19 protein-coding genes (1 of these 19 running past the window's edge) are annotated in these 57,671 nt (G+C 63.2%); 13 read left to right on the top strand and 6 right to left on the bottom strand.

The genetic code is table 11. The features are described from left to right. The 5 genes in view from AC3WMV_RS23870 to pepN are tightly spaced (at most 33 nt apart) and all read left to right on the top strand, a layout consistent with a single transcriptional unit that may run on beyond the window. Positions 1 to 428, top strand: the end of a protein-coding gene (locus AC3WMV_RS23870) for a metallophosphoesterase (RefSeq protein ID WP_371917819.1). The gene continues 547 nt to the left of window position 1, outside the view; 428 of the gene's 975 nt are visible here — the last part of the coding sequence; its start codon lies off the left edge, out of view; the stop codon is at positions 426 to 428. Beyond that, a complete protein-coding gene (locus AC3WMV_RS23865) occupies positions 425 to 1,294 on the top strand; it encodes a rhomboid family intramembrane serine protease (RefSeq protein WP_103369003.1) in 870 nt (289 codons plus the stop codon). The genes AC3WMV_RS23870 and AC3WMV_RS23865 overlap by 4 nt, the downstream gene beginning before the upstream one ends. Before the next feature lie 33 nt (positions 1,295 to 1,327). Continuing rightward, entirely contained in the window at positions 1,328 to 1,588 is a 261-nt protein-coding gene (locus AC3WMV_RS23860) for a YeaC family protein (protein WP_003224178.1), read from the top strand. Continuing rightward, a complete protein-coding gene (locus tag AC3WMV_RS23855) occupies positions 1,585 to 2,415 on the top strand; it encodes a DUF2797 domain-containing protein (protein WP_027613137.1) in 831 nt (276 codons plus the stop codon). Before AC3WMV_RS23860 ends, AC3WMV_RS23855 begins: the two co-directional genes overlap by 4 nt. Before the next feature lie 10 nt (positions 2,416 to 2,425). Further along, on the top strand, positions 2,426 to 5,083 hold the full coding sequence (pepN, locus tag AC3WMV_RS23850) for an aminopeptidase N (RefSeq protein ID WP_103369004.1): 2,658 nt from the start codon (positions 2,426 to 2,428) through the stop codon (positions 5,081 to 5,083). Positions 5,084 to 5,201: 118 nt separating this feature from the next. Here pepN and katG read toward each other — a convergent pair whose 3' ends face one another. Beyond that, positions 5,202 to 7,472, bottom strand: a complete 2,271-nt coding sequence (gene katG / locus AC3WMV_RS23845) for a catalase/peroxidase HPI (RefSeq protein ID WP_103369005.1) — start codon at positions 7,470 to 7,472, stop codon at positions 5,202 to 5,204. Positions 7,473 to 7,761: 289 nt separating this feature from the next. Here katG and AC3WMV_RS23840 point away from each other — a divergent pair, with 289 nt between their 5' ends. Then, positions 7,762 to 8,190 (top strand): hypothetical protein, encoded by a 429-nt coding sequence (locus tag AC3WMV_RS23840; protein ID WP_097087905.1) that lies wholly within the window; start codon positions 7,762 to 7,764, stop codon positions 8,188 to 8,190. 42 nt (positions 8,191 to 8,232) lie between these two features. Here AC3WMV_RS23840 and AC3WMV_RS23835 read toward each other — a convergent pair whose 3' ends face one another. After that, on the bottom strand, positions 8,233 to 10,464 hold the full coding sequence (locus AC3WMV_RS23835) for an LTA synthase family protein (protein WP_103369006.1): 2,232 nt from the start codon (positions 10,462 to 10,464) through the stop codon (positions 8,233 to 8,235). Positions 10,465 to 10,772: 308 nt separating this feature from the next. Here AC3WMV_RS23835 and AC3WMV_RS23830 point away from each other — a divergent pair, with 308 nt between their 5' ends. Continuing rightward, positions 10,773 to 11,789 (top strand): ABC transporter substrate-binding protein, encoded by a 1,017-nt coding sequence (locus tag AC3WMV_RS23830; RefSeq protein ID WP_103369007.1) that lies wholly within the window; start codon positions 10,773 to 10,775, stop codon positions 11,787 to 11,789. Between the two features lie 127 nt (positions 11,790 to 11,916). Continuing rightward, on the top strand, positions 11,917 to 12,411 hold the full coding sequence (locus AC3WMV_RS23825; protein ID WP_103369008.1) for a hypothetical protein: 495 nt from the start codon (positions 11,917 to 11,919) through the stop codon (positions 12,409 to 12,411). Positions 12,412 to 12,478: 67 nt separating this feature from the next. Here AC3WMV_RS23825 and AC3WMV_RS23820 read toward each other — a convergent pair whose 3' ends face one another. The 4 genes from AC3WMV_RS23820 to AC3WMV_RS23805 form a co-directional block, all read right to left on the bottom strand. Continuing rightward, the gene (locus tag AC3WMV_RS23820; protein WP_103369009.1) at positions 12,479 to 12,958 is read right to left on the bottom strand and encodes a copper chaperone PCu(A)C; all 480 of its coding nucleotides are present in this window, start codon (positions 12,956 to 12,958) and stop codon (positions 12,479 to 12,481) included. Continuing rightward, positions 12,958 to 13,563: an SCO family protein gene (locus AC3WMV_RS23815; RefSeq protein WP_047599796.1), complete on the bottom strand. Its 606-nt coding sequence runs from the start codon at positions 13,561 to 13,563 to the stop codon at positions 12,958 to 12,960. The genes AC3WMV_RS23820 and AC3WMV_RS23815 overlap by 1 nt, the downstream gene beginning before the upstream one ends. 156 nt (positions 13,564 to 13,719) lie before the next feature. Further along, complete coding sequence (locus tag AC3WMV_RS23810; protein WP_103369010.1) at positions 13,720 to 15,126, bottom strand: efflux transporter outer membrane subunit; 1,407 nt, start codon at positions 15,124 to 15,126, stop codon at positions 13,720 to 13,722. An 84-nt stretch (positions 15,127 to 15,210) separates the two neighbouring features. After that, positions 15,211 to 16,005 (bottom strand): helix-turn-helix transcriptional regulator, encoded by a 795-nt coding sequence (locus AC3WMV_RS23805; RefSeq protein ID WP_096795978.1) that lies wholly within the window; start codon positions 16,003 to 16,005, stop codon positions 15,211 to 15,213. Between the two features lie 488 nt (positions 16,006 to 16,493). On the opposite strand from AC3WMV_RS23805, the gene AC3WMV_RS23800 reads away from it, so the two are divergent. The 5 genes from AC3WMV_RS23800 to AC3WMV_RS23780 all read left to right on the top strand — a co-directional run bounded on the left by AC3WMV_RS23800 (position 16,494) and on the right by AC3WMV_RS23780 (position 57,161). Then, the gene (locus AC3WMV_RS23800; protein ID WP_103369011.1) at positions 16,494 to 22,907 is read left to right on the top strand and encodes a non-ribosomal peptide synthetase; all 6,414 of its coding nucleotides are present in this window, start codon (positions 16,494 to 16,496) and stop codon (positions 22,905 to 22,907) included. Positions 22,908 to 23,152: 245 nt separating this feature from the next. Continuing rightward, on the top strand, positions 23,153 to 36,166 hold the full coding sequence (locus tag AC3WMV_RS23795; RefSeq protein ID WP_103369012.1) for a non-ribosomal peptide synthetase: 13,014 nt from the start codon (positions 23,153 to 23,155) through the stop codon (positions 36,164 to 36,166). After that, on the top strand, positions 36,163 to 53,985 hold the full coding sequence (locus AC3WMV_RS23790; RefSeq protein ID WP_103369013.1) for a non-ribosomal peptide synthase/polyketide synthase: 17,823 nt from the start codon (positions 36,163 to 36,165) through the stop codon (positions 53,983 to 53,985). The genes AC3WMV_RS23795 and AC3WMV_RS23790 overlap by 4 nt, the downstream gene beginning before the upstream one ends. A gap of 66 nt (positions 53,986 to 54,051) precedes the next feature. Beyond that, a complete protein-coding gene (gene macA / locus AC3WMV_RS23785) occupies positions 54,052 to 55,200 on the top strand; it encodes a macrolide transporter subunit MacA (RefSeq protein WP_096797354.1) in 1,149 nt (382 codons plus the stop codon). 2 nt (positions 55,201 to 55,202) lie between these two features. Next, entirely contained in the window at positions 55,203 to 57,161 is a 1,959-nt protein-coding gene (locus AC3WMV_RS23780) for a MacB family efflux pump subunit (RefSeq protein WP_103369014.1), read from the top strand. The last annotated feature ends 510 nt before the right edge of the window (positions 57,162 to 57,671 follow it).

Genomic DNA, 57,671 nt, shown 5'->3' with positions numbered 1-57,671 from the left:
TCGCCTGCACCGTGTTCGACCGCTTGCTGCGCGGCACCGACATGCGCCTGCCGGATGGCTTGACCATGACCAGCGGCGACGGTCTGGTGCGCTCGTTCTTCCGCACCAAATTCTGGGAAGACGACCCGAAAACCTACGGCGACATCGTCTTCCAGCCAGATGCGCTGCCGGAGCCGGTGGCGCAGAAACCGCTGACCTCCAGCGAGAAAAACAACCTGCTGCGCTACGGCATTGACGAGCCCTTGCTGTTCGTCGGCCACTACTGGCGTAGCGGCAAACCGGCGCCGATCCGCCCGAACCTCGCGTGTCTCGATTACAGCGCGGTGCTCTACGGCAAACTGGTGGCCTATCGTCTGGATCAGGAAACACGTCTGGATCCGCATAAATTTGTCTGGGTCGATGTCGAGCGGCCGGAGGTGCTGCAATGAGTGCGGTAGCGGTATTGCGTCTGCCGTTGGCGGTGGATCTGAGCGGTTTCGTCAAACTGCTGCAACGGATGCAGGTGCCGCATCGAGTCAGCGAAGAGGCGGGCGAGCAGGTGCTGTGGGCACCTTCGGAAATCAGCGAAGACGTACGTTCGCTGTACGAGCGCTTCCCGGCCGGTGACCCCGATCAGCAACTGGACATCCCGCTGGCGCCGACTTTCAAGCGTCCGAGCTTCGCCGAGCAACTCAAACACGCCAAGGCCACCGGGTTGATCCTGCTGCTGAGTCTGCTGGTCGGCGGCCTGACCTATCTGGGCGACAACCTCGAAACTGTCCGTTGGCTGACCTTCCTCGACTTCCGCGTGGTCGGCGAGTACATCCAGTTCACACCGCTGGCCGACAGTCTGGCGGCGGGGCAGTGGTGGCGCCTGTTCACGCCGATGCTGTTGCACTTCGGCATCCTGCACCTGGCCATGAACGGCATGTGGTACTGGGAGCTGGGGCGGCGCATCGAGTCACGTCAGGGCAGCATCAACCTGCTCGGGCTGACCCTGCTGTTCAGCCTGGTGTCGAACTACGCGCAGTTTGCCTGGAGCGGCCCGAGCCTGTTTGGCGGCTTGTCTGGCGTGCTCTACGGTTTGCTCGGCCATTGCTGGATTTTCCAGTTGCTGGCGCCGAACCCGGCGTATCGCCTGCCGCGAGGCGTGCTGGTGATGATGCTGGTGTGGCTGGTGATTTGCATGTCCGGACTGGTCTCGATGATCGGTTTCGGCCAGATCGCCAACGCCGCGCACGTCAGCGGGTTACTCATCGGATGCTTCACCGGTTTGTTGGGCGGTTTGTATAACCGCCGTAAACTGGCCGCCTGAAATTTTAAGTGAATAAAGAGCACGGAGACCCTGATGTCCTCTTTTAACGACATGATCAAAAACATCACCCCGGACATCTACGAGAGCCTGAAACTGGCCGTGGAAATCGGCAAGTGGTCCGACGGTGGCAAACTCACCGCCGAACAGCGCGAGCTTTCGCTGCAGGCGATGATCGCCTGGGAAATCCAGAACCTGCCTGAAGACCAGCGCACCGGTTACATGGGCCCGCAGGAATGTGCGTCGAAGTCGATCGAAGTGCCGAACATCCTGTTCAAGTCGGATGCCATCCATTGATCGAGATTGGCCGCGGTGCAATCAGCAAAATGTCGGCGCGCCTGGACGGGCCGAATGTGCAATACGCGTTTCGTCTGGATGACGTCGAGGTGCCGGTCAACCCCATGATCGGCACCACGGTGCGTCTGGAGTACCTGGGGGCGATTCATTGCACCCATTGCGGGCGCAAGACCAAAACCAGTTTCAGCCAGGGTTACTGCTACCCGTGCATGACCAAACTGGCGCAGTGCGATCTGTGCATCATGAGCCCGGAGCGTTGTCACTTCGAGGCCGGTACCTGCCGGGAGCCAGAGTGGGGTCAGAAGTTCTGCATGACTGATCATGTGGTGTATCTGGCCAACTCGTCGGGGATCAAGGTCGGTATCACCCGCGCCACGCAATTGCCAACCCGCTGGCTCGATCAGGGCGCAAGTCAGGCGCTGCCGATCATGCGCGTATCGACGCGCCAGCAGTCGGGCTTCGTCGAAGACCTGTTCCGCAGCCAGGTGGCCGACAAGACCAACTGGCGCGCCTTGCTCAAGGGCGATGCGGCGGCGGTGGACCTGGCCCAAGTGCGCGACCAGTTATTTGAAAGCTGCGCCGAGGGCTTGCAAGGCCTGCAACAGCGATTCGGCCTACAAGCAATTCAGACGATTGCCGATGTAGAACCTCTCGAAATCCGCTATCCGGTCGAGCAATACCCGGCCAAAATCGTCAGCTTCAACCTGGACAAGAACCCGATTGCCGAAGGCACGCTGCTGGGTATCAAGGGTCAGTACCTGATTTTTGACACCGGCGTGATCAACATTCGTAAATACACGGCCTATCAGCTCGCCGTGCATCAATAAGGATTCCAGCATGCGCACCGAACAACCGAAGATGATTTACCTGAAGGACTATCAGGCGCCCGAGTACCTGATCGACGAGACGCACCTCACCTTCGAGCTGTTCGAGGACCACAGCCTGGTCCACGCGCAACTGGTGATGCGCCGCAACCCGGAGCGTGGCCCGGGCCTGCCGCCGCTGGTGCTCGACGGCCAGCAGTTGGAACTGCTGTCGGTAACCCTGGCCGACCAGGAACTGAGCGCCAGTGATTACCAGCTGAGCGAAAACACCCTGACCCTGCAGCCGGCCAGCGCCAGCTTCACGGTCGACACCAGCGTCCGGATTCACCCGGAAACCAATACCGCGCTGGAAGGCCTGTACAAGTCCGGCACGATGTTCTGTACCCAGTGCGAGGCCGAAGGCTTCCGCAAGATCACCTATTACCTCGACCGCCCGGACGTGATGAGCAAGTTCACCACCACGGTGGTCGCCGAGCAGCACAGCTATCCGGTGCTGCTGTCCAACGGCAACCCGATTGCCTCCGGCCCGGGCGAAGACGGCCGACACTGGGCGACCTGGGAAGACCCGTTCATGAAACCGGCGTACCTGTTCGCGCTGGTGGCCGGTGATTTGTGGTGTGTCGAAGACACCTTCACCACCATGACCAATCGCAATGTTGCACTGCGCATTTACGTCGAGCCGGAAAACATCGACAAGTGCCAGCACGCGATGAACAGCCTGAAGAAGTCGATGCGCTGGGACGAAGAGGTCTACGGTCGCGAGTACGATCTGGACATCTTCATGATCGTCGCCGTCAACGACTTCAACATGGGCGCGATGGAGAACAAGGGCCTCAACATCTTCAACTCCAGCGCCGTGCTGGCTCGCGCCGAAACCGCCACCGACGCCGCGCACCAGCGGGTCGAGGCAATCGTCGCCCACGAATACTTCCACAACTGGTCGGGTAACCGCGTGACCTGCCGCGACTGGTTCCAGCTGTCGCTCAAGGAAGGCTTCACCGTGTTCCGTGACGCCGGTTTCTCCTCGGACATGAACTCGGCCACGGTCAAGCGCATTCAGGACGTAGCGTACCTGCGTACCCACCAGTTCGCCGAAGATGCCGGCCCGATGGCCCACGCGGTGCGCCCGGACAGCTTCATCGAGATTTCCAACTTCTACACCCTGACCGTGTACGAAAAAGGCTCGGAAGTGGTCGGCATGATCCATACCTTGCTGGGTGCCGAAGGCTTCCGCAAGGGCAGTGACCTGTACTTCGAACGCCACGACGGCCAGGCCGTGACCTGCGACGACTTTGTCAAAGCCATGGAAGACGCCAACGGTGTCGACCTGACCCAGTTCAAACGCTGGTACAGCCAGGCTGGCACGCCGCGTCTGGCGGTCAGCGAGTCCTACGACGCCGCGGCGAAAACCTACAGCCTGACCTTCCGCCAGAGCTGCCCGGAAACCCCGGACAAGGTGGAAAAACTGCCGTTCGTGATCCCGGTCGAACTCGGTCTGCTCGACAGCAAAGGCAACGAGATCGCGCTGCGTCTGGCCGGTGAAACGTCGGCCCAGGGCACCACCCGCGTGATCTCGGTGACCGAGGCTGAGCAGACCTTTACCTTCGTCGACATCGCTGAACAGCCGCTGCCGTCGTTGCTGCGTGGTTTCTCGGCACCGGTGAAACTGAGCTTCCCGTACAACCGTGACCAGTTGATGTTCCTGATGCAACACGACAGCGACGGCTTCAACCGCTGGGATGCCGGTCAGCAACTGTCGGTGCAGGTCCTGCAGGAGCTGATCGCCCAGCAGCAGAAGGGCGAGAGCCTGGTGCTCGATCCGCGTCTGATCTCGGCGCTGAAAACCGTGCTGTCCGACGAGTCGCTGGATCAGGCCATGGTCGCCGAAATGCTTTCGCTGCCGAGCGAAGCGTATCTGACCGAAATCAGCGAAGTGGCGGATGTCGAGGCGATCCACACCGCTCGCGAGTTTGCCCGCAAGCAACTGGCGGACAACTTGTTCGAAGCGCTGTGGCTGCGTTATCAGGCCAACCGCGATTTGTCGAAGCAGACGCCATACGTGGCCGAGGCTGAGCACTTTGCCCGTCGTGCGCTGCAGAACATTGCGCTGTCGTACCTGATGCTCAGCGGCAAGCCGCAAGTGCTGGCCGCCACGCAAGAACAGTTCGAAAACAGCGACAACATGACCGAGCGCCTCACCGCGCTGGCGGTGCTGGTCAACTCGCCGTTCGAAGAACACAAGGCCAAAGCGCTGGCGACCTTCGCCGAGCACTTCAAGGACAACCCGCTGGTCATGGATCAGTGGTTCAGCGTGCAGGCCGGCAGCACACTGCCGGGCGGTCTGGCGAGGGTGAAGGCCCTGATGCAGCACCCGGCGTTCAACATCAAGAACCCGAACAAGGTGCGTGCGCTGGTCGGTGCGTTTGCCGGGCAGAACCTGATCAACTTCCATGCCGCCGACGGTTCGGGCTACCGCTTCCTTGCGGATCTGGTGATCGAACTGAACGGCTTCAACCCGCAGATCGCTTCGCGGCAACTGGCGCCGCTGACCCGCTGGCGTAAATACGACAGCGCCCGTCAGGCGTTGATGAAGGCTGAGCTGGAGCGGATTCTGGCTTCCGGTCAGCTGTCCAGCGATGTATATGAAGTGGTGAGCAAAAGCCTGGCGTAACGCATAACGAAATGTGGGAGCGGGCTTGCTCGCGAAAGCGGTGTGTCAGACACGGAGATGTCGACTGGTATACCGCATTCGCGAGCAAGCCCGCTCCCACAGGTTTTTGCGTTTTCTGTTATTTCAGGTCGAATCGATCCAGATCCATCACCTTGGCCCACGCCGCCACGAAGTCTTTGACGAACTGCTCTTTCGCGTCAGCACTCGCATACACCTCGGCCAGCGCCCGCAGTATCGCGTTGGAACCAAACACCAGATCAACCCGCGTCGCCGTCCACTTCACGCTACCGGTTTTACGGTCGCGTCCTTCGAACTCGTCCGCCGCTGCCGACGTCGGCTTCCACTCCACACCCATGTCCAGCAGGTTGGTGAAGAAGTCGTTGCTCAGGGTTTCCGTGCGCGAGGTGAACACGCCATGCCGGCTCTGCCCGACATTCGCCCCCAATACCCGCAGACCACCGACCAGTACGGTCATTTCCGGAGCGGAGAGGGTGAGCAATTGCGCCTTGTCGATCAGCAGCGCTTCGGCCGACACGGTGTATTTGCCCTTGCTGTAGTTGCGGAAACCATCGGCAATCGGTTCGAGGAAACCAAACGACTCGACATCGGTTTGCTCCTGAGTCGCGTCGGTGCGTCCTGGATTGAACGGCACAGAGACCGAGTGCCCGGCGTTTTTCGCCGCTTGCTCGACCCCGGCGTTACCCGCCAGCACGATCAGATCCGCCAGCGAGACTTTCTTGCCGGATGATCCGGCGTTGAACTCGTTCTGAATGCCCTCAAGGGTCTTCAGCACCTTGTCCAGTTGCTCCGGCTGGTTGGCCTGCCAGAATTTCTGCGGGGCCAGACGCAGACGTCCGCCGTTGGCGCCGCCACGTTTGTCCGAACCACGGAAGGTCGATGCGGCGGCCCAGGCGGTGGACACCAGTTGCGACACCGACAGACCGGACGCCAGCACTTTGCTTTTCAGCGCAGCCGCGTCGTTGCTGTCGATCAGTGGGTGAGTGGCCTCAGGAATCGGGTCTTGCCACAGCAGTTCTTCGTTGGGCAATTCTGGGCCGAGGTAGCGCGACAGCGGGCCCATGTCGCGGTGGATCAGCTTGTACCAGGCGCGGGCAAAGGCGTCTGCCAGTTGGTCCGGGTTGGCCAGGAAGCGACGGGCGATCGGCTCGTAGATCGGGTCGAAACGTAGCGCCAGGTCGGAGGTGAGCATGGTTGGCGAGAGTTTTTTGCTTGGATCGTGCGCATGGGGAACGGTGCCAGCCCCCGCGCCGTTTTTCGGTTTCCACTGGTGCGCACCGGCCGGGCTCTTGAACAGTTCCCACTCGAAGCCGAACAGGTTTTCCAGGTAGTTGTTGCTCCACTGGGTCGGGGTGGTGGTCCAGGTCACTTCCAGGCCGCTGGTAATGGTGTCGGCGCCTTTGCCGGTGCCGAATGCGTTGCGCCAGCCGAGGCCTTGTTCTTCCAGGCCGGCCGCTTCCGGCTCAGGTCCGACATTGTCGGCCGGGCCGGCGCCGTGGGTCTTGCCGAAGGCGTGACCGCCGGCGATCAGCGCGACGGTTTCTTCATCGTTCATGGCCATGCGGCCGAAGGTTTCGCGGATATCGCGACCGGAGGCAACCGGGTCGGGATTGCCTTCAGGGCCTTCCGGGTTGACGTAGATCAGGCCCATCTGCACGGCGGCCAATGGATTTTCCAGATTACGTTCGCCCTGATCGGTGCGGCTTTGCTCTTTGCCGTGCAAGTCCGGTTCGGCTACCAGCGTGCCGTCACCGGGCTCCTGCATGGCCGATTTGTCTTTGCCGTAGCGACTGTCGCCGCCAAGCCATTCGCGTTCCGAACCCCAATACACGTCTTCGTCCGGTTCCCAGACATCGGGACGTCCACCAGAGAAGCCGAAGGTCTTGAAGCCCATCGACTCCAGCGCGACGTTGCCAGTGAGCACGATCAGGTCGGCCCAGGAAATATTGCGGCCGTATTTCTGTTTGATCGGCCACAGCAGTCGCCGCGCTTTGTCGAGGCTGACGTTGTCCGGCCAGCTGTTGAGCGGGGCAAAACGCTGTTGCCCGGAGCCGGCGCCACCGCGACCATCGGCGGTGCGATAGGTGCCGGCGCTGTGCCAGGCCATGCGGATGAACAGCGGGCCGTAGTGGCCGAAGTCCGCCGGCCACCAGTCCTGGGAGTCGGTCATCAGCGCACGCAGGTCTTGTTTCAGGGCCTGGAAGTCCAGGCTCTGGAAGGCTTTGGCGTAGTCGAAGTCCTTGCCCAGCGGATCGGACTTGGGCGAGTGCTGGCTGAGGATCTTCAGGTTCAGTTGATTCGGCCACCAGTCACGGTTCGTCGTACCACCACCGGCGGCGTGGTTGAACGGGCATTTCGATTCGTTTGCCATGTTCGAGTCCTTATCAGGTCTTGTGCGGCCGGCTCATGCCGACTTCGGACTAGTAAGGCTAGACCCGACTCGGGCAGTCAGCTAATAGGCCGACTATTGGAGGCTGATAGGCAAACTCTTCAATGAATGATGCTATGGAATGAGTTGAAAGGTTTTTAGCTCGAAATCGACTAAACGACTGTCATTTCTGACAGTGCGCGGAGGAATTAATAAAAAATATATTGGCTGCATGTTAAGGGCCTGATGAATCACAAACCTTTGTTGGCAATCGAGTCGGGAGTGTATTTGCATGAAAAATTCAATTAAACCAGAAGAGCAAATTCTTAAGCTGATTCATGAAGGTCGCGGTAAATATAAAGGCACGTTTAAAGCTAGCGTTGATAACGTAGAGTTCATGTTCGCGGATACGAACGTGGTGTTTCACAGGGCAGGAGAGGAATATTACATTGTTGGGGCTGATAGAGATAATAAAAACTCCGTAGCCTTCTGTGTTCCATGGGCTATAAAAGAAGGCCCTCACGAGGTGAAGTGGTACAAAGGTGGTCTGGTTTGGAGCGTTAGTAAGGGCGGCGATTTTCACGAGATTCAACAAGGGGTGGCAACTGTGACGTTCTTACAAAGCGGCGAATATAAATACGGTGTTAAAGGTGAAATCGATTTTAGTTTGCCTCGAGTAGGGAAAATAACAGGTAAATTTGAAATTAAGCTCCGTGAGTAAACGTAAAGGGACGGATCCAGCCAATCCGTCCCTTCCCTGATTTCAACTCGATTGCACAGTCTCATCATCCGGCAACGCATCCAGCGGATCTTCCTGCCCCGGCAATTCAGTAATCACACTGAAATCCGTGACCTCGACCGCACCCAATCCATAACCCAGCAAGTGAAACGAAAAGGCCTTGCGCTGCTGCGGGTTGTCGAAGCTGAAATCCATCTGCAGCGGCTGATCGGCCGTGGCGACCATCTCGGTCGGCAGGCCCAGTTGCACGTCCTGTTCGAACTCCTTGGCCTTGAGCTGAATGTACGCCGCCTGCTGCGGGTCCACCGAGCGCACGGTCAGGCGCACGCGGGTGTGCGAACCCTTGGGCATTTCCAGGTATTGCGCACCGATCAGGTTATCGGCCCAGTCATCCTTGATCTGCGCCTGCAGCGGGATGACGTTGTTGCTGCCGAACTGGTAACGCTGATTGAGCGGGGTGCGCAGCAGCGACAGGTCCAGCGCCATGGCCCGCGCGGCAATCTGCCGGGCCTGCTGGCTGCTTTCATTGCCCTTGAAGGTGGCCCGCTCGGCAATGAACCCGGCGCTTTCGTAGTAGCGGCAGCGGCGCGGCATGTCGCACTCGGAAAAGATCCCCTGGCCGTTGTGGTAGCGCAGCTTGCCGTTGGTGTAGGACATGATTTCGCGTCCGCTGTCGTAGTCGCGGAACAGCGAACGGCCGCTCAGCGCCGACGGCACCGGCAGATCGAAATAGTCGAGGATCGACGCGCTCAGATCGACATGACCGTAGACCCCGGCATTCAGTCGCGGCAGTTGCTCGTGTTCCGGGGCCAAGGTCAGGTTGAAACCCCAGGACGACGCCAGACGCACGCCATCGATGCCGTGGGATTCGTCCGAAGTAATCACCACCAGCGTGTCTTTCAGCACGCCCTGACGTTCGAGGCCGCTGAGGAACTGCTCCAGCGCATCGTCCAGATAACCGACGGCCGCCTGTTTCGGCGTCTCGTAGCGCGCCAGATATTCTTCCGGTGCGGAGTAGGGCTGGTGCGTGCCGACAGTCAGCAGGGTGAGCATCCACGGTTGCTTCTGCTTCTTCAGTTGGCCGACGTAATCCAGCGCGCCTTCGAAGAACGCCTTGTCATCCTTGCCCCACGGGAACTCCAGATAGTTGGCGTTGCTGAACCATTCCAGACCATGGGTCGCATCGAAACCGATGTGCGGCATGATCTTGTCTTTGGCCATGAAACGCAGACCGGCGCCTTGCAGGTAATGAGTGCTGAAGCCGTTCTGCCGCAGTTGCGCCGGCAGGCAGGCCTGATTGCGCTCCTGCTGGGTGAGCATTTCCACGCCTTTGGGCGTGCCGTTGTTGAGCTTGTCGTAATCGCCACAGAGCATGGCGTACAGGCCACGAATGGTCTGGTGCGTATGCAGCACGTAATCCGGGGTGTTCATGCCGCGCTCGGCCCAGCGACTGAGATGAGGCATCAGGTCTTCCTGATAATGACTGCCGATGGCCTCGCGATTGGCGCGGATGTACGCGCCGGGGATGCCCTCCAGGGCGATGATCAGCACATTGCGCGCCTGCCCCGGCGCGGCCAACAGCTTGTGGCCATTGAGATCCAGATCGGTCAGCCCGGCCATCTGTGGCGCGGGTTCTTCGACGTCACCGTCCAGCCATTCCTCGGCCTGCAACTGCATATCGGCGACTTGCGAGGCGAGCAACTGATGCGGCAGGTTGTACAGGCGCCACGGATCCTCCTCGCTCGGCCACTGGTTTTGCACGCCCCAGTGCGCGGCGAACAGCAGCGCCGGTGCGGCCCACACGGCACGGTGCAGAGCAGCAGCGGGTTGCGCGCGATTGGCGAAACGCGTCAGCAACCAGAGCAGCAGCGCCAGCAACAGGGCCACGCCCAGCGCCGGATGGGCAAAGCCGCCACCGGTGGAGTTCTCCACGAACTGCGGGTCAATCAGGTAATGCAGGTCGGATGGGGTCGGCAACCGGCCGACAGCGCTGACCAACTCGGCCGTCGCCACCGCCAGCAACCCCCAGAACAGCAACAACGGCAACGCCAGCCACCACGCACGGCGATGCAGCAACAGCACCAGCAAACTGCCAATCGCCAGGTCGGATAAATAGCCCAGCGACGACGACCAGCCCAACGCCGCGCGCAGGCACACCGGTACAATCAGCACCAGCAGAATCAGGGAAAACAGGCGGGCATGCGGCTGCCGCAACCAACGCAATAAAACGCTCACAAACAAAGACCTTCCAGCCATCAAACCGTCATAAAAGTGTGCGCGATGATACCAAGGGTGGGCTGTCTGATCGCCCTTTTAAACTACCGGCTGATCCGCTCTCGCAGGCACGGCGCAGGGCTTGAGGCCGTGACTGGCGTTGGTGTCAGCGCGCTGACGGCTGACGCACAGCGTGTAATCGATGGCAGATTTATTGTTTCAGGCTGTTTAAATCAGCGCATGACGGCAAACGTGAGCGTGCTATGGATATTCGATAACGGTATTTAATTTCTGTTTTTTATAGCGATAGAGTTCGGCCTTTCAGCAATCCACCCTGCTGCGAGGTTGTCATGGCCATACCGTTCAAACGTTCTGCGCTGACTCTGTTGGCCGCATCCCTGGCAGGCAGTCTGCTGTTCAGCGCCGGCGCCCAGGCCGAAGGCAAGATCAGCATTGCCCAGCAATTCGGCATCGGTTATCTGATTCTCGATGTGGTTCGTGATCAGCAGTTGATCGAAAAACACGGCAAGGCACAGGGGCTGGAGATCAAGGTCGACTGGAACAGCATCTCCGGCGCCACTGCGATGAACGAAGCGCTGCTGACCGGCGCGCTGGACGTGGTCTCCGCCGGGGTGCCGCCAATGCTCACCGTGTGGGATCGCACCCGGGGCAAACAGAACGTCAAGGCGATTGCCTCGCTCGGCTCGATGCCCAATTACCTGCTGACCAACAACCCGAACATCAAGACCCTGAAGGATTTCAGCGACAAGGATCGCATCGCCGTGCCGGCGGCGGGCGTGGGGTTCCAGTCGCGGACCCTGCAGATCGAAACGGCCAAGGAATTCGGCAATGACCAGTACAAAAAATTTGACGACATCTCGGTCAGCCTGCCGCATCCGGACGCCACGGCGGCGCTGATTGCCGGTGGTTCGGAAATCAACTCGCACTTCTCCAGCCCGCCGTTCCAGTATCAGGCGTTGCAAAACCCCAACGTGCACAAAGTGCTGAGTTCCTACGACGTGCTCGGCGGTCAGGCCACGTTCAACGTGCTCTACACCACGGAAAAATTCCACCACGAAAATCCCAGGACCTACAAGGCCTTCTACGACGCGTTGGTCGAAGCGGAAAAAATCATCAAGGCCGACAAACCCGCCGCCGCCCAGGCGTACATCCGCGTCGAACAGTCGAAGCTGCCGCTGGCGCTGGTCGAACAGATCGTCAAAGACCCGGAAATCGACTTCACGGTGGTGCCGCAGCGCACGTTCATCTATGCCGAGAAACTGCAGGAACTGGGCGTGCTGAAGAACAAGGCCGACAGTTGGAAGGATTACTTCTTTGAAGAGGCGCATGGCGGCGCGGGGAGCTGATAACGGCTCGCCAAAGAGTTGAATCCTGTGGCTGTTTCTGGACAGCCTGATGGCCACTCAGTAGCATTCGAGCCCAACGGACTTTCCCTTTGCACGTCGTCCGACGTGGAGTTCTCAAGGAATCGACATGCGCGACACCCCCAATGGCGAACAACGAACGGTCGTGACCTTGGTCAACGGCGAGATTCATCACGAAACCCAGATCAGTTTCAGCTCGGTGTCGGTCGTCAATGGCGAAGTGCGGGTGCATACCGCTGAAGGCAATCAGATAAATCTCCAGGTACCGGGGGCGGACTTCTCATTGCGCTTTGATCTGGATGGAGTGCAGCAGACTCCAGTGGCGCAGCAGGCACCGGTTGAAACGGTGCCCGTCGACAACAACCTGAAGCTGTTCACCTGGAAAACCGTACTGATCACCCTCGGGCTGTGGACGTTGGTCAACCTGATCACTGGTTGGCTGGGATTCTTCGCGGCGGCCGGTTATCTCGGTTATCGCTGGAGTCAGGTGTTGAAGCGCAAGCAACAGTTGGCTGCGGCGCCCGTGGAGAAAACTGCGGCGGCATCGCGCTCGAGGATGTCGAGAGAAAGCGTGCGTAATGCGCTGGCCCGCAAGCGCGGCTGACATGCGCAAAAAAAGGGGCGACCTGATCATCAATCAGGCCGCCCCTTTTTATTGCCGCCAAGTCAGATCAATGCATCTTGCTGTGATCGTGGCCTTCCATGTGCGTCAGCGCACGGACTTCGGCTTTGACTTCGACGGTTTCTTTCTCGCCCTTGGCGTTTTCCACGGTCAGGGTCAGCGGTACGCTTTCGCCTTCCTTGAGCTGGCCGGTCAGGCCCATCAGCATTACGTGGTAGCCGTTCGGGTCGAAGGTGACGGCTTTGCCGGCCGGCAGGTCGACCGACTTGACCTGGCCCATGCTCATCACGTCGTTCTTCATGCTCATTTCGTGGATCTGCACATCTTTGGCCACCGGCGAGGCAACGCTCAGCAGTTTGCTGTCGCTGTCCGCGGTGACGGTCATGAACGCGCCGCTGGCCGATTGGGTCGGCACGGTCGCACGCACCCAGGCATCGTCCACTTTGGTCTGAGCCGAGGCTTGAAACGCCAGGCCCAGCAGCGACAGAGCGCAAACGGCGCGTTTGATGTTGTTCAAAACGGGGTGCATCAGCAGACCTCCATAACGGTGAGCAAATCTTCCGTGCACTCTTGTGCCGAAAGCGATACAGACAGACCCATGCGCAGCTGGCCGCGCGAGTCGTAGACGTAACTGGTGGACGTGTGGGAAATCGTATAGGTGTCGCCGGCCGGCACCTTCTCGAAGAACACGTCAAATTCCTTGGCGGTGGCCTGGGTTTCTTCCAGCGTGCCGTACAGCGCGACGAAGCTCGGGTCGAAGGCTTTGACGTAGGCGTCGAGGATCTGCGGCGTGTCGCGTTCCGGGTCGAGGGTGATGAAGATCACCTGCAGACGGTCGCCGTCCTTGCCCATCAGCTTCTTGATTTGCGCAGCGCGGGCGAGGGTGGTCGGGCACACCGCCGGGCATTGGGTGAAGCCGAAGAAGATCATCGGCATCATCCCGCGAAAGCTCGACAGCGTCATGGTTTCGCCGTCGGTGTTCTTCAGCTTGAAGGTGCGCCCGAGGATCTTGTCACTCAGGTCCTTGCCGTACTTGTACGACAGTTGGCCACGGGTGTCGCAGCCCGCGAGCAGGCCCAGGCCCAGCACGCCCATTCCCGCAAGCACCTTGCGGCGAGTCAACAAAGCCGTCATCTAATACCGCCTTTTGCAGCCCGTCAGTCGGCAGGACTGGCGGGGGGTTAACCGTAAAAGCGGCGCATGATACCAAACTGACGGCAGACGCCGGCCACGGATCGCCGCGCGGCGCAGGATCGGGCGACAAAAGGTGTAAGAAAAAGTGACGACGGACTACTGAACATTCGCCTCATCGGCCCGCCAGCCGCCGCCCAGCGCGGTGTACAGGTTGACCTCGGCGACCAGTTGCGCGAGGCGATCAGTGATCAGCCCCTGCTGCGAACTGAACAGCGAACGCTGTGCATCGAGAAACACCAGGCTGCTGTCGACACCGTTCTGATATCGGTGCTGCGCCAGGTTGTAGTAGTCCTGAGTCGCCTGTACCAGATCGCGTTGCGCCTGCAATTGCTGCTGATAAGTGCTGCGCGCCGCCAGGCCGTCGGCGACTTCCTGAAACGCGGTTTGAATCGATTTCTCGTATTCGGCGACCGCCACATCCTTTTGCAATTTCGAGTAATCCAGGCTCGCGCGCAGGCTGCCGGCGTTGAAAATCGGCAGGTTGATTTGCGGCTGGAACGTCCACGCGCCCGAGCCGCCGCTGAACAGCCCGGACAGATCGCGGCTGGAGGTGCCGGCGTTGGCGGTCAGGCTGACACTGGGGAAAAACGCCGCGCGCGCCGCGCCGATATTGGCGTTGGCCGCTTTCAGTTTGTACTCGGCCTGCAGAATGTCCGGGCGCCGTTGCAGCAGATCCGAGGGCAATCCGGCCGGCAATTGCTGGACCAGATCGCTGGCCAGTGGTTGCGCCGGCAGTTGCTCGGGGACTGGCGCGCCGATCAGCAGCGTCAGGCTGTTCAGATCCTGCGCCACCTGGCGTTTGTATCGCGCCAGATTGGCCCGCGAACTGTCGACGCTGGTTTGCGCCTGCGCCTGTTCCAGCGCTGAAGACTTACCGGCGTCGCGGTTGCGCGTGGTCAGGCGCAGGCTTTGCTCATCCGCGGCCAGGGTCTGGCGCGTCAGTTCGAGCAACTCCTGATCGGCGCGCCAGGTCAGATAGGCATTGGCGACGTTGGCCACCAGACTCAGCTCGGCACTGCGCCGCGCCTGTTCGGTCGCCAGCCAGGTCTGCAGCGCCTGCTCGCTGAGGCTGCGCACTCGGCCGAAAAAATCCAGTTCATAGGCGCTGACACCCAGATTCACCGCATAGGTCGAATTGATCAGCGCCTTGCTGCGAGTCACGCTGGGCGGCATGCGCTGGCGCGACCCGCTGGCATTGGCCGACACCGCCGGCAGCAGATCGGCGCGCTGGATCCGGTATTGCGCTTGAAACGCCTCGACGTTCAGCGCCGCCACCCGCAGGTCGCGATTGTTCACCAGCGCACTTTCGATCAACTGTTGCAGCGCCGGGTCGTTGAACAGCGTGCGCCAGTCTTCAGTGCGCGCTGCGGCGGGTGTCGGTGCCGGGTAAACCGCGCCTTGCGGGTACTGCGCAGCGCTCGGTGAGGCAGGGCGCTGGTACTCGGGAATCAACGAACAACCGGCCAACAGGACGGCGAGGGACAGCAGGGAAATGCGCAGCATCGAACGCTCTCATGCAGAAAAAACACGTGCCGGGCACTGCGTCCCCACACCATCATCGAACACCGTTTAACTCTGACTCCGCCGCTACGCCCCGGCCATCCAGCGCGCCAGACCGTGCCGTCCGCTGACCCCCAGTTTGGCGGTAGCTCGCTTGAGGTAGGTCTCGACGGAACTGCTCTTGACCCGCAGCTTCTCGGCCAGTTGCGGCACGGTACCGCCGGTCAGCAGACCCAGGCAGACTTCCTTTTCCCGCGCCGACAGCACGATGCCACCCAGCGCCAGACGTTCGTCGAACACCTGCTGCAACGGCGCCTGCTCCAGATCGGCCAAGGGCTGGCGTGGCTGTTTGGCGACGATCTGCCGACTGAGCTGCGCGTGCCGCTCGATCAGCGGCAGGAGGGTGTCGGACAGGCTTTTCAGAAACGACAGCTCCGGCAAGGAAAACACTCGTTGCGTATGCGGTCGGTAGAACGAGATGACACAGCGGCGATTAGAGGTGCGGGACACCAGATTGCACTGGTGCACGCTGTGCTGCGGATGTTGCGGCTGGAGCGACGCTTTGAGTTGAATCAGCAGGGAATCATTCATCTCGATCATCTTCTGCAACAACGGATGATCGTCCGGACTTTTCAACGGGTCCGGTGGCGGGAAGGTCTGCGGCAGTCCGGCGCTGCCCAGCGCCTTGATCTCGACCACGCTGGCCTGACGTTCGTCCAGCGTCCACTCACTGAGATCGACGCGATTGACCGGCACCAGGGTGTCGACCAACTGGAACAGGTTGCTGGCGAAATGATCGTCGCCGGTGCTGGCAATCAGTTCCCCCAGTTGCCAGTAGAAATGCGGGTTTTCCATGTTGCGAATGCTGCCGGTCAGATTCATATCCTTGTCATCCCTGGTTCCGAGTCATCACCGAGTCGTCCGCTGTTTATGCAAAAGCCGCCCACGCAATCGTCTCTCCTTGAAACTGATCTGGGGCGGGATTTAAGCCTATGGATTTGTCCTACGTCTGTAGGGGAAAACAGGGACACAAAGTGCCATCATTTCTGAAAGTTGGCGCCGGGCTTCTGACGCCGTTTGCTACAGGTGTTGCGCATCGTGTGACTGTTTGGTCACGGCAAGACCTTGAAAACCGGGGCAGTTGTGTTTTTTTGAGGTCACAACTCAGGTCGATGGCAGCGCTGGTGTGTGGCATTTTTCCTACAGAATTTTCAGTGTTTCCTCTCCGAACTTTTAGTGGGTTCCCACCCAATCAGGGGCTACAAGCGCTGACAGGCCAGCGCCCGGGGCGGGGTTGTCCGGGTTTTACGTGTCATGTCGGCATCGGGGCCGATGCTTGAATAGGCGCAAAATCACATGAGAAGGATCTTATGCCGCCTATTTCTGCCCCTGCGGTGGCCACGCCGTCCGCATCGCTCCAGACGTATCCGCTGACCGCTGCGCAGCTGGATATCTGGCTGGATCATCTGAGTCGCGGGGATTCGCCGCTGTACAACATCGGCGGCTACCTGGACCTCAGCGGGCCGCTGGATCCGGCGCGGATGCAGGCTGCGCTGGAAGCACTGGTAGCCCGGCATGACGCGCTGCGCACGATTCTGCTGCCGGGCGCCGGCGCCGATGGCCTGCCTTTGCAGCAGTTCGCCCGGTCAGTAGCGGTGCCGATGCCGATCGACGATGTGTCGGCGCACAGCGACCCGGAATCGGCGGCGCGGGCATTGGTGCAGGCACGCATCGATCAACCCTTCGTGCTGGACGGCGGCTGCCTGTTGCGCTTTCTGTTGATCCGCCTCGATGAGCAGCGACACTGGCTGTCCGTGCAGGCGCATCACTTGATCGTCGATGGCTGGGGCTTCGGCGAAATGTTCAAGTCGCTGGACGAGATCTACAACGCGCTGGCACACGGCCAACCGGCACCGGTCGCGGCGCCGTCGTACATCGACTTCATCGAGGACAATGCGCGCTATCACGCGTCGCCGCGTTATGCGCAGGATCGCGCCTATTGGCTGGACAAGTACCGACAATTGCCCGAGCCGCTGTTGCTGCCACGGCATCAGCAGAGTCTGGCCGGTCAAACTGCGCAGACGCAGGTCTACGCGCAGCCCTTGCCGGCGTTGCTGCACGAGCGCATGCAGCAGGTGGCCCGAGCGTTCGGCGCGTCGGCGTTCCATGTGTTGCTGGCGGCGCTGCATGTCTACTTCAGCCGCACCGCACAACGTGACGAATGGGTGGTTGGATTGCCGATTCTCAACCGCTCCGGCGCGCGCTTCAAATCCACCCTCGGGTTGTTCGCCCAGGTCAGTGCGGTGCGTATGGGCTTCGGTCGCCACTGCACGTTCGCTGAACTGGTGAGTACGATCCGTGAGGAACTGCGCAAGGACTTTCGCCATCAGCGTTTTCCCGTGAGTGAGATGAATCGCGCCCTTGGCCTGCTGCGGGAGGAGCGCTCGCAGCTGTTCGAGGTCACGGTGTCCTACGAGCAGGGCACTCACGATTATCGCTACGGCGAGGCGTCGGGACGGATCATCAAGGCCTCGAACGTCGAAGAGGCCACACCGCTGGCGGTGCACTTGCTGAGCAATCTGGCCAATGACGACGCGCGGCTGTACCTGATCTACAGCGAGGCGTATTTCAACGCCGATGAAGTCCAGGCACTGGCTGAACGCTGGTTGCTGATTCTGGAGCAGGGGCTGGAAGCGGTGAATCTGGCGGTGGCGGATTTCGATCTGAGCACGCCGGAAGAAACCGCGTTGCTGCAACAGTGGAATGCCACGCGGGTGGACTACCCGGCGCCGACGCCCCTTCAGCAACGTATCGAAGCGCAGGCGACGCTACGGCCGCACGCGCTGGCGGCGGTTGATCAGGGGCAAAGCCTGACCTATGCCGAACTCAATCAACGCGCCAACGCGCTGGCGCATCATCTGCTCGATCTCGGGGTGCGCCCGGATGACCGGGTGGCGATCGTTGCCCGGCGCGGGCTCGACACGCTGGTCGGACTGTTGGCGATCCTCAAGGCTGGCGCCGCGTATGTGCCGCTGGATCCGGCGCATCCGGCCGAGCGCCTGAGCTACCTGCTGGAGGACAGCGCGCCCATCGCGGTGCTGACCCAGCGCGCGCTGCGCGGGCATTTGCCGGCGTTGTCGGTGCCGGTGATCGAGCTGGATCAGCCGAGTTGGTCGGCTGGCCGGGTCGACGCGCCGAAGGTGCCGGGGCTGACCCCGGCCAACCTCGCTTATGTGATTTATACCTCCGGCTCGACCGGCCTGCCCAAGGGGGTGATGGTCGAGCACCGCACCCTGTGCAATCTGGTCGATTGGCACGCTGATGTCTTCGACCTGCATGCCGGCAGCCATACCTCAAGCCTGGCCGGTTTCGGTTTCGATGCGATGGCCTGGGAAGTCTGGCCGGCGCTGTGCGTGGGCGCGACCCTGCACCTGGCGCCGGCCAGCGAGGGCAACGAAGACATTGATGCGCTGCTCGACTGGTGGCGTGCGCAGCCGCTGGACGTGAGTTTTTTGCCGACGCCGATCGCCGAATACGCGTTCAGCCGCCAGCTCGATCACCCGACGTTGCGCACGCTGCTGATCGGTGGCGATCGCCTGCGCCAGTTCCCGCGTCAGCCATCGTTCGAAGTGATCAACAACTACGGCCCGACCGAAGCCACGGTGGTGGCGACCTCGGGACGTATCGACGCCGGGCAGGCGCTGCACATCGGCAAACCGGTGAGCAACGCCACGGTGTATCTGCTCGACGAGCAGCAGCAACCGGTGCCGCTGGGCGTGACGGGCGAGTTGTACGTCGGCGGGGCCGGGGTGGCGCGCGGTTACCTGAACCGCGCAGAGCTGAGCGCCGAGCGTTTCCTGCGCGACCCGTTCAGTGCTGAACCGGGCGCGCGCCTGTACCGCACCGGCGACCTTGCACGCTGGCGCGCCGACGGCAATCTCGAGTACCTGGGGCGCAACGATGATCAGGTGAAAATCCGTGGCATCCGGATCGAGCCGGGGGAGATCGAGAGCGCACTCGCCAGCCATTCGGCGGTGCGCGAAGCGGTGGTGCTGGTGCGCGACGGGCAATTGCTGGCGTGGTTCACCGAGCAGGCGCCGCTGGACATCAATGAGCTGCACGCGCAGCTGAAAACTCGCCTGAGCAGTGCCATGCTGCCGAGCGCCTATGTGCGTCTGTCGGCGCTGCCGCTGACCGCCAACGGCAAGGTCGATCGCAAGGCACTGCCGGCGCCCGGGCCGGACGATCTGATCCGCCGCGAATACGAGGCGCCGCAGGGTGAGGTCGAAATCGCCCTGGCGCAGATCTGGGCCGAAGTCCTGCAAGTCGAGCGGGTCGGGCGTCACGACCATTTCTTCGAACTCGGCGGGCATTCGTTGCTGGCAGTGATTCTGATCGAGCGCATGCGTCAGCTCGATCTGAGCAGCGACGTGCGCGTGCTGTTCAGTCAACCGACCCTGGCGGCGCTGGCGGCTTCGGTCGGCAGCGGTCGGGAAATCGAAGTGCCGGCCAACCGCATCGCCGCCGATTGCACCCACCTCACGCCAGAGATGCTGCCGCTGGTGCAACTGCAGCAGAAGGACATCGAGCGGATCGTTGCCACGGTGCCGGGCGGCGCGGCCAACGTGCAGGACATCTATCCGTTGGCACCGCTGCAGGAAGGCATTCTCTACCACCACATCACCGCCGCGCAGGGCGATCCGTACCTGCTGCAATCGCAACTGGCGTTCGACAGTCTGGAACGCGTCGAGGCTTTCGCCGCAGCGTTGCGAGAAGTCATGGCGCGCCACGACATTCTGCGCACTTCGGTGCTCTGGGAAGGCCTGAACACCCCGGTGCAGGTGGTGTGGCGCGCGGCAATTCTGCCGTTGCAGGAGGTCGAGCTGGACCCGGCCGACGGCCCGGTCATCGAGCAGTTGCACGCGCGCTTCAACGCCCGGCGTTATCGCCTCGACGTCAGCCAGGCGCCTCTGATGCGCCTGGTGTATGCCCGTGATCCGGCGCTGGATCGGGTGGTGGGGATTCTGCTGTTCCATCACCTGGCGATGGATCACATCGCCCTCGAAGTGATGCGCAGCGAAATGCAGGCCAGTCTGTCGGGGCAGGTCGTGGCGCTGGCGCCGCCGGTGCCGTATCGCAATTACGTGGCGCAGACGCGGCTGGGCGTCAGTGAGCAGGAACACGAGGCGTTTTTCCGCGCGCAACTGGCGGACATTGATGAGCCGACCCTGCCATTCGGCCTGCAGGAAGTGCAGGGCGACGGGCGCGGCATCGACGAAGCGCAGCAGGCGTTGCCGGCTGACGTCTATCAGCGCTTGCGCACCCAGGCGCGACAGGCCGGAGTCAGCGTGGCGAGCCTGATTCATCTGGCCTGGGCGCGGGTGCTGGCAGCGACGTCCGGCCAGCAGCGTGTGGTGTTCGGCACCGTGCTGATGGGGCGCATGCAGGGGGGCGAGGGTGCTGACCGGGCCTTGGGCGTGTTCATCAACAGCTTGCCGTTGCGCATCGATGTCGATGCGGGGGTGCTCGACGCCGTGCGCGCCACCCATGCGCGGCTGACCGCGCTGCTCGGGCATGAGCACGCGTCACTGGCACTGGCTCAGCGCTGCAGCGGCGTCGCCTCGCCGTCACCGTTGTTCAGCGCGCTGCTCAATTATCGGCACAGTGACGAGTCCGAACTGCTGGAGCCGTCCAGCCATGCCTGGCAAGGCATCGAAACCCTGGCCAACGAGGAGCGCACCAATTACCCGCTGACCATGAGCGTGGATGATTTTGGCAACGGCTTGCGCCTCACCGGCAGGGCCGTGGCGCAGATCGGCACGCAGCGGTTTTGCGGCTACATGCAAACCGCGTTGAGCGGCCTGGTACAGGCCTTGGAGCAGACTCCGCAACAACTGTTGAACCGCTTGCCGATCCTGCAAGCCGAGGAGTTGCAACGTTTGCTGATCACCTTCAACGCCACCGAGGTCGATTGTCCGCTGGACCAGCCACTGCACGCGTTGTTCGAAGCACAGGTGCGGCGTAAACCGGACGCCATCGCGCTGCAATCCGCGCAGGAAACCCTGACTTACCTTGAGCTCAATCAGCGCGCCAACCGTCTGGCCCATCACCTGCGTGAACTCGGCGTGCAACCGGACTCGCGCGTAGCGATCTGCGTCGAACGCGGGCTGGATCTGATCGTTGGTTTGCTCGGCATCCTCAAGGCTGGCGGCGCATACGTGCCGCTGGATCCGGACTATCCGCTGGAGCGCCTGAACTACATGCTGCAGGACAGCGCGCCGGTCGCACTGCTGGTGCATGGCGCCACGCGGCAATTGCTCGGCGAGCCGGGTGTGACGACGATCAATCTTAATCACGACAGTTGGGAGCTGCAGCCGTCAGACAATCTGCAGGTGCCGGGCCTGAGTGCTTCGAATCTTGCGTACATGATCTACACCTCGGGCTCCACCGGGTTGCCGAAAGGCGTGATGATCGAGCATCGCAGCGCCTGCAACATGGTGCACTGGGGCTCGCAGCTCAGTCCGCCGACCGAACACGGTGCGCTGCTGCAAAAAGCGCCGTTCAGCTTCGACAGTTCGGTGTGGGAGATCTTCTGGCCGCTGTGTTCGGGGATGCGTCTGGTACTGGCGCGACCGGACGGCAACCGCGATTCGGCGTATGTGGTGCAGACCATTCGCGAGCAGCAGGTGACGGTGGTCAAGTTCGTCCCGGCGCTGTTGCAGCAGTTCATCGAGCAGGACGGTGTCGAACAGTGCAGCAGCCTCACCGATGTGCTCAACGGTGGTGGCGAACTCAGCGCAGCGCTGGCGCGCCAAGTGCGTAATCGCCTGCCGTGGGTGCGTTTGCACAACGTTTATGGCCCGACTGAAACCACGGTGGACAGCACGGGCTGGACGCTTGAACCGCATATGCCGGTGCCGGACAACGTGGTGCCAATCGGCAAGGCGTTGAGCAACACCCGCCTGTACGTGCTCGACGCGTACGGACAACCGGTGCCACAAGGTGTCAGCGGTGAGTTGCACATTGGCGGCGTCGGCGTGGCACGTGGTTATCACGGCTTGCCGGAGATGCAGGCCGAGCGCTTCATCGACAGCCCCTTTGTTGCGGGTGATCGCCTGTACCGAACGGGCGACCTGGCGCGCTACAACAACCACGGGGAACTTGAATTCCTCGGCCGCAATGACTTCCAGATCAAGCTGCGGGGCTTGCGTCTGGAACCGGGAGAAATCGAGGCACGGCTGATCGAGCATCCGGCGATTCGCGAGGCGGTGGTGATGGTGCGCGATGAGCGTCTGGTGGCTTGGTACAGCTTGCGAGCCGGCATCGACGCGCCATCGTTGGAAACCTTGCGCGCGCATGTGCTGGAGCGTCTGCCGGAGTACATGGTGCCGGGCGCGTTCGTATTGCTCAACGCTTTGCCACTGACGCCAAACGACAAGATCGATCGCAAAGCCCTGCCGGAGCCGGGAGCCGACGCAGTCATCAATCGCCCATACGTGGCACCCGAGGGTGAAGTCGAAACCGCGCTGGCGCAGATCTGGAGCGAGGTGCTTGGCGTCGAACAGGTCGGCCGTCACGACAACTTCTTCGAGTTGGGTGGGCATTCGTTGCTGGCGGTGAGTCTGGTGGCGCGCATGCGTCAGAGCGGTTTGCACACCGACGCCCGAGCGCTGTTCAGCCAGCCGACGCTGGCGGCGCTGGCGCTCAGCACCACACCCGAGGCGCAGCAAGTGTTGATCCCGCAAACCACCATCCCGAGCCTCAATCGCAAACGCCGGATCTGACGCCGAACCCTGTAGGAGCTGCCGCAGGCTGCGATCTTTTGATTTGGCTTTTAACAGCAAGATCAAAAGATCGCAGCCTGCGGCAGCTCCTACAGGGGGGATTGCGGCGACCGAGCCGGCGGCTTGTCCCCGCTTCCCATGTCAGCCCCGCAAGCCCCGATGTTTTAGTTTTTCCAGGCTGCGCACAGCAGGCACGGACTCGCCGCTGCGCGCTCCTTTTTCTCGTATTTACAGCAGGTTATCCCATGCATTTCAGCGAACTGATGGCTGTTCTTTCCACCCATGCGATCCGCCTTCAACAGGAAGATGAAGACCTGGTCATTCTGGGCAGCGACGACGCGCTGGACGATGCGTTGTGGGACAGCCTCAGCGAACACAAGGCGCAACTGCTGGAACTGGTCGCGCAAAACGGTGGCGACTGGCTGAGCCCGGCGTTTCGCATCACCCCGGACATGCTGCCGCTGGTAACGCTGGATCAGCCGACCATCGATCGCTTGGTCGCCAAAGTACCCGGCGGCGCCGCCAACCTGCAGGACATTTACCCGCTGGCGCCGCTGCAGGAAGGCATGCTTTATCTGCACCTGTCGGCGCCCGCCGGTGACCCCTACGTGTCGCAAGCGCGATTCGCCTTCGACAGCCGCGAACGTCTGGAGGCTTTCGCCGAGGCGCTGCAATGGATGATCGAACGCCACGACATTCTGCGCACCTCGTTCGTCTGGGAACGCCTGGACGAACCGCTGCAAGTGGTGCAGCGGCAGGCTCGTCTGCACTGCGAAGAAATCGCCCTCGACCCGGGCTCGGATGTCCTGACGCAACTGCTGGAGCGCCACGACCCACGGTTCTTCCGCCTCGACATCCAGCAGGCGCCGCTGCTGCGTCTGGTGTACGCCACGGATCCGGCCAACGGGCGCGTGGTCGCGCTGTTGCTGTTCCATCACCTGATCATGGACCACGTTGCGCTCGACGTGGTGCGCCGTGAAACCCGCGCGCATCTGCTGGGCCAGACCGCGCAGGTCGGGCCGCCGGTGCCATACCGCGATCACCTGGCCAAGGCCCGTCTGCGTCTGGACGAACAGACTCACGAGCAGTTTTTCCGCGAGATGCTCGCCGACATCGACGAGCCGACCTTGCCCTGTGGTTTGCAGGATGTGCAGGGCGACGGCCAAAGCATCGAAGAAGCCGTGCTGATGCTCGACACCGACTTCAGCCGGCAACTGCGCGGCCAGGCGCGTCAGCTCGGCGTCAGTGTGGCGAGCCTGATGCACCTGGCGCTGGCGCGGGTGCTCGGCCAGTTGTCGGGCCGCACCACCGTGGTGTTCGGCACTGTGTTGCTGGGGCGGATGGAGGCGGGCGAGGGCGGCGAACAGGCGCTGGGGATGTTCATCAACACCTTGCCGCTGCGCGTGGATGTCGGGCAGGACGGCGTGCGTGCCGGGGTGCTGGCCACCCATCGACGCCTGACCGCGTTGCTCGGCCATGAACAGACCTCGCTGGCACTGGCCCAGCGTTGCAGTGCGGTGGCGGTGCCGACGCCGTTGTTCAGCGCGATCCTCAACTATCGCCACAGCAGCAGTGAAGAGATCGCCGAGGTCAGCGAACTGGCCCCCGGCGTGCAAGTGCTGGGCGCCCGCGAACGCACCAACTACCCGCTGACGATCAACATCGACGACCTCGGCGAAGACTTGCGCATCACCGCGCTGGCGGATGCGGCGCTGGGTGCCGAACGCATCGCCGCTTACCTGCACACCGCGTTGCACAGCCTGCTGCAGGCCTTGCAATCGACCCCGGATGCACCGCTGCAACGCCTGAATATCCTGCCGGCCGCCGAACGTGAATATCTGCTGCACGGGATCAACTCGCCGTTGCCGCAGTTCCCGGAAACCCCGCTGATTCACCAGCAGTTCGAAGCCCACGCGGCGGCGCGTCCAGAGGCCACAGCGCTGCTGTTCGAGGAGCAGACGTTGAGCTACGGCGAACTCAATCGCCGCGCCAATCAACTTGCGCATCACCTGCTGGCGCGGGGGATTCGTCCGGATCAGCGCGTGGCGATCTGCGTCGAGCGCGGCCCGCAGATGATCATCGGCCTGCTCGGTATCCTCAAGGCCGGCGCCGGTTACGTGCCGATCGACCCGGCGTATCCACTGGAGCGCATCGCTTACACCCTGGAGGACAGCGCCCCGGTGGCGGTGCTGACCCAGGCCGATACGCTGGATCGGGTTGGCGCGCTCAACGTGCCGATCATCGATCTGGACAGCCTGCAGTTGCAGGCTGAACTCAGCAGCAATCCGCAGATTCCCGAGCTGAGCCCAAATCACCTCGCCTACGTGATCTACACCTCCGGTTCCACCGGGTTGCCCAAAGGCGTGATGGTCGAACACCGCAACGTGGTGCGGCTATTTTCGGCGACCCACGACTGGTTCAACTTCAACCCGCAGGACGTGTGGGCGCTGTTCCATTCCTTCGCCTTCGATTTCTCGGTGTGGGAAATCTGGGGCGCGCTGGCGTTCGGCGGACAATTGTTGCTGGTGCCGCAGGCGGTCAGCCGCTCGCCGGACGACTGCTACGCGCTGCTGTGCCGCACTGGCGTCACTGTGCTCAATCAGACCCCGAGCGCCTTCCGCCAGTTGATCGCCGCGCAGGGCCGCAGCCCGTTGCAGCACTCGTTGCGCGAAGTGATCTTCGGCGGCGAAGCGCTGGAACCGGGCCTGCTCAAACCGTGGTACGCGCGGGTCGGCAATGCCGGTACGCGGCTGGTGAACATGTACGGCATCACCGAAACCACGGTGCACGTGACCTATCGGCCACTGGAGGCAGCGGACTCGCTACTGGTCGGGCGCAGCCCGATTGGCGTGGGCATTCCCGACCTGCAACTGTACGTACTCGATGCGCAGCGCGAACCGGTGCCGGTCGGCGTGATCGGCGAGTTGTACGTCGGTGGCGCCGGGGTTGCCCGGGGTTACCTCAACCGCGAGACGCTGACCGCCGAGCGATTTATTGCCGACCCGTTCAGCGGCCGTGCCGAGGCGCGTCTGTACAAGACCGGTGACCTGGCGCGCTGGACCACGGACGGCAGCCTCGAATACCTCGGGCGCAACGACGATCAAGTGAAGATCCGTGGTTTCCGCATCGAACTCGGTGAAATCGAAGCTCGCCTCGCCGCCTGCGCCGGTGTGCGCGAAGCAGTGGTGATCGCCCGCGAAGACAGCCCCGGTGATAAGCGTCTGGTCGCCTACTGGCTGGCCGCCGCAGGCACTGAGCCGAGCGCCGCGCAATTGCGCGATGCGTTGCTGCTGTCGCTGGCCGAGTACATGGTGCCGAGCGCCTTTGTGCGCCTCGACGCCATACCGCTGACCACCAACGGCAAACTTGATCGCAAAGCCTTGCCACAACCGGACAGCGATGCCTTCGCCCGTCGCGGTTTCGAAGCCCCGCTGGGACCGGTGGAAACCCTGATTGCCGGGATTTGGCAGACCCTGCTCGGTGTCGAGCAGGTCGGGCGGCACGACAATTTCTTCGAACTCGGCGGCCATTCGCTGTTGGCAGTCAAACTGATCGAGCGCATGCGCCAGCACGACTTGCAGTGCGACGTGCGTGTACTGTTCGGCCAGCCGAGCGTCGCGGCGCTGGCGGCGACGCTGAGTCACAGTCACGCCTTGCGGGTGCCGGACAATCTGATTGCTACCGATTGCACGCGCATCACCCCGGACATGTTGCCGCTGGCCACGCTGGATCAGGCCGCCATCGACCGCGTGGTCGCCAGCGTGCCCGGCGGCGTCGCCAATGTTCAGGACATCTATGGCCTGGCACCGTTGCAGGCGGGGATTCTCTACCACCATCTGGCGACCAGCGCCGGTGATCCCTACGTATTGCAGGCGCAATTCGCCTTCGCCGGTCTGGCGCAGATCAAGGCCTTCGTCCGTGCGTTGAATGCGGTGATTGCGCGCCACGATATTCTGCGCACCAGCGTGTTCTGGGAAGGGCTTGAAGAGCCGGTGCAAGTGGTCTGGCGCGAGGCGCCGCTGGCGCTGGAACGAGTCGATGCCGACCTGCTTGAGGGCGATGTGCTGGAGCAGATGCAGGCGCGGTTCGATCCACGGCACTACCGCCTCGACCTGCGCCGGGCGCCGCTGATGCGTCTGGCCTACACCGAAGACCGTGAACAACAGCGCTGGGTCGGCATCCTGTTGCTGCACCACATCGTGCTCGACCACACCGCACTGGAAGTGTTGCTGGCGGAAATGAACGACAGCCTGTACCCGAGCGGCGCCGATTTGCCGATGCCGGTGCAGTACCGCAACTACGTGGCGCAGGCGCAGCAACAGGCCAATGCCGAGGCGCATGAAGCGTTCTTCCGCGACATGCTCGGCGACATCGACGAGCCGACCGTGGCCTTCGGTGTGCAGGATGTGCATGGCGATGGCAGCACCATCGTCGACAGCGAGCAGGCGCTGGAAGCCGGCGTGGCCGAGCGCTTGCGCGAGCAGGCGCGCCGCCTCGGCATCAGCGCCGCCAGCCTGGTGCACCAGGCCTGGGGCCAGGTGCTGGCGCAGGTTTCGGGGCGTGAAGAGGTGGTGTTCGGCACCGTGCTGCTCGGGCGCATGCAGGGCGGCGAGGGCGCCGATCGCGCACTCGGCATGTTCATCAACACCTTGCCGTTGCGGGTCAGTGTTGGCGCTACCTCGGTAGAGCAAGGCGTGCGCGCTACTCATGAGCGTCTGGCGCAATTGCTGGCGCATGAGCAGGCCTCGCTGTCGCTGGCCCAGCGTTGCAGCGGTGTTGCCGCGTCGCTGCCGCTGTTCAGCAGCTTGCTCAACTATCGCCACAGCGCGGCGGAACCGACAGGCGTGGCCTGGGACGGGATCGAGATTCTCAGCTCGCGCGAGCGCAGCAACTATCCGCTGGTGGTCAGCGTCGACGACCTCGGCACCGGTTTCCGCCTGAGCGTGCAAGCGGTGCCGCAAGTGGATGGCGCGCGGGTCTGCGATTACCTGCAAACCGCGCTGCACAACTTGCTGACCGCTCTGGAGCACTCGCCAGCAACGTCGCTGCGGCAGATCTCGGTGCTGTCACCGAGTGAACGCCAGCGGGTCCTGGTCGGCTTTAACATCAGCGGTCGCGACTACCCGCCGGCGCAAACCGTGCAGCATTTGGTCGAGGCCCAGGCCGCCGCGCACCCCGAGGCTTTGGCGGCGGTGCAAGGTGCGCAGCAGTTGCGCTATGGCGAGCTCAATCAGCGGGCCAATCGCCTGGCGCATCACCTGATCGGCCTTGGCGTGCAGCCCGATGACCGGGTCGCCCTGTGCGCCCGGCGCAGCCCGGACATGCTGGTGGCGCTGCTGGCGATCCTCAAAGCCGGCGCCGGTTATGTGCCGGTCGATCCGGCGTATCCGCCGGAACGCATCGCCTATCTGTTGCAGGACTGCGCCCCGGTGGCAATCGTGGCGCAAGCATCGACCCGCGATCTGCTCGGTGGCGTGCCGGTCATCGATCTGGACAACGACCTCTGGCAGCACCTGTCGGAGGCCAACCCGCAGGTGCCGGCATTGACGCCGAAGCATCTGGCGTACGTGATCTACACCTCCGGCTCCACTGGCCAACCGAAAGGGGTGATGGTCGAGCATGCCACCCTGGAAAACCTCGTGCACTGGCACGCTGAAGCCTTTGACTTGCAGGCCGGCAGCCAGACCGCGAGCGTCGCCGGCTTCGGTTTCGATGCAATGGCCTGGGAAGTCTGGCCGGCACTGTGTGTCGGCGCGACCTTGCACCTGCCGCCGCAGTCGATCCGCAACGAGCACCTCGACGAGTTGCTCGACTGGTGGTGCGCGCAGCCGTTGCAGGTCAGCTTCTTGCCGACGCCGGTGGCCGAATATGCGTTCAGCCGGCAATTGCAGCACCCGAACTTGCGTACGCTGCTGATCGGTGGCGACCGACTGCGTCAGTTCAGTCGCCAGCAAACCTTCGCAGTGATCAACAACTATGGCCCGACCGAAGCGACGGTGGTCGCCACCTCGGGGCGGGTAGAGCTTGACCAGCCGTTGCATATCGGCCGGCCGATTGCCAACGCCAAAATCTATGTGCTGGACGCCGAGCAGCGTCCGGTGCCGGTAGGCGTGGCGGGCGAGTTGTATGTCGGCGGGGCAGGCGTGGCGCGTGGTTATCTGAATCGCCCCGAGCTGAGCGCTGCGCAGTTCCTTTTCGACCCATTCAGCGACGAGCCACAGGCGCGCATGTACCGTACCGGCGATCAGGCGCGTTGGCTGGCCGACGGCAATATCGAGTACCTGGGGCGCAACGACGATCAGGTCAAACTGCGTGGCGTGCGTATCGAACTCGGTGAAATCGAAGCCGCGCTCGGCAGCCACGCTGCGCTGCAGGAAGCGGTGGTGCTGGTTCGCGACGGGCGACTGATTGCCTGGTTCACTGAGCGCACGGCGGTCGATATTCAGCAGTTGCACTCGCATTTACAAGCACGCTTGCCGGATGCGCTGTTGCCGGCGGCATACGTACGGCTGGACGCATTGCCGTTGACCGCCAACGGCAAGATCGACCGCAAGGCCTTGCCGGAACCGGAGCAGGGCGCGTGGCTCAGTCGCGAATATGAAGCGCCACAGGGTGCGCTGGAAACCGCGCTGGCGCAGATCTGGATCGACGTGCTGAAAGTCGAGCGGGTCGGGCGTCACGACAACTTCTTCGAGCTGGGCGGGCATTCGCTGTTGGCGGTGAGCCTGATCGAACGCATGCGCCAGATCGACCTCGCCGCCGACGTGCGCGTGTTGTTCAATCAGCCGACCCTGGCTGCACTGGCCACCGCCGTGGGCAGCGGTCGTGAAATCGAAGTGCCGGCCAACCGCATTCCGCCGGGCTGCACGCACATCACCCCGGACCTGCTCAGCCTGACCGAACTCGATCAGGCGAGCATCGAGCGCATCGTCGCCACGGTGCCGGGCGGGACCGCCAACGTGCAGGACATCTATCCGCTGGCGCCGTTGCAGGAGGGCATTCTTTATCACCACTTGAGCGCCGAACAGGGCGATCCGTACCTGCTGCAATCGCGGCTGATCTTCGACAGCATCGAGCGCTTGCGCACCTTCAGCCAAGCCTTGCAGCAGGTCATCGCGCGCCACGACATTCTGCGCACCAGTGTGGTCTGGGAAGGGCTGGCGAGTCCGCAGCAAGTGGTCTGGCGTCAGGCGCCGCTGGTGGTGCAAGCGGTGCCGCTGGACCCGGCGCAGGGCGACGTTCTTGACCAGTTGCACGCACGCTTCGATGCCCGGCACAACCGCCTCGACCTGAGCCAGGCGCCGCTGATGCGCATCGTCTACGCCGAAGACCCGGCGCAGCAACGGGTGGTGGCGATCATCCTGTTCCAGCACCTGATTCTCGACCACACCGCCATGGACGTGGTCGGGCAGGAGATGCGCGCGTTCATGTTCAATCAGGCCGACAGCCTCGGCACGCCGATGCCGTATCGCAACTACGTGGCGCAGGCGCGTCTGGGTGCCAGCGAGCAGGAGCACGAAACGTTCTTCCGCGACATGCTCGGCGATATCGACGAACCGACCCTGCCATTCGGTCTGCATGACGTGCAAGGCGATGGCGGCGACATTGAGGAGGCGCAGCAAGCCGTCGATGCCGGGTTGACCCTGCGCCTGCGTGAACAGGCGCGGCAGTTGGGTGTCAGCCCGGCGAGCCTGATGCACCTGGCGTGGGCGCAGGTGGTGGGGGTGCTTGCCAACCGCCGCGACGTGGTGTTCGGCACGGTGCTGTTGGGGCGTTTGCAGGGCGGTGAGGGCGCGGATCGCACCCTCGGCGTGTTCATCAATACCTTGCCGCTGCGGGTGGATGTCAGCGAAGGCGTGCGCGCTGCGGTCAAGACAACCCACGCACGGCTGACCGCGCTGCTCGCCCATGAACATGCGCCATTGGCGCTGGCCCAGCGCTGCAGCGCAGTGTCCGGCGCGCCGCTGTTCAGTGCACTGCTCAACTACCGGCATACCGCTGCCGAGGAGCAACCGCGTGACGGTCAGGGCATCTGGGAAGGCGTGCAATTGCTCGGTGGCGAAGAGCGCAGCAACTATCCGCTGACCCTCAGCGTCGACGATCTCGGCGAAGACTTTTCCCTGTCCGTGCTGGCGCTGGCGCAGATCGGCGCGCAACGGATCTGCGGCTACATGCACACCGCGCTGGAACATCTGGTGCACGCACTGGAGCAGACGCCACAGCGTGCGCTCAACCGCTTGCCGATTCTTGCGGTGGAGGAATATGAACGCCTGGTGGTCGGTTTCAACCCGACGGCGGCGGCATACCCGCGCGGTGCAACGATTCAGGCGCTGGTGCAAGTGCAGGCCGAGCAGCGGCCGCAGGCACTGGCGGTGGTGCAGGACACGCAGCAACTGACTTATGCGCAACTCAATCAGCAGGCCAATCGCCTGGCGCATCACCTGCTCGGCCTCGGCGTGCAGCCGGACGACCGGATTGCCGTGTGCCTGCAGCGCAGCCCGCAGATGCTGGTGGCGCTGCTGGCGATTCTCAAGGCCGGCGCCGGTTATGTGCCGGTCGATCCGGCGTACCCGGCCGACCGCATCGCCTACCTGTTGCAGGACAGCGATCCGGTGGCGGTGCTGGCGCAGGGTTCGACCCGCGAGCTGCTGGGCCGGGTGCCGGTGATCGATCTGGACAACGTCCTCTGGCAACACCTGCCGCAGACCAATCCGCAACTGCCGACGCTGACCCCGGCGCATCTGGCCTACGTGATTTACACCTCGGGCTCGACCGGTCAGCCGAAAGGCGTGACGGTCGAACACGCGACACTGGAGAACCTTGTGCACTGGCACTGTGAGGCATTCGACCTGCGCGCCGGCAGTCACACCGCCAGCGTCGCCGGTTGCGGTTTCGACGCGATGGCCTGGGAAGTCTGGCCGGCGCTGTGCGTCGGCGCGACCCTGCACCTGCCGCCGCCGTCGATCAGCAACGAACACCTGGATGAACTGCTCGACTGGTGGCGCGCGCAACCGTTGCAGGTAAGTTTCCTGCCGACGCCGATTGCCGAATACGCCTTCAGTCGTGAGCTGGGTCACCCGACCTTGCGCACGCTGTTGATCGGTGGCGACAAGTTGCGGCAGTTCCCGCGTGAGCAGACCTTTGCCGTGATCAACAACTACGGCCCGACCGAGGCCACGGTGGTCGCGACCTCCGGGCAAATCAATGCCGGACAGCTGCTGCACATCGGCCGGCCGATGAGCAACGCCAGGGTTTACCTGCTCGATGAACAGCAACGTCCAGTGCCGGTGGGTGTTGCCGGTGAACTGTACGTCGGTGGCGCGGGTGTCGCCCGTGGTTATCTGAACCGTCCCGAGCTGACTGCCGAACGCTTCCTCGAAGACCCGTTCAGTGACGAGCCGCAGGCGCGCATGTACCGCACCGGTGACCTCGCGCGCTGGCTGGCCGATGGCAATATCGAATACCTGGGACGTAACGACGATCAGGTCAAACTGCGCGGCGTGCGGGTTGAACTGGGTGAAATCGAAGCCGCGCTGTCCAGCCATCCGGCAGTACAGGACGCGGTGGTGCTGGTGCGCGAGGCGCGGTTGATCGCCTGGTTTACTGCTTGTACAACAGTCGATATCGAGGAGCTGCGCGCGCATCTGCAGGCGCGTCTGCCACAGGCACTGGTGCCGGCAGCTTACGTGCGGCTTGAGGCGCTGCCGCTGACCGCCAACGGCAAACTCGACCGCAAGGGCTTGCCCGAACCGGATCAGGACGCCTGGCTCAGCCGCGAATACGCAGCGCCGCAAGGGCCGGTGGAAACCGCGCTGGCGCAGGTCTGGGCCGAGGTGTTGCAGGTCGAACAGGTCGGTCGACACGACAACTTCTTTGAACTGGGCGGGCATTCGCTGCTGGCGGTGACCCTGATCGAGCGCATGCGTCAGCTCGGCCTGAGCACCGACGTGCGCGTGCTGTTCAGCCAGCCAACCCTTGCCGCGCTAGCCGCTGCGGTGGGCAGTGGTCGCGAAGTCGCGGTGCCGGATAACCTGATTCCGTTTGGTTGCACGCATATCACCCCGGACATGCTGACGCTGGTGCAACTGGATCAGCAGAGCATCGAGCGGATCGTTGCCACGGTGCCGGGTGGTGCCGCCAACGTGCAGGACATTTATCCGCTGGCGCCGTTGCAGGAAGGCATTCTTTATCACCACTTGAGCGCCGCGCACGGCGATCCATACCTGCTGCAATCGCGCCTGGCATTCGACAGTCTTGAACGCTTGCAGGCCTTTGCCGCCGCGCTGCGTCAGGTCATGAGTCGCCATGACATCCTGCGCACCGGGGTGGTCTGGGAAGGGTTGGCGACACCGGTGCAAGTGGTCTGGCGCGAAGCCGAGCTGCCGCTGCAGGAGGTTGCATTCGATACGGCGGGCGATGATGTTCTGGCGCAGTTGTATGAGCGTTTCGACGCGCGGCATTACCGCATCGACATCAGTCAGGCGCCGCTGATTCGTCTGGTGTATGCGCAAGATCCGGCCAACGACCGGGTGGTCGCCATGCTGCTGTTCCATCACATCGCCATGGATCACACGGCGCTGGAAGTGGTGCAGCAGGAACTGCAGGCGCTGCTCTTCGGTCACGGCGAAGCCCTGATACCCGCCGTGCCGTATCGCAATTACGTGGCGCAGACCCGGCTGGGTGTCAGCGAGCAGGAACACGAAGCGTTCTTCCGCGCGATGCTCGGCGAGATCGACGAGCCAACGCTGCCATTCGGTCTGCTGGACGTGCACGGTGACGGCCATGACATCGAAGAAGTCCGTCAGCGCCTGCCGGACGCCGTGGCGCAACGTTTGCGCAGCCAGGCGCGGCAGCTGGGCGTGAGCGTCGCGAGCCTGTTCCATCTGGCGTTTGCCCAGGTATTGGCGGCGACTTCCGGATATGCGCGCGTGGTGTTCGGCACCGTGCTGCTGGGGCGGATGCAGGGCGGTACCGGCGCTGATCGTGGTCTGGGAATGTTCATCAACACGCTGCCGCTGCGGGTGGATCTGGGTGATGTTTCGGTGCGTGCCGGGGTGCGCGCCACCCACGCGCAACTGACGGCATTGCTCGGCCATGAACATGCGTCACTGGCGCTGGCCCAGCGTTGCAGCGGGGTGGCGGCGCCGTCGCCGCTGTTCAGCGCCATGCTCAACTACCGGCACAGCGTCAGCGCAGAACAGTTGCAAGCCAATCGCCTGGCCTGGCAAGGCATCGAGAACCTGTCCAGCGAGGAGCGCACCAACTATCCGCTGAGCTTCAACGTCGATGACCTGGGTCAGGGTTTTGACCTCACGGCCATGACCCCTTCGCCGATTGGCGCGGCGCGGCTGTGTGGCTACATGCAGCAGGCGTTGGCGGGGCTGGTCGAGGCGCTGGAGCAGACACCGCAGCAGGCCTTGAACCGCCTGCCGGTGCTGGCGGATGCCGAGCGCCAGCAGGTGCTGTTCGGGTTCAATGCCACTGACGTCGATTACGACCTTGAGCAGACCATTCACGGTCTGTTCGAAGCGCAAGTGGCGCGCTCGCCGCAGGCGCCCGCGGTGGTTGCTGATGAAAAGCAACTGACTTATGCCGAACTCAATGTCCGGGCCAATCAACTGGCGCGGCACCTGCGCGAATTGGGTGTAGGGCCGGATGCGCGGGTGGCTATCTGCGTCGAGCGCGGTCTGGACATGGTGGTCGGGCTGCTGGCGATCCTCAAGGCCGGTGGCGGTTATGTGCCGCTGGATCCGGCTTATCCGCTGGAGCGTCTGGCCTACATGCTGGAGGACAGCGCGCCGCTGGCGGTGCTGGTGCAGGGAACCACGCGTTCGTTGCTCGGCGATGTAGCGGTGCCGCTGATCGATCTGGATCAGCCGCACTGGCAGTCGCTGGCGACGGACAATCTATCGCTCGCTGAACTGACTCTGCAGCACACCGCCTACGTGATCTACACCTCCGGTTCCACCGGCCAACCGAAAGGCGTGATTAACGAACATCGCGGGGTGGTCAACCGTTTGCTGTGGATGCAAGACGCCTATCAACTGACGGCTGCCGATACGGTGCTGCAAAAAACGCCGTTCAGCTTCGACGTCTCGGTCTGGGAGTTCTTCTGGCCGCTGATGACCGGCGCCCGGTTGGTCATGGCCCGGCCCGAGGGGCACAAGGATCCGCTGTACCTCAGCGAAATCATCGAACGCGAATACATCACCACGCTGCACTTCGTGCCGTCGATGCTCGACGTGTTTCTCGCCCACGCCGACACCGCACGCTGCAACAGCCTGCGGCAAGTCATGTGCAGCGGCGAAGCGTTGCCGGGCAGCGTGGTACGACGCTTCAAACAGCAACTGCCGGGCAGCGAATTGCACAACCTCTACGGCCCGACCGAAGCCGCGGTGGACGTGACCGCGTGGAATTGCGCCGGGCCGGTCGAAAGCACTCCGGACAACACACCGATCGGCAAACCAATCGCCAACACCCGCATGTACATCCTCGATGCCCAGCAACAACCGGTGCCGCACGGCGTGGTCGGCGAGCTGTACATCGGTGGCGTGCAGGTGGCGCGCGGTTATCTGAATCGCCCGGAACTGAACGCCGAACGCTTCCTCACCGATCCGTTCCAGGCCAATGGGCGGATGTACCGCACCGGCGACGTCGCCCGCTATCTGCCGGACGGCAATATCGAATACCTGGGCCGCAACGATGATCAGGTGAAGATCCGTGGCCTGCGCATTGAGCTTGGCGAGATTCAAGCACGCCTGACCCAGATCGATGGCGTGCAGGAAGCCGCCGTACTGGCCCGCGAAGATGCATCCGGCGACAAGCGTCTGGTGGCGTACTACACCGGGGCACGCCTGGAAATCGACGTGCTGCGCAGCCACTTGCTGGAGCACCTGCCGGACTACATGGTGCCCGCGCTGTTCTTGCATCTCGCTGCACTGCCGCTGAGCCCCAACGGCAAACTCGACCGCAAGGCGCTGCCGGCCCCGGATCAGGCCGCATTGCCGGTGCGCGAATACGAAGCCCCGGTAGGCGACGTCGAAATCACCCTCGCACGGCTCTGGGCCGAGTTGCTCAACGTCGAGCGGGTAGGGCGCCACGATCATTTCTTTGAACTGGGTGGTCACTCGCTGCTGGCGGTCAGTCTGATCGGCCGGCTGCGTCAGGAAGGCATGGAAGCCGATGTCAGGTCGCTGTTCGAACATCCGACCCTGGCCGGCTACGCCGCAATTACCGAACGAATGGAGATCGTCCTGTGAACGTGATCGAACTGTTGGCCACATTGAAGGCTAAAGATATTCAGCTGGCGGTCGCGGACGACCAATTGCGGGTCAACGGCAACAAACAGGCGTTGAACGACCCGGCGTTGCTGGCGCTGTTGCGCGAGCACAAACCGGCGCTGATCGAACTGATCAAGGCCGGGCAGTACTCGGCCAGCAAGCATGGCCAGGTCGAAGTGCCGGCCAATGGCATCGTCTCGGGCACCACGCGCATCACCCCGGCGATGCTGACGCTGGTCGAACTCGACCAGGCGACCATCGACCACCTCGTCGCACAAGCCCCCGGCGGCGCGGCCAACGTGCAGGACATCTACCCGCTGGCGCCGTTGCAGGAAGGCATCCTGTATCACCACGTCAGTGGCGGTGACGGTGATCCGTATGTCATGCAGTCGCATTTCGCCTTTGCCAGCCGCGAGCGTTTTCAAGCGTTCGCTCAAGCGCTGCAAAACGTGATCGATCGCCATGACATTCTGCGCACCGCTGTGCATTGGGCAGGGCTGGATGCACCGGTGCAGGTGGTCTGGCGCCGGGCCGAACTGCCGGTGGAAGAGGTGACGCTGCCTGATGCAAATGGCGACGTTCTGGCGTATCTGCATGAGCGCTTCGATGCCCGGCACTTCCGCCTCGACGTTACCCAGGCGCCGCTGATGCGTCTGGCCCACGCCTGGGATGAAGCCGGGCAACGGGTGATCGCCACGCTGTTGTTCCATCACATGGCGCTCGACCACTCGGCGCTCGACGTGGTGCGCCACGAAATGCGCGCGTGCCTCACCGGACAGAGTGGGCTGCTCGGGCGCCCGGTGCCGTTTCGCAACTACGTGGCGCAGGCGCGTCTGGGCGTCAGCGAGGCCGAGCACGAGGCGTTCTTCCGCGAGATGCTCAGCGACATCGACGAACCGACGCTGCCTTACGGCCTGCAGGACGTGCAAGGTGACGGCAGCGAAATCGTCGAACTCAGCGTGCCGGTCGCGGCGCTATTGGGCCAGCGCCTGCGGGCGCAGGCGCGGACGCTCGGCGTCAGTGTCGCCAGCTTGTTTCACCTCGGCTGGGCGCAGGTGCTGGCCGCGCTGACCGGCAAGCAGCAAGTGGTGTTCGGCACGGTGCTGATGGGTCGTATGCAAGGCGCCGAAGCGATTGACCGGGCGCTGGGGATTTTCATCAACACCTTGCCGTTGCGGGTGAATATCGACGGCCAGGATGTGCGCGCGGCAGTCAACGCCACCCACGCCCGGCTGACCACGCTGATGCGTCACGAACACGCACCGCTGGCTCTGGCTCAGCGCTGCAGTCATGTGGTGGCGCCGACGCCGCTGTTCAGCACGCTGCTCAATTATCGCCACAGCCACAACGTCGCCACCGCCAGTGCCGAAACCCTCGCGGCGTGGGACGGTATCTCCACGTTGCACTCCGAAGAGCGCAGCAACTATCCGCTGACGATGAGTGTCGATGACCTCGGTGACGCCTTCAGCCTGACCCTGCTGGCCAGCACCCAGACCGATCCGCAGCGCATCTGCGATTACCTGCACTGCGCGCTGGAAAACCTCGTGCTCGCGCTGGAGCAGGCGCCGCAGACACCGATCAACCAACTGCCGATTCTGCCGGCGGCAGAGCTTGAACAGGTGCTGCTCGGCTTCAATGCCACCCATGTGGATTTCCCGACGGCACAGACCATTCAGCAGCGTTTCGAGGCGCAGGTGGCCGCACGGCCGGACGCGCTGGCGGCAGTGTTTGCCGACGCGCAACTAACCTACGCCGAACTCAATCGTCAGGCCAACGCCTTGGCGCAGCACCTGATCGGGTTGAGCGTGAAACCGGATGACCGCGTGGCGATCGTCGCCCGTCGCGGGCTGGACACCCTGGTCGGACTGGTGGCGATCCTCAAGGCTGGTGCCGGTTACGTGCCGATTGACCCGGCGCACCCGGCCGAGCGTTTGAACTACCTGCTCGACGACAGCGCCCCAGTCGCCGTACTGACCCAAAGTCATTTGCGCGAGCGACTGCCGGCGCTAAACGTGCCGGTGCTCGACCTCGATCACTGCAACTGGCCGCTGACGGTTACGCAAAACCCGCAGGTACCGGGCCTGAGCACCGCGAACCTGGCCTACGTGATCTACACCTCCGGCTCCACTGGTTTGCCCAAAGGCGTGATGGTCGAGCATCACACCTTGAGCAATCTGGTCGACTGGCACTGCACGGCGTTCGACCTCTGCGCCGGGCGCCACACCTCAAGCCTCGCCGGCTTTGGTTTCGATGCGATGGCCTGGGAAGTCTGGCCGGCGCTGTGCGTGGGCGCGACCCTGCATCTGGCGCCGACTCACGAGGGCGGCGAAGACATCGATGCCTTGCTCGCGTGGTGGTGCGCGCAGCCGCTGGACGTGAGCTTCCTGCCGACCCCGGTGGCCGAATACGCCTTCAGCCAGAACCTCGAACACCCGACCCTGCGCACGTTGCTGATCGGCGGCGACCGCTTGCGGCAGTTCAATCGCAATCAGCATTTCGACGTGATCAACAACTACGGCCCGACCGAGGCCACAGTGGTCGCGACCTCAGGGCGGGTAGCAAGCGGCGACGCGCTGCACATCGGCAAACCGCTAAGCAATGCCACGGTGTACCTGCTCGACGAACAGCAGCGCCCGGTGCCGCTTGGCGTGGCGGGCGAGTTGTACGTTGGCGGTGCCGGGGTCGCCCGTGGCTACCTGAATCGCCCGGACATGACCGCCGAGCGCTTTCTGCGTGACCCGTTCAGCCCCTTGCCGAATGCGCGGATGTACCGCACCGGCGACCTTGCACGCTGGCGCGAGGACGGCAACATCGAGTACCTGGGGCGCAACGACGATCAGGTGAAGATCCGTGGCGTGCGCATCGAACTGGGGGAAATCGAAACCTGCCTCAACCAGTTGCCGGGGATTCAGGAGGCGGTGCTGCTGGCCCGCGAAGATCAACCCGGCCAGCCGCGCCTGGTGGCCTACTTCACCGAACAGCCGCAGGTCGAAGCGCTGCCGGTGGGCGAGTTGCGCGCGCAACTGCTCAGCCGGTTGCCGGAATACATGGTGCCGACGGCGTTCGTCAAACTCGCTGCGCTGCCGTTGACCGCCAACGGCAAGGTCGACCGCAAGGCCTTGCCAGCGCCGGATCTGGCGGCGCTGTTCACTCGCGAGTACGCAGCGCCCGAAGGCGAGGTGGAAACCGCGCTGGCGCAGATCTGGGCCGACGTGCTGCAGGTCGAGCGGGTTGGGCGCCAGGATCACTTTTTCGAACTCGGCGGGCATTCGTTGCTGGCGATGCGCATGGTCTCGCAAGTGCGCCAACGTCTGGGTGTCGAGCTGGCGCTGAGCGATCTGTTTGCCAACGCCGAACTGGCGGCGGTCGCGGCAGTGCTGAACGAGGCCGGACGCTGTGCGCAACCGCAGATCGTGCCGGTCCCGCGTGACGGCGCGTTGCCGCTGTCGTTCGCCCAACAACGCCTGTGGTTCCTCGCGCAAATGGAAGGCGCCAACACCGCCTACAACATTCCCGTGGCCCTGCGGCTGCGTGGCCGTCTCGACGACGCGGCGCTGCAACGCGCGCTGGCGCGCATTGTGGCCCGCCACGAAACCCTGCGCAGCCGCTTCGCCCAATTCAACGACGAAGCGCAAGTGCTGATCGCCCCGGTGGATACCGGTCTTCTGCTGCGGGTCGAAGACCTGCGTCAGCACCCGCAACCCGAGGAAACCCTGCAGGCGCTGATTCAGGGCGAAGCCTCCGGGCCGTTCGACTTGCAGGACGATCCGTTGATTCGCGGGCGACTGGTGCGGTTGGCCGACGATCACCATGTGCTGTTGCTGACCCTGCACCACATCATCTCTGACGGCTGGTCGATGGGCGTTTTGACCCGTGAACTGATGGCGCTGTATCAGGCGTTCAGTCATGGCCAGCCGGATCCATTGCCGCCGCTGGCGCTGCAATACACCGACTACGCGGTGTGGCAGCGGCGCTGGCTCAGCGGCGAGGTGCTGCAGCGTCAGAGCGAATACTGGCAACAGACCCTCGCTGGTGCCCCGGCGCTGTTGATGCTGCCGATCGATCGGCCGCGCCCGGCGCAGCAGGACTATGCCGGCAGCAGCGTTGCCGTCGTGCTCGACGAGCGCCTTAGCGCCGGGCTCAAAGCCTTGGGCCAGCGCCACGGCGTGACCCTGTACATGACGCTGATGAGTGCCTGGGCGATGCTGCTCAGCCGCTTGTCCGGGCAGGCTGAAGTGGTGATCGGTTCGCCGGTGGCCAACCGCACCCGCGCCGAAATCGAAGGCCTGATCGGCATGTTCGTCAACACCCTGGCGCTGCGCATCGACACCTCGGGCGAGCTGAGCGTCGAAGCGCTGCTGGCGCGGGTCAAGGCGCAAACCCTGCAAGCGCAGGCGCATCAGGATCTGCCGTTCGAGCAAGTGGTGGAAATCACCCGGCCCGTGCGCAGCCTGGCGCACAGCCCGTTGTTCCAGACCTTGCTCAGTTGGGATGGCCTCGAAAGCCCGGCGCTGGCCCTCGGCGAACTGACGCTGGAAGGCGTGGCCGAGCCGAGCCACTTCGCCAAGTTCGACCTGTCGTTGAGCCTCAGTGAGTCCAACGGCATCATTCGCGGTGCGCTGGAATACGCCACGGCGTTGTTCGACCAGAGCACGGTCGAGCGCTTCGTCGGTTACTTCCAGCGTCTGTTGCAGTCGATGGTCGCCAACGATCAGGCGCTGCTGGAACAGGCGCTGCTGCTGGCGCCGGAAGAACAGCAGCGCTTGTTGGTCGAGTTCAATGCCACGGCGGTCGATTACAACCTTGAGCAGACCATTCACGGCTTGTTCGAGGCGCAAGTGGCGCGCTCGTCGCAGGCGCCAGCGGTGGTCGCTGAAGAACAGCAACTGACTTATGCCGAACTCAACGCCCGGGCCAATCAACTGGCGCGGCACCTGCGCGAATTGGGCGTAGGGCCGGACTCACGGGTGGCTATCTGCGTCGAGCGCGGTCTGGACATGGTGGTCGGACTGCTGGCGATCCTCAAGGCTGGCGGCGGTTATGTGCCGCTGGACCCGGCGTATCCGCTGGAGCGTCTGGCTTACATGCTGGAAGACAGCGCGCCGCTGGCGGTGCTGGTGCAGGGGGCGACGCGTTCGTTGCTCGGTGACGTTGGCGTGCCGGTGATCGATCTGGATCAGCCGCACTGGCAAGCGCTGGTGACGGAAAACCTTTCGCTCGCTGAATTGAACCCGCACCACACCGCCTACGTGATCTACACCTCCGGCTCCACCGGCCAACCGAAAGGCGTGATCAATGAGCACAGCGGCGTAGTCAACCGCTTGCTGTGGATGCAGGACGCTTACCAACTGAGTTCTGCCGACACGGTGCTGCAAAAGACCCCGTTCAGCTTCGACGTCTCGGTCTGGGAATTCTTCTGGCCGCTGATGACTGGCGCCCGATTGGTCATGGCCCGACCTGAAGGGCACAAGGATCCGCAATACCTCAGCGAAATCATCGAACGCGAACACATCACCACGTTGCACTTTGTCCCGTCGATGCTCGATGTATTTCTCGCCCACGCCGACACCGCACGTTGCAGCAGTCTGCGGCAAGTGATGTGCAGCGGCGAAGCGCTGCCGGGCAGCGTGGTGCGGCGCTTCAAACAGCAACTGCCGGGCAGCGAACTGCACAACCTGTACGGCCCGACCGAAGCCGCAGTGGACGTCACCGCGTGGAACTGCGCCGGGCCGCTGGAAAGCACCCCGGACAACACGCCGATCGGCAAACCGATCGCCAACACCCGCATGTACATCCTCGATGCCCAGCAACAACCGGTGCCGCACGGCGTGGTCGGCGAGCTGTACATCGGTGGCGTGCAGGTAGCGCGCGGTTATCTGAATCGCCCGGAACTGAACGCCGAACGCTTCCTCAACGACCCGTTCCAGAGTAATGGGCGGATGTACCGCACCGGCGACGTCGCCCGCTATCTGCCGGACGGCAATATCGAATACCTGGGCCGTAACGACGATCAGGTGAAGATCCGTGGCCTGCGTATCGAACTCGGTGAAATCCAGGCACGCCTGACCCAGATCGATGGCGTGCAGGAAGCCGCCGTACTGGCCCGCGAAGACGTTCCGGGCGACAAGCGTCTGGTGGCGTACTACACCGGCGCACAGCTGGAAATTGAAACACTGCGCGGCCACTTGCTGGAAAACCTGCCGGACTACATGGTGCCCGCCGTGTTCGTGCATCTCGATGCATTGCCGCTGAGCCCTAACGGCAAACTCGACCGCAAGGCGCTGCCGGCCCCCGATCTGACGGCGCTGACCGCCCGTGAATACGAAGCCCCGGTCGGTGAAGTGGAAATCGCTCTTGCCCAGCTCTGGGCTGAGTTGCTCAAGGTTGAGCGGGTAGGCCGCCACGATCATTTCTTTGAACTGGGTGGTCACTCGCTGCTGGCGGTGAATCTGGTGGCGCGGATGCGCCGTGCCGGCCTGAGCGCCGACATTCGCGTGCTGTTCAACCAGCCGACCCTCGCCGCGCTGGCCGCTGCCGTGGGCGGTGAGCCCGAGGCCGAAGTCGCGGCCAACCTGATCACTGCGGACTGCACGCGCATCACTCCCGAGTTGTTGCCACTGGTGGCGCTCGACCAGCCGAGCATCGACCGCATCGTCGCCAGCATCCCCGGCGGCGTGGCCAACGTGCAGGATATTTATCCGCTGGCGCCGTTGCAGACCGGCATCCTGTTCCACCATTTGTCCGCCGCACAGGGCGATCCGTACGTGTTGCAGGCGCAGTTCGCGTTTGCCGATGAACAACGCCTGAACACCTTCACTCAAGCCTTGCAGAACGTAATCCAGCGTCACGACATCCTGCGCACTTCGCTGTTCTGGGACGGGTTGCAAGACCCGGTGCAAGTGGTCTGGCGTGAGGCGCCGCTGGTGTGTGAAGCGCTGGAGCTGAATGGCGCGGACGGCGATGTACTGGAGCAATTGCGCCGGCGTTTCGACGCCACGCAGTACCGCATGGCCGTCAATCAGGCGCCGCTGATGCGCGTAGTGCACGCGTGGGATTCAGCCAATCAGCGGGTGGTGGCGTTGTTGCTGTTCCATCACCTGGTGATGGACCATGTGGCACTGGAGGTGCTGCAACACGAAATGCAGGCGTTCCTCAGCGGCCAGCCGCAGCGTCTGGCCGAGCCGGTGCCGTATCGCAATTATGTGGCGCATACCCTGTCCGGGTTGAGTGACCAGCAGCACGAAGAGTTCTTCGGCAAGATGCTCGGTGACGTCGACGAACCAACCTTGCCTTACGGGCAGAGCCCGGCGCCGGAAGGGCTGGCCACGCAGGCACAGTTGAGCCTCGACACCGCGCTGAGCCGCGACCTGCGCAGTCAGGCGCGGCGTCTGGGTGTCAGCGCGGCGAGCCTGATGCACCTGGCGTGGGCGCAGGTTCTGGGGCAGTTGTCCGGTCGCGATGACGTGGTTTTCGGTACGGTATTGCTCGGTCGCTTGCAGGGCGGCGAGGGCGCCGAACGGGCGCTCGGGGTGTTCATCAACACCTTGCCATTGCGCATCGATCTGCGTGCGCACAGCGTCAAGGGCGCGGCACTGGCGACGCATCAACGGCTCAGTCAGTTACTGCAGCACGAACACGCGCAACTGGCGCGCATCCAGCATTGCAGCGCCATGGCGCCGACCACGCCATTGTTCAGCACTTTGTTCAATTATCGCCACGGAGCCGCGGCGGGTGGCGGTTCTGCCGAGGCCCAAACGGCTTGGCAAGGCATGCAATTGCTTGAGGCCGAAGAACACAGCAACTATCGCCTGACCCTCAGTGTCGACGATCTCGGTGAAGGTTTCAGCCTGACGGCGCTGGCCGGTGCCGGCATCGATGCGCGGCGCACCTGCGACTATCTGCAATGCGCCCTGCACAGGCTGGTGGATGCGCTGGAACACGCGCCGCATCAAGGTTTCGAGCACCTGTCGATCCTGCCGGATGCGGAGCGCGAGCAGTTGTTGCACAGCTTCAACGCGACCCGCGCCAATTACCCACAGGGACTGACGATTGCCCAGCGTTTCGAGCAACAAACGCTTGAACGACCGCAGGCGCTGGCGGCGGTGTTTGCCGGTGCTTCGCTGAGCTATGCCGAGTTGAACCGGCAGGCCAACAGTCTGGCGCATCATCTGATTGCATCGGGTGTACAGCCTGACGATCGCGTGGCCATCGTCGCCCGACGCGGTCTTGATACGCTGGTCGGGCTGGTGGCGATTCTCAAGGCCGGCGCCGGTTATGTGCCGGTGGATCCGGCGCACCCGGCAGAGCGCCTGAGCTATATGCTGCAAGACAGTGCGCCCGTCGCGGTGCTGAGCCAAAGCGATCTGCGTGAACGCCTGCCGGCATTGTCGGTGCCGCTGATCGACCTTGATCTGCACCAGTGGCCAAACGGGCCAATCGACAACCCGTCGCTGCCGGCCCTGACCCCGCAGCACCTGGCTTACGTTATCTATACCTCCGGCTCCACCGGTCTGCCGAAAGGCGTGATGGTCGAGCACCAGACGCTGAGCAATCTCGTGGACTGGCACTGCGCGGCCTTCGATCTGCACGCCGGCAGCCTTACCTCAAGCCTGGCCGGGTTCGGTTTCGACGCCATGGCCTGGGAGGTCTGGCCGGCGCTGTGCGTGGGTGCGACCGTGCATCTGGCGCCAAACCATGACGGCAACGAAGACATCGACGCGTTGCTCGCCTGGTGGCGGGCGCAGCCGCTGGACGTGAGCTTCCTGCCGACCCCGGTGGCCGAATACGCCTTCAGTCAGGAGCCGGCGCATCCAACCCTGAAAACCCTGTTGATCGGCGGCGATCGACTGCGTCAGTTCAACCGTAACCAGCCGTTCCGGGTGATCAACAACTATGGCCCGACCGAGGCTACGGTGGTCGCTACCTCCGGCCTGATTGCGGCGGGCGAGGTGCTGCATATCGGTAAACCGGTGAGCAATGCCATGGTGTATCTGCTCGACGCACGGCAACGCCCGGTACCGCTGGGGGTGATCGGCGAGTTGTATGTCGGAGGTGCCGGCGTGGCCCGTGGTTACCTGAACCGTCCGCAGATGACCACCGAACGCTTTCTGCGCGATCCGTTCAGCAGCCTGCCAAATGCACGTATGTACCGCACCGGCGACCTTGCGCGCTGGCACGAGGACGGCACGCTTGAATACCTCGGGCGCAACGACGATCAGGTGAAAATCCGAGGCGTGCGTATCGAGTTGGGCGAGATCGAAACCCGGCTCAATCAGCTCCCCGGTGTTCAGGATGCGGTGTTGCTGGCCCGTGAGGACGAACCCGGTCAGCCACGGTTGGTGGCGTATTACACCGAGCAGGGCGCATCGTTGAGCGTCGCTGATTTGCGCGCGCACCTGCTCACGCAATTGCCTGAGTACATGGTGCCGGCGGCGTTTGTCCGGCTCGACGCGTTACCCCTGACCGCCAATGGCAAGGTTGATCGCAAGGCATTGCCGAAACCTGACCTGACTGCGCTATTCACCCGCGAATACATCGAGCCGCAAGGTGAGCTGGAAACCGCGCTGGCGCAGATCTGGGCCGAGGTGCTACAGGTCGATCGGGTCGGCCGGCATGATCACTTTTTCGAACTCGGCGGCCACTCGCTGCTGGCCATGCGCATGGTCGCGCAGGTGCGTCAGCAACTGGGACTGGAGCTGGTGCTGGCTGATCTGTTCGCCAACCCTGAACTGGCGGCGGTCGCCGAATGCCTGTGCGTAGCGCAGGTCAGTAGCCAACCGCAGATCGTAGCGGTGCCGCGTGACGGCACGCTGTCCTTCGCCCAACAGCGCCTGTGGTTCCTCGCGCAAATGAACGGCGGCAACTCGGCGTACAACATTCCACTTGGCCTGCGCCTGCGCGGGCAACTCGATGTCGAAGCCTTGCAGCGCGCGCTGACGCAGATCGTTGCGCGCCACGAAACCCTGCGCAGCCGCTTCGTCAGCGTCGACGATCAGGCGCAGGTGACGATTGCACCGGTCGATAGCGGTCTGCTGTTGCAAGTGGAAGACCTGCGCCAGGATCCACAGGCCGAAGCCACGGTGCAGGCACTGCTCGCGCAGGAAGCCGCGACTGCCTTCGATCTGCAGCACGATCCGCTGATTCGCGGTCGCCTGCTGCGTCTGGCTGACGATCATCATGTGCTGTTGCTGACCGTGCATCACATCGTCGCCGACGGTTGGTCGATGGGCGTGCTGACCCGTGAGCTGATGGCGCTGTATCAGGCCTTCAGTCACGGTCAGCCGGATCCATTGCCGCCATTGACCCTGCAATACGGCGACTACGCCGTGTGGCAGCGGCGCTGGCTCAGCGGTGAAGTGCTGCAGCGGCAGAGCGATTACTGGCAGCAGACCCTCGACGGCGCGCCGGCCTTGCTGACCCTGCCCACCGACCGTCCGCGTCCGGTACAGCAAGATTTCGCCGGCAGCAGCGTCGAAGTGCGGCTCGACGAGCGTCTGAGCGCCGGGCTCAAAGCCTTGAGTCAGCGTCACGGCGTGACCCTGTTCATGACCCTGATGAGTGCCTGGTCGCTGTTGCTGAGTCGTCTGTCCGGGCAGTCCGACGTGGTGATCGGCTCGCCGGTGGCCAACCGCACCCGGGCCGAGATCGAAGGCCTGATCGGCATGTTCGTCAACACCCTGGCCCTGCGCATCGACACCTCGGGCGAGCCGAGCGTGGCCACGCTGCTGGCGCGGGTCAAGGCGCGCACGCTGGAGGCACAGGCGCATCAGGATCTGCCGTTCGAGCAAGTGGTGGAAATCACCCGGCCGGCGCGCAGTCTGGCGCACAGCCCGTTGTTCCAGAGCACGCTGAGCTGGGACAGCAACGTCGGCCCGAACCTGGTGCTGGGCGATCTGAGCCTCGAAGGTGTGGCCGCGCCGGGCCGGGTGGCCAAGTTCGACCTGACCCTGACCCTGGGTGAGGTCAACGGGGTGATTCGCGGATCGCTGGAATACGCGACGGCGTTGTTCGATCAAGCGACCGTCGAGCGTTATGTTGGCTACTTGCAGCGCCTGCTGGCGGCGATGGTCAACGATGAGCAGACGGCGTTGGAGCGGGTGCCGTTACTCGCCGAGTCTGAGCGTCAGCGCTTGCTCTACGACTTCAACGCCACGGCGCGCGAGTACCCGCAAACGCTGACCGTGCACGGGATTTTCCAGCAGCAGGCAGCGGCACATCCGAAGGCGGTGGCGGCGGTGCATGGCGAGCATTCGCTGAGCTACTTTGAGCTGAACGCCCAGGCCAACCGTCTGGCGCATCACTTGATCAGCCAGGGCGTGCAGCCGGGCGACCACGTGGCGATCCTGTTGCCGCGTTCACTGGAGCTGCTGGTGGCGCAACTGGCGATTGCCAAGTGCGCGGCGGCCTATGTGCCGCTGGACATCAACGCGCCGAGCGAGCGGCAGGCGTTCATGGTCGAGGACTGTCAGGCCGCAGCGTTGCTGACCCTCAGCAGCGAAGTCATCGACTACGTCGCACCACGCATCGACCTCGACCGCGTGACCCTCAGCGGCCAACCGACGCACAACCCGAACCTGGCGCAGTCCTCGGAGTCGCTGGCGTACATCATGTACACCTCCGGCTCCACCGGCACCCCGAAAGGCGTGATGGTGCCGCACCGCGCCATCGGCCGCCTGGTGCTGAACAACGGTTACGCCGATTTCAATGCGCAGGACCGCGTGGTGTTCGCCTCCAACCCGGCGTTCGATGCGAGCACCATGGACATCTGGGGGCCGCTGCTCAACGGCGGGCGCGTGGTGGTCATCGATCACCAGACCCTGCTTGATCCGAACGCGTTCGGCCATGAATTGAGCGCCTCCGGGGCGACGGTGCTGTTCGTCACCACGGCGCTGTTCAACCAGTACGTGCAGTTGATTCCGCAGGCGCTCAAAGACCTGCGCATTCTGTTGTGCGGCGGTGAACGCGGCGATCCGGCAGCGTTCCGTCGACTGCTGGCCGAGGCGCCGCAGTTGCGCATGGTGCATTGCTACGGCCCGACCGAAACCACCACTTACGCCACGACATTTGACGTGCGTGAAGTGGCGGAAAACGCCGAGAGCGTGCCGATTGGCGGGCCGATCTCCAACACCCAGGCGTATGTGCTCGACGCGCATCAGCAACCGGTGCCGATGGGCGTGACCGGCGAGTTGTACATTGGCGGGCAGGGCGTGGCGCTGGGTTATCTGAATCGCCCGGATCTGACTGCCGAGAAGTTTCTGCGTGATCCGTTCAGCGAGCAGCCGGGTGCGTTGCTTTATCGCACCGGCGACCTCGCACGCTGGCTGGCACCGGGGCAGCTCGATTGCGTCGGGCGCAATGACGATCAGGTGAAGATTCGCGGTTTCCGTATCGAGTTGGGCGAAATCGAAAACCGCCTGCTCAACTGCCAGGGGATCAAGGAAGCCGTGGTGCTGGCGCGCCGCGATGGTCAGGACATCACCCGCCTGGTGGCGTACTACACCGCGCACGTCGGGCGCCTGGACAGCGCCGATCTGCATGCGCAGTTGCTGGCGCGACTGCCGGAATACATGGTGCCGAGCGCGTGGGTGCAACTGGATGGGCTGCCGTTGAACAACAACGGCAAGGTCGACCGCAAGGCGCTGCCGGCGCCGACCCAGGCAGCGATGCTCAGCCGGCTGTATGTCGCGCCGATCTCGGCACTGGAACACCATTTGGCGCGGATCTGGGCCAGTTTGCTGCAGCTCGAACAGGTCGGTCGTCACGACAACTTCTTCGAACTGGGCGGGCATTCGTTGCTGGCGATGCGCATGCTGTCGCAGGTGCGCCAGCAGTTGGGCGTCGAGCTGACACTCGCCGAGCTGTTCGCCAATCCCGAGCTGGCCGCTGTCGCCGAGGTGCTGAGCCGGGCGGGACGCAGCACCTTGCCGGAGATTTTGCCGGCACCGCGTGATCAGGCATTGCCGCTGTCCTTCGCCCAGCAACGCCTGTGGTTCCTGGCGCAGATGGACGGCGGCCACAGCGCCTACAACATCCCGGTCGGTCTGCGCCTGCGCGGTCGGCTGGATGAAGACGCGCTGCAACGGGCACTGGCACGTATCGTCGCGCGTCACGAAACCCTGCGCAGCCGCTTCAGCCAGATCGACGATCAGCCGCAGGTGCTTATTCTGCCGGCCGAGAGCGGTCTGTTGCTGGCGGTAGAAGACTTGCGTCAGCACCCGCAGGCTGACAACGCCTTGCGCGGCCTGATCGAAGAGCAGGCCTGCGCCTCCTTCAATCTGCAGCACGATGCGCTGCTGCGCGGACGTCTGGTGCGTCTGGCTGATGATCATCATGTGCTGTTGTTGACGCTGCACCACATCATCGCCGATGGCTGGTCGATGGGCGTGCTGACTCGCGAGCTGGCCGCGTTGTATCAAGCGTTCAGCCGTGGCGAAGACGATCCGCTGCCGCCGCTGGCGCTGCAATACACCGACTACGCGGTGTGGCAGCGGCGCTGGCTCAGTGGCGAGGTCCTGCAGCGTCAAAGCGATTACTGGCAGCAGACCCTGGCCGGCGCGCCGGCCTTGCTGACCCTGCCCACCGATCGTCCGCGTCCGTCACAGCAGGACTATTCCGGCAGCCGCGTCGACATGCTGCTCGATCAACACTTGAGCGCCGGTTTGAAAGCCTTGTGTCAGCGTCGCGCGGTGACGCCGTACATGGTGATCATGAGCGCCTGGGCGATGTTGCTCAGTCGGTTGTCCGGGCAGAGCGACGTGGTGATCGGCTCGCCAGTGGCCAACCGCACCCGCGCCGAGATCGAAGGCCTGATCGGCATGTTCGTCAACACCCTGGCGCTGCGCATCGACACCTCGGGTGAGCCGAGCGGCGAGGCGCTGCTGGCGCGGGTCAAAGCGCGGACTCTGGGCGCTCAGGCGCATCAGGATCTGCCGTTCGAGCAAGTGGTGGACATCAGCAAACCAGTCCGCAGTCTGTCGCACAGCGCGTTGTTCCAGACCATGCTCAGTTGGGACAACAACGACGGCCCGAGCCTGACCCTCGGCGACCTGACCCTGGAAGGGGTGGCCGGCGACAGCCACTTTGTGAAATTCGACCTGTCACTGAGCCTCGGCGATTCGCCCGACGGGATTCGCGGCTCATTGCGCTACGCCACGGCCTTGTTCGATGAGTCAACGGTGCATCGTTTTGTCGGCTACTTCCAGCGGCTGCTGGCGGCGCTGGTCAACGATGATCAGGCAGTGCTTGCGCAAGTGCCGTTGCTGGCACCGCAGGAGCAGCAGCGTTTGCTGGTCGATTTCAATGCCAGCGCCGTTGATTGTCCGCTGGAGCAGCCGTTGCATGGCTTGTTCGAAGCGCAGGTGCGGCGCAAACCGGACGCCATCGCGCTGCAGTCCGCGCAGGGAACCCTGACTTACCGCGAGCTCAATCAGCGTGCTAACCGTTTGGCCCAGCATCTGCGCGAACTCGGTGTGCAGCCGGATGCACGGGTGGCGATCTGCGTCGAGCGCGGGTTGGATCTGGTGGTCGGTCTGCTCGGCATTCTCAAGGCCGGTGGTGCTTATGTGCCGCTGGACCCGGGGTATCCGGTGGAGCGTCTGGCCTACATGCTCAAGGACAGCGCGCCGACCGCGGTGCTGGTGCAGACCGCTACTTGCGGACTGTTCGATGAGGCGGCCGCCACGGTGATCGACCTTGACCGCAGTACCTGGCAGCACCTGCCGGATCACGATTCGTCAGTGCCGAGCCTCAGTGCTTCAAATCTTGCGTACATGATCTACACCTCGGGCTCTACCGGGTTGCCGAAGGGGGTGATGATCGAACACCGCAGCGCCTGCAACATGGTGCATTGGGGTTCGCAGATTTCGCCGCCGACCGAACACGGCGCGCTGCTGCAAAAAGCGCCGTTCAGCTTCGACAGTTCGGTGTGGGAGATCTTCTGGCCGCTGTGTTCGGGGATGCGATTGGTATTGGCACGGCCGGACGGCAACCGCGATTCGGCGTATGTGGTGCAGACCATTCGTGAGCAGCAGGTGACGGTGGTCAAGTTCGTCCCTGCGTTGCTTCAGCAGTTCATCGAGCAGGACGGTGTCGAGCAATGCACCAGCCTGACCGATGTGCTCAACGGCGGCGGTGAACTCAGCGCGGCGCTGGCGCGCCAAGTGCGCGATCGCCTGCCGTGGGTGCGGTTGCACAACGTTTACGGCCCGACTGAAACCACGGTGGACAGCACGGGCTGGACGCTGGAACCGCACATGCCAGTGCCGGAAAACGTGGTGCCGATCGGCAAGGCTCTGAGTAACACGCGTTTGTACGTGCTCGATGCGTACGGTCAACCGGTGCCGCAAGGCGTCAGCGGCGAGTTGCACATTGGCGGCGTCGGCGTGGCGCGTGGTTATCACGGACTGCCGGAGATGCAGGCCGAGCGCTTCATCGACAGCCCGTTTGTGCTGGGGGATCGCCTTTACCGCACTGGCGATCTGGCGCGCTACAACAATCATGGGGAACTGGAATTCCTCGGCCGCAATGACTTCCAGATCAAGCTGCGTGGCTTGCGTCTGGAGCCGGGGGAAATCGAGGCGCGGCTGATCGAACATCCGGCGGTTCGCCAAGCGGTGGTGATGGTGCGCGATGAGCGTCTGGTGGCCTGGTACAGCTTGCGCGCCGGCATCGACGCGCCATCGTTGGATACCTTGCGCAGCCATGTGCTGGAGCGTTTGCCGGAGTACATGGTGCCGGGCGCGTTTGTGCTGCTCGACGCGTTGCCACTGACGCCAAACGACAAGATTGATCGCAAAGCCTTGCCGGAACCGGGTGCAGACGCGGTGATCAACCGCCCATACGTGGCGCCCGAGGGGGAAGTCGAAACCGCGCTGGCGCAGATCTGGGGCGAGGTGCTTGGCGTCGAACAGGTCGGACGGCACGACAACTTCTTTGAACTCGGTGGGCATTCGTTGCTGGCGGTGAAGCTGGTCAATCTGCTGCAACGGGCCGGGCTGCCACTGTCGCTGGCCGAGCTGTTCCAGTATCCGAGCATCGAGTCTGCCGCCGCGCTGCTCAGTCAGGGCGAGGCGCTCAGTCAGCCTGACGGGCTGGTCGTGGTGCGTGCCGGGGCGCACGGTACGCCGCTGTTTCTGCTGCATGAATTCAGCGGCAGGGACGTGTATTTCCCGACGCTGGCCCAGCACATCGGTGGCGAGTTCCCGATTTACGGTTTGCCCGGTGTGCCGCTGGGGCAAGCGCAATTGCGCACGCTTGAGTGCATGGCGCAGCGCATGGTCGGAATCATCCGCGCGGTACAGCCTCACGGGCCGTATCGGCTGGCGGGCTGGTCGTTCGGCGGGGTGCTGGCGCATGAGGTCGCGCAGCAATTGCTCGGCCTCGATGAGCCGGTGGATTTCATCGGCATGCTCGACAGCTACGCGCCAAACCCGCTCGCCCAGGACAAGGCAATGTGGAGCGGCGAGGGCCTCGACAAGCGCCAGTTACTTGGCCATTGCCGAGGGCGTTCGCTGATGCTGGGTGCCGAAACCGAGGCGGCGCTGGCGGCGGTGCAAGTGCTGGAAGCGCAAGTCGAACAGCTGGATTTCCCCGAGCTGTTCAAGCGCTGTCAGGCGCAGCAACTGACCGATCCGGAACTGGCCACGGTCAGCGCGGCGGACGCCTGGCATTACTTTGATCGCGAAGCGGCGCATCGTCTGGCGCTGGCGCATTACCGGGTCAGCCCGGCGAGCCAGCCGATCCACCTGTTCCGTGCCCAGGAACTGATGGAAGGCCAGTCATTGCCGAGCCCGACGCGCGGCTGGGAAGAGCGCTTCGACATTGGCTTGCTGCGTTGCATCGACATCCCCGGCGATCACCGGACCATGATGAAGCACCCGCACATCCAAGCGCTTGGCCAGGCCATTACCCAGGCGCTGGAAACCCTGGTGACGCCGGAACCGACGCTGTATCAACCGCTGCTGACGATTCAGACCGGGCAGCCGGGGTATGCGCCGATTTTCTGTGTGCCGGGGGCGGGTGACAGCGTCACCGGGTTCATTCACCTGACCGAGGCGATCGGCCCGGAGTGGCCGATCATCGGCTTGCAACCGCGCGGGCTGGACGGCGTCAGTGTGCCGCACAGCGCGGTCGAAGCCGCTGCCGCGTTCTACCTGCAAGCCATCGAGCAGATCCACCCGCAGGGGCCGCTGCACCTGATCGGCCATTCGTTCGGCGGCTGGGTCGCGCATGCCATGGCCGCGCAGTTGCAGGCGGCCGGGCGCGAGGTGGCTTCGCTGACGTTGATCGACAGCGAAGCGCCGGGTGGTGACGGCACGGCGGGCAAACCGTACACGGCCACTGCCGCGCTGCAACGGCTGATCGACACCCTGCAGTTGTCCTGTGGCAAATCGCTGGGCATCGATCCTGCGACCTTCGCCAACGCCGACGACACCACACAATTGCGTCTGCTGCACGCAGGCATGGTGCGCGCCGGGGTGTTGTCGGAGCGGGCGGCGCCGGATGCGATGCACGGCCCGGTTCGCACTTTCGCCGCGGCGCTGCGCACGGTCTATCAACCGCGTCTGGCCTACACCGGGCCGGTGCGGCTGGTGCTGGTCGATGACCCGACGCTGGACGAGTGGGGCAATCAGCGCGAACAAGCGGCGATGCTCGAAGGCTGGCAGCGACAGGTCAGCGATCTGGCGGAGTGGTACGGGCCGGGCAACCACTTCACGATTCTCAAGGCGCCCAACGTCTTCAGTTTCGCCGCGTGGTGGCATGACGGCCTGGCGCTGACGGTCGGAGAAGTGCTGTCCTGAGTGTGGTTGTTCTATCAAGACCCGGCCGCTGGCCGGGTTCATCCCTGAACGGACTTGTGGTTATTTATGGAAAAGTCGAAGTTGCGCAAAGTCGGTATGGGGTTGGCATTGGCGGCGGTGGCCGGGTTGGTGCTGTACACGGTGCAGGCACCGGCCGAAGCGCCGAAATACCAGACCGCCCCGGTCGAACGCTCGGATATCGAAAACACTGTGCTAGCTACCGGTTTGCTGGAAGGCGTCAAGCAAGTGGATGTCGGCGCCCAGGTGTCGGGGCAGTTGAAGTCGCTCAAGGTCAAGGTTGGCGACAAGGTGAAGAAGGGCCAGTGGCTGGCCGAGATCGATCCGCTGGTGCTGCAGAACACCCTGCGTCAGGCGCAGGTCGATGAGGAAAACCTGCAGGCGCAAAAGCGCGCCACGCAAGCCCAGCTCAAGCAGACCAAAGCGATTTACCAGCGCTATCAGAACCTGCAGGAAGACGCGTCGATCTCGCGTCAGGACTTCGAAACCGCGCAATCGGACTACGAGGTGCAGCAGGCCAATCTGCTGTCGCTGGACGCGCAGATCAAAAGTGCGCACATCCAGATCGACACCGCCAAGGTCAATCTCGCGTACACGCGGATCGTCGCGCCGATCGATGGCGACGTGGTCGGCATCGTCACTCAGGAAGGCCAGACCGTGATCGCTAACCAACTGGCGCCGATCCTGCTGAAACTGGCGGATCTGGACACCATGACCATCAAGGCCCAGGTCTCGGAGGCCGATGTGATTCATATCGCGCCGGGGCAGCAGGTGTATTTCACCATTCTCGGCGAGGACAAACGCTATTACGGCAAGCTGCGCGGCACTGAGCCGGCGCCGCAGAACTTCCTCGAAACGCCGCCGGCCGGCACCCCGAAGCAAAACACCGCAGTGTTCTATAACGCGCTGTTCGAGGTGCCCAATCCCGACCATCGCTTGCGCATCTCGATGACCGCGCAAGTGCGCATCGTCCTCGATACCGCGCAATCGGTGCTGACCGTGCCGGTGGCCGCGCTCGGGCCACGCAACGCCGATGGCAGCTTTCCGGTGCGGGTGCTGGACGCCAAGGGCCAGGCGCAGTCGCGCAACGTGCAGACCGGGATCAACAACAACGTCAAAGTGCAGATCAATCAGGGCCTCAGCGAAGGCGAGCGGGTGGTGATCGGTGATCCGTTGCCCGCCGTGGCGGGGGCTTGAGCATGACGCAAGCGTTGCTGCAACTGACCGGCATCACCCGCAGTTTTACCGCCGGCGACCGTGAATTTCTCGCACTGAAGAACATCAACCTGACGATCAGTGCCGGGGAAATGGTGGCGATCATCGGCACCTCCGGCTCCGGCAAATCAACCCTGATGAACATCCTCGGCTGCCTTGATTACGCCACCGCCGGCAGCTACAAGATCAACGGCCAAGAGACCCGCGACCTTGACGATCAGGCGCTGGCCGAACTGCGCCGCGATTACTTCGGTTTCATCTTCCAGCGCTATCACTTGCTGCCGCACCTGAGCGCGATGCACAACGTCGAGATGCCGGCCATCTACGCCGGCATCCCCGCACCGCAGCGCCACGCCCGCGCCCGCGAGTTGTTGGCGCGACTGGGTCTCGACGGACACCTGACTCACCGCCCAAGCCAGCTCTCCGGCGGGCAACAACAGCGGGTGAGTATCGCCCGGGCCTTGATGAATGGCGGTGAAGTGATCCTCGCCGACGAGCCCACCGGCGCCCTCGACACCGCCAGCGGCAAAGAGGTGATGCGTATTCTGCTGGAGCTGCACGCGGCCGGGCACACGGTGATTCTGGTGACCCACGACCCGAAAGTCGCGGCCAACGCCGAACGCATCATCGAAGTCAGCGACGGTGAAATCCTCAGCGACCGGCGCAACCAGCGCGACACCGGGCAACTGTCGGACGAAGAGGAGGTGCCGCCCAAACCACCGGCGACACGCCGTTTGGTCGCCAGCCTCGGGCTGTTCAAGGAGGCCTTCAACATGGCCTGGGTGGCGCTGATTTCGCACCGCATGCGCACCTTGCTGACCATGCTCGGGATCGTCATCGGCATCACTTCGGTGGTGTCGATTTCGGCGATCGGCGAGGGCGCGAAAAACTACGTGCTCAAGGACATTTCGGCGATCGGCAGCAACACCATCGATATCTATTCCGGCAGCAGTTTCGGCGACAAACGCGCCGCATCGATCGAGACACTGGTGCCGGCCGACGTCACCGCGCTGAATCAGCTGTATTACGTCGACAGCGCCACCCCGGTGGTCGGCCGCAGCATGCTTCTGCGTTACCGCAACATCGACCTCGACGCGCAGATCAACGGGGTCAGTGATCAGTATTTCCAGGTGCGTGGAATCAAACTGGAGGCAGGCATCACCTTCAGCGAGAGCGATGCGCGGCGCCAGGCGCAGGTGGTGGTGATCGACTACAACACCCGGCATCGGTTGTTCGGCGAGGGTGTCGATCCGCTGGGCCAGGTGATCCTGATCGGCAACCTGCCGTGCACGGTGATCGGCGTGGCAGCGGAGAACAAAAACCTGTTTGCCTCCGGCAAGACTCTCAACGTCTGGGTGCCCTACGAAACCGCCGCCGGCCGTATCCTGGGCCAACGCTTTCTCGACAGCATCAGCGTACGGATCAAGGACGGCCAGTCGAGCAAAGTCGTGGAAAATCACGTCACCCAATTGATGCTGCAACGCCACGGCATCAAGGACTTCTACACCAACAACCTCGACAGCGTGATGCAGACCGTGCAGAAAACCAGCCGTTCGCTGGCCTTGCTGCTGTCGCTGATCGCGGTGATTTCGCTGGTGGTCGGCGGCATCGGCGTGATGAACATAATGCTGGTGTCGGTCACCGAGCGTACGCGCGAGATCGGCATTCGCATGGCGGTCGGCGCACGCCAGTCGGACATTCGTCAGCAGTTTCTGGTGGAAGCGGTGATGGTTTGCCTGCTTGGCGGGGCGATCGGCATTTCCCTGTCGTATGCCATCGGCCATCTGTTTTCGCTGTTCATCAAGGAGTGGGAGATGGTGTTCTCCATGGCCTCGGTGCTGACGGCGGTGATCTGCTCGACGCTGATCGGCATCGTCTTCGGCTTCGTCCCCGCGCGCAATGCATCGCGCCTCGATCCGATCGAGGCGCTGGCGCGGGACTGATTGCCGAAGCTGATTGGCCGGGCTCGTGCCTGAAGCGCACAAATCGAAAGGGACGGGTCATGAACCCGTCCCTGTTTTTCGTCAAGCCGATCACCCTCCCAACTGAATGCACTCATTCCAACTGTGGGAGCGAGCCTGCTCGCGAAAGCGGCCTCACAGTCGACCAGTCCCTGACTGAGTGCACTCGATCAAATGGTGGGAGCTGGCTCGCCAGCAATGGCGGCCTACCCGCCGACCAACCTCCCACCTGAATGCACGCATTCCAACTGTGGGAGCGAGCCTCACAGCTGACCAATCCCCAACTGAATGCACTCGGTCAAATTGTGGGAGCTGGCTTGCCGGCGATGACGGCCTACCAGCCGACCAACCTCCCACCTGAATGCACGCATTCCAACTGTGGGAGCGAGCCTGCTCGCGAAAGCGGCCTGCCAGACACCATCAAAACTACAGGAGCAATCCCGGTTCTCCACACACACAATAAACGCACCCCTGCAATCACGTTTAAAGTAC

The organism is Pseudomonas sp. FW305-3-2-15-E-TSA4, from assembly GCF_058787295.1.
Note: the sequence above shows the minus strand (reverse complement) of the source record. Positions and strands in the feature narration are given on the sequence as shown.

Coding starts and splice junctions, on each gene's coding strand:
- AC3WMV_RS23865 (WP_103369003.1), top strand. CDS start 425: ATGAGTGCGGTAGCGGTATTGCGTCTGCCGTTGGCGGTGGATCTGAGC.
- AC3WMV_RS23860 (WP_003224178.1), top strand. CDS start 1,328: ATGTCCTCTTTTAACGACATGATCAAAAACATCACCCCGGACATCTAC.
- pepN (WP_103369004.1), top strand. CDS start 2,426: ATGCGCACCGAACAACCGAAGATGATTTACCTGAAGGACTATCAGGCG.
- katG (WP_103369005.1), bottom strand. CDS start 7,472: ATGGCAAACGAATCGAAATGCCCGTTCAACCACGCCGCCGGTGGTGGT.
- AC3WMV_RS23840 (WP_097087905.1), top strand. CDS start 7,762: ATGAAAAATTCAATTAAACCAGAAGAGCAAATTCTTAAGCTGATTCAT.
- AC3WMV_RS23835 (WP_103369006.1), bottom strand. CDS start 10,464: ATGGCTGGAAGGTCTTTGTTTGTGAGCGTTTTATTGCGTTGGTTGCGG.
- AC3WMV_RS23830 (WP_103369007.1), top strand. CDS start 10,773: ATGGCCATACCGTTCAAACGTTCTGCGCTGACTCTGTTGGCCGCATCC.
- AC3WMV_RS23825 (WP_103369008.1), top strand. CDS start 11,917: ATGCGCGACACCCCCAATGGCGAACAACGAACGGTCGTGACCTTGGTC.
- AC3WMV_RS23820 (WP_103369009.1), bottom strand. CDS start 12,958: ATGCACCCCGTTTTGAACAACATCAAACGCGCCGTTTGCGCTCTGTCG.
- AC3WMV_RS23815 (WP_047599796.1), bottom strand. CDS start 13,563: ATGACGGCTTTGTTGACTCGCCGCAAGGTGCTTGCGGGAATGGGCGTG.
- AC3WMV_RS23810 (WP_103369010.1), bottom strand. CDS start 15,126: ATGCTGCGCATTTCCCTGCTGTCCCTCGCCGTCCTGTTGGCCGGTTGT.
- AC3WMV_RS23805 (WP_096795978.1), bottom strand. CDS start 16,005: ATGAATCTGACCGGCAGCATTCGCAACATGGAAAACCCGCATTTCTAC.
- AC3WMV_RS23800 (WP_103369011.1), top strand. CDS start 16,494: ATGCCGCCTATTTCTGCCCCTGCGGTGGCCACGCCGTCCGCATCGCTC.
- AC3WMV_RS23795 (WP_103369012.1), top strand. CDS start 23,153: ATGCATTTCAGCGAACTGATGGCTGTTCTTTCCACCCATGCGATCCGC.
- macA (WP_096797354.1), top strand. CDS start 54,052: ATGGAAAAGTCGAAGTTGCGCAAAGTCGGTATGGGGTTGGCATTGGCG.
- AC3WMV_RS23780 (WP_103369014.1), top strand. CDS start 55,203: ATGACGCAAGCGTTGCTGCAACTGACCGGCATCACCCGCAGTTTTACC.